Origin of the sequence: Rhodanobacter sp. B05 (assembly GCF_002001085.1) — a bacterium.
In the GTDB taxonomy this organism is placed as follows: domain Bacteria; phylum Pseudomonadota; class Gammaproteobacteria; order Xanthomonadales; family Rhodanobacteraceae; genus Rhodanobacter.
The window spans coordinates 1-55,686 of sequence record NZ_MUNU01000008.1 but is presented as its reverse complement, the minus strand read 5'-3'; the positions used below and the strand labels follow the sequence as shown (position 1 = coordinate 55,686).

General features: G+C 65.5%; 56 protein-coding genes (1 of these 56 only partly in view). 32 read left to right on the top strand and 24 right to left on the bottom strand.

What is annotated here, in order from left to right:
• Nucleotides 1-101, bottom strand: partial view of an SLC13 family permease gene (locus tag B0E47_RS02755; protein WP_077512286.1) — the 5' end (the start) only. Its footprint begins 1,672 nt before the window's first position; 101 of the gene's 1,773 nt are visible here — the first part of the coding sequence; it begins with the start codon at nt 99-101; the stop codon falls past the left edge of the window.
• Nucleotides 102-312: 211 nt separating this feature from the next.
• Here B0E47_RS02755 and B0E47_RS02750 point away from each other — a divergent pair, with 211 nt between their 5' ends.
• Nucleotides 313-1,260, top strand: coding sequence for a patatin-like phospholipase family protein (locus tag B0E47_RS02750; protein ID WP_077512284.1), 948 nt, complete (start codon nt 313-315; stop codon nt 1,258-1,260).
• 6 nt (nt 1,261-1,266) lie between these two features.
• Here B0E47_RS02750 and B0E47_RS02745 read toward each other — a convergent pair whose 3' ends face one another.
• The gene (locus tag B0E47_RS02745) at nt 1,267-1,635 is read right to left on the bottom strand and encodes a DUF488 family protein (protein WP_077512423.1); all 369 of its coding nucleotides are present in this window, start codon (nt 1,633-1,635) and stop codon (nt 1,267-1,269) included.
• Between the two features lie 64 nt (nt 1,636-1,699).
• Nucleotides 1,700-2,416, bottom strand: coding sequence for a glycosyltransferase (locus tag B0E47_RS02740; RefSeq protein ID WP_077512282.1), 717 nt, complete (start codon nt 2,414-2,416; stop codon nt 1,700-1,702).
• Between the two features lie 142 nt (nt 2,417-2,558).
• Here B0E47_RS02740 and B0E47_RS02735 point away from each other — a divergent pair, with 142 nt between their 5' ends.
• Genes B0E47_RS02735 through B0E47_RS02720 form a run of 4 tightly spaced genes read left to right on the top strand, consistent with a single transcriptional unit; the run spans nt 2,559 to nt 4,997 of the window.
• Nucleotides 2,559-2,864, top strand: coding sequence for a DUF2282 domain-containing protein (locus tag B0E47_RS02735; protein WP_077512280.1), 306 nt, complete (start codon nt 2,559-2,561; stop codon nt 2,862-2,864).
• 4 nt (nt 2,865-2,868) lie between these two features.
• Complete coding sequence (locus B0E47_RS02730; protein WP_077512278.1) at nt 2,869-3,735, top strand: DUF692 domain-containing protein; 867 nt, start codon at nt 2,869-2,871, stop codon at nt 3,733-3,735.
• A complete protein-coding gene (locus B0E47_RS02725; RefSeq protein WP_077512276.1) occupies nt 3,710-4,486 on the top strand; it encodes a DNA-binding domain-containing protein in 777 nt (258 codons plus the stop codon). The genes B0E47_RS02730 and B0E47_RS02725 overlap by 26 nt, the downstream gene beginning before the upstream one ends.
• A 16-nt stretch (nt 4,487-4,502) precedes the next feature.
• Complete coding sequence (locus B0E47_RS02720) at nt 4,503-4,997, top strand: DoxX family protein (RefSeq protein WP_077512274.1); 495 nt, start codon at nt 4,503-4,505, stop codon at nt 4,995-4,997.
• Between the two features lie 319 nt (nt 4,998-5,316).
• On the opposite strand, the gene B0E47_RS02715 is transcribed toward B0E47_RS02720, so the two are convergent.
• The 5 genes from B0E47_RS02715 to ugpC form a co-directional block, all read right to left on the bottom strand.
• Entirely contained in the window at nt 5,317-6,060 is a 744-nt protein-coding gene (locus B0E47_RS02715) for a DUF3379 family protein (protein WP_077512272.1), read from the bottom strand.
• Entirely contained in the window at nt 6,047-6,592 is a 546-nt protein-coding gene (locus B0E47_RS02710; protein ID WP_077512270.1) for a sigma-70 family RNA polymerase sigma factor, read from the bottom strand. The genes B0E47_RS02715 and B0E47_RS02710 overlap by 14 nt, the downstream gene beginning before the upstream one ends.
• Before the next feature lie 18 nt (nt 6,593-6,610).
• Nucleotides 6,611-7,480, bottom strand: a complete 870-nt coding sequence (locus B0E47_RS02705; protein ID WP_174566942.1) for a ParB/RepB/Spo0J family partition protein — start codon at nt 7,478-7,480, stop codon at nt 6,611-6,613.
• Nucleotides 7,481-7,699: 219 nt separating this feature from the next.
• Nucleotides 7,700-8,560, bottom strand: coding sequence for a ParA family protein (locus tag B0E47_RS02700; protein ID WP_077512267.1), 861 nt, complete (start codon nt 8,558-8,560; stop codon nt 7,700-7,702).
• A gap of 246 nt (nt 8,561-8,806) precedes the next feature.
• Complete coding sequence (gene ugpC, locus B0E47_RS02695) at nt 8,807-9,898, bottom strand: sn-glycerol-3-phosphate ABC transporter ATP-binding protein UgpC (RefSeq protein ID WP_077512421.1); 1,092 nt, start codon at nt 9,896-9,898, stop codon at nt 8,807-8,809.
• Nucleotides 9,899-10,054: 156 nt separating this feature from the next.
• On the opposite strand from ugpC, the gene B0E47_RS02690 reads away from it, so the two are divergent.
• Nucleotides 10,055-11,410, top strand: coding sequence for a GH1 family beta-glucosidase (locus B0E47_RS02690; RefSeq protein WP_077512264.1), 1,356 nt, complete (start codon nt 10,055-10,057; stop codon nt 11,408-11,410).
• A 103-nt stretch (nt 11,411-11,513) separates the two neighbouring features.
• On the opposite strand, the gene B0E47_RS02685 is transcribed toward B0E47_RS02690, so the two are convergent.
• The 3 genes from B0E47_RS02685 to B0E47_RS02675 form a co-directional block, all read right to left on the bottom strand.
• On the bottom strand, nt 11,514-11,996 hold the full coding sequence (locus B0E47_RS02685) for a transposase (RefSeq protein WP_077512262.1): 483 nt from the start codon (nt 11,994-11,996) through the stop codon (nt 11,514-11,516).
• 178 nt (nt 11,997-12,174) lie between these two features.
• A complete protein-coding gene (gene rsmG, locus B0E47_RS02680; protein WP_077512260.1) occupies nt 12,175-12,804 on the bottom strand; it encodes a 16S rRNA (guanine(527)-N(7))-methyltransferase RsmG in 630 nt (209 codons plus the stop codon).
• Between the two features lie 142 nt (nt 12,805-12,946).
• The gene (locus B0E47_RS02675; RefSeq protein ID WP_077512258.1) at nt 12,947-13,405 is read right to left on the bottom strand and encodes an SPFH domain-containing protein; all 459 of its coding nucleotides are present in this window, start codon (nt 13,403-13,405) and stop codon (nt 12,947-12,949) included.
• A gap of 659 nt (nt 13,406-14,064) precedes the next feature.
• Between B0E47_RS02675 and B0E47_RS02670 the strand changes: the two genes are divergently transcribed.
• The 7 genes from B0E47_RS02670 to B0E47_RS02640 all read left to right on the top strand — a co-directional run bounded on the left by B0E47_RS02670 (nt 14,065) and on the right by B0E47_RS02640 (nt 24,417).
• Nucleotides 14,065-15,072, top strand: a complete 1,008-nt coding sequence (locus B0E47_RS02670) for a LacI family DNA-binding transcriptional regulator (protein WP_077512256.1) — start codon at nt 14,065-14,067, stop codon at nt 15,070-15,072.
• 55 nt (nt 15,073-15,127) lie between these two features.
• Complete coding sequence (locus tag B0E47_RS02665; RefSeq protein ID WP_077512254.1) at nt 15,128-18,181, top strand: TonB-dependent receptor; 3,054 nt, start codon at nt 15,128-15,130, stop codon at nt 18,179-18,181.
• Nucleotides 18,182-18,397: 216 nt separating this feature from the next.
• Nucleotides 18,398-19,915: a tryptophan halogenase family protein gene (locus B0E47_RS02660; RefSeq protein ID WP_077512252.1), complete on the top strand. Its 1,518-nt coding sequence runs from the start codon at nt 18,398-18,400 to the stop codon at nt 19,913-19,915.
• Nucleotides 19,916-19,953: 38 nt separating this feature from the next.
• Nucleotides 19,954-21,420, top strand: a complete 1,467-nt coding sequence (locus B0E47_RS02655) for a glucoamylase family protein (RefSeq protein WP_077512250.1) — start codon at nt 19,954-19,956, stop codon at nt 21,418-21,420.
• A gap of 50 nt (nt 21,421-21,470) precedes the next feature.
• Complete coding sequence (locus tag B0E47_RS02650) at nt 21,471-22,724, top strand: sugar ABC transporter substrate-binding protein (protein ID WP_254422779.1); 1,254 nt, start codon at nt 21,471-21,473, stop codon at nt 22,722-22,724.
• Nucleotides 22,721-23,599: a sugar ABC transporter permease gene (locus B0E47_RS02645; RefSeq protein ID WP_077512248.1), complete on the top strand. Its 879-nt coding sequence runs from the start codon at nt 22,721-22,723 to the stop codon at nt 23,597-23,599. The genes B0E47_RS02650 and B0E47_RS02645 overlap by 4 nt, the downstream gene beginning before the upstream one ends.
• Nucleotides 23,596-24,417 carry a carbohydrate ABC transporter permease gene (locus B0E47_RS02640; protein ID WP_077512246.1) on the top strand — a complete coding sequence of 274 codons (822 nt, stop codon included), beginning with the start codon at nt 23,596-23,598 and terminating at the stop codon, nt 24,415-24,417. Before B0E47_RS02645 ends, B0E47_RS02640 begins: the two co-directional genes overlap by 4 nt.
• A gap of 297 nt (nt 24,418-24,714) precedes the next feature.
• On the opposite strand, the gene B0E47_RS02635 is transcribed toward B0E47_RS02640, so the two are convergent.
• The 3 genes from B0E47_RS02635 to xth all read right to left on the bottom strand — a co-directional run bounded on the left by B0E47_RS02635 (nt 24,715) and on the right by xth (nt 27,216).
• Nucleotides 24,715-25,548, bottom strand: a complete 834-nt coding sequence (locus tag B0E47_RS02635) for a pirin family protein (protein ID WP_077512244.1) — start codon at nt 25,546-25,548, stop codon at nt 24,715-24,717.
• Nucleotides 25,549-25,758: 210 nt separating this feature from the next.
• Complete coding sequence (locus B0E47_RS02630; RefSeq protein ID WP_077512242.1) at nt 25,759-26,436, bottom strand: YecA family protein; 678 nt, start codon at nt 26,434-26,436, stop codon at nt 25,759-25,761.
• Nucleotides 26,437-27,216, bottom strand: coding sequence for an exodeoxyribonuclease III (xth, locus tag B0E47_RS02625; RefSeq protein ID WP_077512240.1), 780 nt, complete (start codon nt 27,214-27,216; stop codon nt 26,437-26,439). It lies immediately after the preceding gene.
• 224 nt (nt 27,217-27,440) lie between these two features.
• Between xth and B0E47_RS02620 the strand changes: the two genes are divergently transcribed.
• Complete coding sequence (locus tag B0E47_RS02620) at nt 27,441-27,650, top strand: cold-shock protein (RefSeq protein ID WP_008438719.1); 210 nt, start codon at nt 27,441-27,443, stop codon at nt 27,648-27,650.
• Nucleotides 27,651-27,729: 79 nt separating this feature from the next.
• Here B0E47_RS02620 and B0E47_RS02615 read toward each other — a convergent pair whose 3' ends face one another.
• Entirely contained in the window at nt 27,730-29,787 is a 2,058-nt protein-coding gene (locus B0E47_RS02615) for a M3 family metallopeptidase (RefSeq protein WP_077512238.1), read from the bottom strand.
• Between the two features lie 92 nt (nt 29,788-29,879).
• On the opposite strand from B0E47_RS02615, the gene B0E47_RS02610 reads away from it, so the two are divergent.
• Nucleotides 29,880-30,413 (top strand): gamma carbonic anhydrase family protein, encoded by a 534-nt coding sequence (locus tag B0E47_RS02610; RefSeq protein ID WP_077512236.1) that lies wholly within the window; start codon nt 29,880-29,882, stop codon nt 30,411-30,413.
• Entirely contained in the window at nt 30,413-30,739 is a 327-nt protein-coding gene (locus tag B0E47_RS02605; protein WP_077512234.1) for a low molecular weight protein tyrosine phosphatase family protein, read from the top strand. Before B0E47_RS02610 ends, B0E47_RS02605 begins: the two co-directional genes overlap by 1 nt.
• 14 nt (nt 30,740-30,753) lie before the next feature.
• Here the strand turns inward: B0E47_RS02605 and B0E47_RS02600 are convergent, their stop codons facing one another.
• From B0E47_RS02600 to aroE, 3 genes are all read right to left on the bottom strand, one after another.
• Nucleotides 30,754-31,293 carry an energy transducer TonB gene (locus B0E47_RS02600; RefSeq protein WP_077512231.1) on the bottom strand — a complete coding sequence of 180 codons (540 nt, stop codon included), beginning with the start codon at nt 31,291-31,293 and terminating at the stop codon, nt 30,754-30,756.
• A 112-nt stretch (nt 31,294-31,405) separates the two neighbouring features.
• On the bottom strand, nt 31,406-31,672 hold the full coding sequence (locus B0E47_RS02595; RefSeq protein WP_077512229.1) for a YkgJ family cysteine cluster protein: 267 nt from the start codon (nt 31,670-31,672) through the stop codon (nt 31,406-31,408).
• Nucleotides 31,669-32,499 carry a shikimate dehydrogenase gene (gene aroE, locus B0E47_RS02590; protein WP_077512227.1) on the bottom strand — a complete coding sequence of 277 codons (831 nt, stop codon included), beginning with the start codon at nt 32,497-32,499 and terminating at the stop codon, nt 31,669-31,671. Before aroE ends, B0E47_RS02595 begins: the two co-directional genes overlap by 4 nt.
• A 136-nt stretch (nt 32,500-32,635) precedes the next feature.
• Between aroE and B0E47_RS02585 the strand changes: the two genes are divergently transcribed.
• A complete protein-coding gene (locus tag B0E47_RS02585; protein ID WP_077512417.1) occupies nt 32,636-32,902 on the top strand; it encodes a hypothetical protein in 267 nt (88 codons plus the stop codon).
• Nucleotides 32,903-33,059: 157 nt separating this feature from the next.
• Here the strand turns inward: B0E47_RS02585 and B0E47_RS02580 are convergent, their stop codons facing one another.
• Nucleotides 33,060-34,538: a RimK family protein gene (locus B0E47_RS02580; RefSeq protein ID WP_077512225.1), complete on the bottom strand. Its 1,479-nt coding sequence runs from the start codon at nt 34,536-34,538 to the stop codon at nt 33,060-33,062.
• A 190-nt stretch (nt 34,539-34,728) separates the two neighbouring features.
• Here B0E47_RS02580 and B0E47_RS02575 point away from each other — a divergent pair, with 190 nt between their 5' ends.
• On the top strand, nt 34,729-35,202 hold the full coding sequence (locus B0E47_RS02575) for a GNAT family N-acetyltransferase (protein WP_077512223.1): 474 nt from the start codon (nt 34,729-34,731) through the stop codon (nt 35,200-35,202).
• 118 nt (nt 35,203-35,320) lie between these two features.
• Here the strand turns inward: B0E47_RS02575 and B0E47_RS02570 are convergent, their stop codons facing one another.
• The gene (locus tag B0E47_RS02570; protein WP_077512221.1) at nt 35,321-36,010 is read right to left on the bottom strand and encodes a hypothetical protein; all 690 of its coding nucleotides are present in this window, start codon (nt 36,008-36,010) and stop codon (nt 35,321-35,323) included.
• A 108-nt stretch (nt 36,011-36,118) separates the two neighbouring features.
• On the opposite strand from B0E47_RS02570, the gene B0E47_RS02565 reads away from it, so the two are divergent.
• From B0E47_RS02565 to rbsK, 9 genes are all read left to right on the top strand, one after another.
• A complete protein-coding gene (locus B0E47_RS02565) occupies nt 36,119-36,292 on the top strand; it encodes a lipoprotein (RefSeq protein WP_077512219.1) in 174 nt (57 codons plus the stop codon).
• 11 nt (nt 36,293-36,303) lie between these two features.
• Nucleotides 36,304-37,164 carry a diaminopimelate epimerase gene (gene dapF / locus B0E47_RS02560; RefSeq protein ID WP_077512217.1) on the top strand — a complete coding sequence of 287 codons (861 nt, stop codon included), beginning with the start codon at nt 36,304-36,306 and terminating at the stop codon, nt 37,162-37,164.
• Nucleotides 37,165-37,246: 82 nt separating this feature from the next.
• The gene (locus tag B0E47_RS02555) at nt 37,247-37,939 is read left to right on the top strand and encodes a DUF484 family protein (protein ID WP_077512215.1); all 693 of its coding nucleotides are present in this window, start codon (nt 37,247-37,249) and stop codon (nt 37,937-37,939) included.
• A 7-nt stretch (nt 37,940-37,946) separates the two neighbouring features.
• A complete protein-coding gene (locus tag B0E47_RS02550; RefSeq protein WP_077512213.1) occupies nt 37,947-38,834 on the top strand; it encodes a tyrosine recombinase XerC in 888 nt (295 codons plus the stop codon).
• 165 nt (nt 38,835-38,999) lie between these two features.
• Nucleotides 39,000-39,578 (top strand): ATP-dependent protease subunit HslV, encoded by a 579-nt coding sequence (gene hslV / locus B0E47_RS02545; protein ID WP_077512211.1) that lies wholly within the window; start codon nt 39,000-39,002, stop codon nt 39,576-39,578.
• A gap of 68 nt (nt 39,579-39,646) precedes the next feature.
• Entirely contained in the window at nt 39,647-40,990 is a 1,344-nt protein-coding gene (gene hslU / locus B0E47_RS02540; protein ID WP_077512209.1) for an ATP-dependent protease ATPase subunit HslU, read from the top strand.
• A 27-nt stretch (nt 40,991-41,017) separates the two neighbouring features.
• Nucleotides 41,018-41,638 (top strand): hypothetical protein, encoded by a 621-nt coding sequence (locus B0E47_RS02535; protein WP_174566941.1) that lies wholly within the window; start codon nt 41,018-41,020, stop codon nt 41,636-41,638.
• A gap of 237 nt (nt 41,639-41,875) precedes the next feature.
• Complete coding sequence (locus tag B0E47_RS02530) at nt 41,876-42,310, top strand: hypothetical protein (RefSeq protein ID WP_077512207.1); 435 nt, start codon at nt 41,876-41,878, stop codon at nt 42,308-42,310.
• Between the two features lie 82 nt (nt 42,311-42,392).
• Complete coding sequence (rbsK, locus tag B0E47_RS02525; RefSeq protein ID WP_077512205.1) at nt 42,393-43,289, top strand: ribokinase; 897 nt, start codon at nt 42,393-42,395, stop codon at nt 43,287-43,289.
• Between the two features lie 93 nt (nt 43,290-43,382).
• On the opposite strand, the gene mnmE is transcribed toward rbsK, so the two are convergent.
• From mnmE to rpmH, 4 genes are all read right to left on the bottom strand, one after another.
• On the bottom strand, nt 43,383-44,729 hold the full coding sequence (gene mnmE / locus B0E47_RS02520; protein ID WP_077512203.1) for a tRNA uridine-5-carboxymethylaminomethyl(34) synthesis GTPase MnmE: 1,347 nt from the start codon (nt 44,727-44,729) through the stop codon (nt 43,383-43,385).
• A 77-nt stretch (nt 44,730-44,806) separates the two neighbouring features.
• Complete coding sequence (gene yidC / locus B0E47_RS02515; protein ID WP_077512201.1) at nt 44,807-46,546, bottom strand: membrane protein insertase YidC; 1,740 nt, start codon at nt 46,544-46,546, stop codon at nt 44,807-44,809.
• 64 nt (nt 46,547-46,610) lie between these two features.
• Entirely contained in the window at nt 46,611-47,015 is a 405-nt protein-coding gene (gene rnpA / locus B0E47_RS02510) for a ribonuclease P protein component (protein WP_077512199.1), read from the bottom strand.
• A 29-nt stretch (nt 47,016-47,044) separates the two neighbouring features.
• Nucleotides 47,045-47,179, bottom strand: coding sequence for a 50S ribosomal protein L34 (gene rpmH, locus B0E47_RS02505; protein ID WP_007082494.1), 135 nt, complete (start codon nt 47,177-47,179; stop codon nt 47,045-47,047).
• Between the two features lie 190 nt (nt 47,180-47,369).
• Between rpmH and dnaA the strand changes: the two genes are divergently transcribed.
• From dnaA to B0E47_RS02480, 5 genes are all read left to right on the top strand, one after another.
• Nucleotides 47,370-48,701 carry a chromosomal replication initiator protein DnaA gene (dnaA, locus tag B0E47_RS02500; protein WP_077512197.1) on the top strand — a complete coding sequence of 444 codons (1,332 nt, stop codon included), beginning with the start codon at nt 47,370-47,372 and terminating at the stop codon, nt 48,699-48,701.
• A gap of 251 nt (nt 48,702-48,952) precedes the next feature.
• A complete protein-coding gene (gene dnaN / locus B0E47_RS02495; protein ID WP_077512195.1) occupies nt 48,953-50,053 on the top strand; it encodes a DNA polymerase III subunit beta in 1,101 nt (366 codons plus the stop codon).
• Nucleotides 50,054-50,148: 95 nt separating this feature from the next.
• Nucleotides 50,149-51,228 (top strand): DNA replication/repair protein RecF, encoded by a 1,080-nt coding sequence (recF, locus tag B0E47_RS02490; RefSeq protein ID WP_077512193.1) that lies wholly within the window; start codon nt 50,149-50,151, stop codon nt 51,226-51,228.
• A gap of 95 nt (nt 51,229-51,323) precedes the next feature.
• Entirely contained in the window at nt 51,324-53,759 is a 2,436-nt protein-coding gene (gene gyrB, locus B0E47_RS02485) for a DNA topoisomerase (ATP-hydrolyzing) subunit B (protein WP_077512191.1), read from the top strand.
• Nucleotides 53,760-54,015: 256 nt separating this feature from the next.
• A complete protein-coding gene (locus B0E47_RS02480; protein WP_174566940.1) occupies nt 54,016-55,305 on the top strand; it encodes a tetratricopeptide repeat protein in 1,290 nt (429 codons plus the stop codon).
• Nucleotides 55,306-55,686 lie beyond the last annotated feature (381 nt).

Here is a 55,686-nt window from a genome sequence, read left to right as displayed (position 1 = left end):
AGCGTGATCAGCGCGACCAGGTCGATCCGCACCTTTTCGCTGGCAAACAGCGCCATTGCGGTGGCGATCACCGCCACGGTGGCCCAGGCCTGCCAGGTCATGCGCGCGCCATCCGTGCGGCCGCATGGCCGTGCGAAATCATCGGGTCATCGTGATGGCGCATGCATGCTCCGGGCTTGCCGTGGCTCGTGTCGAGGCCCATCCTAACCGGCGGCGCGCGAGCTGTATTGATCGGTGTCTGTCCGGGTCGCATTTCCCCGGTTTCCAAGGGCCCGCCGGCCCGTTGCACGCGCCGGTGAGCGGAGTCATTGCATGACACAGGAAGAAAACCCCGGCGCAGGAACTTCGCCTGCATCGGACGATGCCGACAAACCCACGGTGGCGCTGGCGCTGGGCGCCGGCGGGGCCAAGGGTCTGGCGCATATCGGCGTGATCGAGGAGATCGAGGCCCAGGGCTTCCGCATCGTGGCAATCGCCGGCAGTTCGATGGGCGCGCTGATCGGCGGCATCCATGCGATGGGCAAGCTCGATGTCTATCGCGACTGGGTCTGCGCACTGGCACGCCTGGACGTGTTGCGGATGGTCGACTGGACCTTTTCCGGCGGCGGGCTGATCAAGGGCGAACGCATCATCGGCACCCTGCGTGGCCTGATCGGCGACACCCTGATCGAGGAACTGCCAATGGCCTTCACTGCCGTGGCCACCGACCTCGACCGCGAGCGCGAGGTCTGGCTCAGGCGCGGCAGCCTGTTCGACGCCATCCGCGCCTCGATCGCGGTGCCCACCGTGTTCCGGCCGCATCACATCAAGGGGCATCGGATGGTCGACGGCGCCCTGCTCAACCCGGTGCCGGTCACGCCGCTGATCGGCGTCGAGGCCGATTACCTGCTGGCCATCAGCGTGGACGGTCCGGCCGAGACCATCGCCGCGCCGGCGACGATCGAACGTGAGCCGGTGGACGAAACCAGCTATAGGCACCGGATCGGCGAATTCATCGGCCGGCTGATTCCGCATGGCGAGGATCAGCCGCGCGAACCGGGCACGCTGGATACGCTCAACCAGGCGATGGACCTGATGCAGGCAAACCTGGCGCGGCTGCGCCTGGCCGCCTACGAGCCGGATCTGCTGATCGAGTTGCCGCGCAACATCGCCACGGTCTACGAGTTCTATCGCGCCCGCGAATTGATCGAACGCGGACGCGTGCAGGCGCGCAAGGCGCTGGCCGCATGGCCACGCTCGGGTGCGCCGCTGCGCTCCTGAGTGCGTTCACCGCGGGCCGTGCGTGCGCAGCCAGTTCTGCAGGTAGTCGCGCAACACGAGGGCGCTGTTGTGTTCCTCGTCGCGGGCGCTGTAGATCAAGGTGACTTTGTGCCGCGCCGAGCGCTCGGCCAGTGGCTGCCAGTGCTCGACCAGACCGTCCAGCTCGCCGGCGTAGCGGTGGCGGAAACCATCCCAGCGCGCCGGATCATGGCCGAACCACTTGCGCAATGCGGTGGACGGCGCCAGCTCCTTCGCCCACTGGTCCAGCGGCACGGCTTCCTTCTTCATGCCGCGCGGCCACAGCCGTTCCACCAGGACGCGATAGCCGTCGTCCTTCGCCGGCTCGTCGTAGGCGCGTTTGACCGCGATGCTCATGGCGTTCTCCTGCAGGAAACCTTTCCAGCATACGACCACCGGATCGGTGCGGCGTGACGCAGGATCAAAGCTCCTCGACCCGGGTCACCTTGCCGCGGCGCATCAGCCAGGCCACGCCGCGCAGGTCGGCCAGCCCCACCCACAGCCGATCCAGCATGCCGTATTTGGAAACCCCGGCGGTGCGCGGACGATGGCCCACCGGCACGCTGGTGCTCTGGAAGCCCGCGCGCTTGACCAGCGCCGGCAGGTAGCGGTGCATGTGATCGAAATAGGGCAGGCGCAGGAATACCTCACGCTCGAACAGCTTCAGGCCGCAGCCGGTATCGGGCGTGGCGTCCCTGAGCATGCGCGAGCGCACGGCATTGGCGATCTTCGAGGAGATCCGCTTGTTGAAGCTGTCGCGGCGGGTGGTGCGCCAGCCGGCGAACAGGCGGACCTCGGCCGCCGCCGCATCGCGCGCGGCGAGCAGTTTCGGGATGTCGGCCGGATCGTTCTGGCCGTCGCCATCGAGGGTGGCGATCCACGGCGAACCCGCTGCGCGCACGCCATTCCACACCGCCGTGCTCTGCCCGCTGCGGGTCAGGTGGTGCAGCACGCGCAATTCCGGATGGCTCGGCTTCTCGGCGGCGAGCACGGCACGGCTGTCGTCGCTGGAATCGTCGTCGACGTAGATCACCTCATAGTCGACCCGGCCGCGCAGCGCGGCGGCGATCTCGGCGAGCAGGGGCGGAATATTGTCGCGCTCGTTGAACACGGGAACGACGACGGCAAGCTGGGGCATGGATCCATTCCCGGAACGGTCAGGGCGGGATTATCGCCCATGCGCCGCCCGCGCGCGAAATGGCGTGGGGCCTGTAATGAAATTCGCGGCGGGCGGGTCTCCTTGTGCAGCCGGAATCGTCCGGCATCCACGGGAGAGACCCATGCAAGCCAAGACCATCATCAGCTCCACCCTGCTCAGCCTGCTTGCCGCCGGCGCGATCGGCGCCGCCAGCAACGCCCATGCCGCCGACAAGATGGCCGCCAGCAGCACGCAGAAATGCTATGGCGTCAACGCCGCGCACAAGAACGACTGCAAGGCCGGCTCGCATTCCTGCGCCGGGCAGTCGTCCAAGGCGCGCGATCCGGCCTCGTTCGTCGAGGTGCCGACCGGACTTTGCGAGAAACTGGCCGGGGGCTCGCTCACCGCCGGCGCGATGATGCATCACGATGCGATGGACAAGAGCTGATTCGATGCCGTCGACACGCCTTCGGCGTGCGCAGCCGATCCCGACCGGCGTCGGGATCGGGTTGCGGCCAGCGCATATCGAGCGGGTGCTGGAGCAGCGCCCGGCCGTGCCGTTCTTCGAACTGCACAGCGAAAACCTGTTCTGCGCCGGCGGCCCGATGTGGGATGTGTTCGAACAGGTGCGCCGCGACTATCCGGTCAGTCTGCACGGCGTGGGGCTGTCACTGGGCAGTGCCGACGCGCTCGATCCGGCGCATCTGCGGCGACTGCGCGAAGTGATCGCACGGGCGGCACCGGCGCTGGTATCCGAGCACGTGTGCTGGGGCGCCATCGGCGGGCGCCATTTCAACGACCTGTTGCCGCTGCCGTATACCGAGGAGGCGCTGGCGCTGATGGTCGAGCACATCGACGAGCTGCAGCACACCTTGCAGCGGCAGGTGCTGCTGGAAAATGTCTCCAGTTACATCCATTACATCCATTCGACGATGCCCGAGTGGGAGTTCCTCGGTGAACTGGCCCGGCGCAGCGGCTGCGGCCTGCTGCTCGACGTCAACAACGTCTATGTCAACAGCATCAACCACGGCATCGACGCCGTGCGTTACCTCGACAGCATCGACCCCGCCGCGGTCGGCGAGATCCACCTGGCCGGCTTCAGCCGCCAGGAAGGCCTGGGCGGACCGCTGCTGATCGACAGCCACGACCATCGCGTCGATCCCGCGGTGTGGCGCCTGTATGCACACGCGATCGAACGGGTGGGCGCGAAGCCGACCCTGATCGAATGGGATCAGCAACTGCCTGCCTTCGAGATCCTCGAAGACGAGGCACGCATCGCCACGGAGCATCTGCATGCCTGCGCCGCCGAGCCTGTCTGAGCTGCAGGCGGGCTTCGCCCGCGCCATGATCGACGGCGCCGCGCCCGCGCTGCTGCCGTGGATCGGCATGCGCGGGATCGAACCGGCCGCGCGATTGCAGATCTACCGCAACGCGATCCTGGCCACCCAGGTGGCTTCGCTGGTCACCAGCTTTCCCGCGGTCGAACGCATGCTCGGCGTCGACTGCTTCGACGGCTGGGCCACCCGCTACGCCGCCTGGCATGGCAGCCGCAGCGGCAACCTGCAGAACCTTGGTGACGACTTCGCCGACTATCTCGAGACGCAAGCGGAACTCTCCGGCATGCGTTGGCTCGGCGAGCTGGCGCGACTTGACTGGCTGCGCCAATGCACGATTCTCGCCGCCGACGCCCGCGCGTTGGATGCGGTTGCGCTGCAAGCCGCCCTGCTCGCGGCCGGCGACGATCCGTTGCTGCATCTGCTGCCTTGTGTGCGCGCGATCGCTGCCCCCTTCCCACTGCTCGACCTGTGGCGTCACTGCGAATCACCGCAGACGCTGGCCGTGGATCTCGACGGCGGCGCGCAGGGCGTGTTGTTGTGGCGCGAGGATGGCCAGGTGGCGATGCAGGCGTGCATTCCGGCCATCGTCGCCCTGGTCACTGCGTTGAAACAGGGCAAGCGCGTATCCGCTGCCGTGGAAGCGGCCCACACGCTCGACCCCGACGCACCGCTCGACGCACTGCTCGGTCCGCTGTTGACGCGGGCGCTGATCCACCACGTTTCCGACCACTGACTGCAGGGCAAGACACATGAATACTTCCGTCTCGACGACGCCGGGTTACTGGCAGGATCTGACCGCCGCATTGCGCCACCTGCAACCGCTGGTGCTGCTGCTGTTTCGCCTGCTGGTGGCGGTGGCGTTCTGGCGTGCCGGCGTGGTCAAGCTGGCCGATCCCTCCGGCACGCTGGCGCTGTTCACCAGCGAATACCACGTTCCGCTGCTGGCACCGCAGCTGGCGGCGACGCTCGGCACCTGGGTCGAACTGATCACGCCGTGGTTCCTGATCTTCGGCCTGGGCACGCGCGTCGTCGCGGCGATGCTGTTCGTCTACAACATCATCGCCGTGGTGTCGTATCCGGATCTGTGGCCGAACGGTTTCTGGACCGGCCTGATCGGCAGCGACTTCGACGATCACAAAGCCTGGGGACTGATGTTCCTGGCCCTGGTGGCGTTCGGACCCGGCCCGCTCTCGCTGGATGGCGTGGTTGGGTGGTGGCTGCGCCGTCGCGGCCAGGCCGCCTGATACCCATTTGCGTTCAATAAGTCGAGATGTTTCGAGCGAGCAGCCAAGCGACCCCCCCGTCATTCCCGCGAACGCGCACAGCCGTCCTGAATAAATCTCCAGCGTGTTTCAATCCGCACCGCTCACGAGCAACCCACCCGTAAGAGCCCGCTCGCGGGCGATGCTTTTGCTCTTGCAATTCCCGCAATTCCCGATTCCCGATTCCCGTGAGAAGAGCATCGCCTGCAAGCAGGCTCCTACGAAGAGCGGGCGGGGATGACGGCTCGATGATCCTCGATGCTTGATCGCCATTCCCTCTGGTTGAAGCGCGTCGGCCCGCCTACAACTGGCCGACGCGGGCTTCGCCGAGGCCATCGATGGCCACCTGCCAGTCCTGCGCCACGGTGTCCGCGACACGGTCGAACGAGCGCTGGCCGACGTGGTCGGTCAGCATCACCAGGGTGCCGGACTGCAGCGGCACGACCCGTCCGTGCCAGTCGCCCCGATGGAAATCCTGCATGGCAGCCGCGCGCTTGCCGGGCACGTACAGCACTGCCACCGAGGTGCCGTCGACACGACTGACCAGGTGCACCGTGCGGTACGGTCCGACCGAACAATCGTGCACATAGGTGACATTGTCCGGCAACGGACCACGCAGATGCAGTCCACGCACTGCGAAGCCGGCGGCGATGGCTTGTGCGTCGATCGGCCGGGTCAGCTCAAGGCTGTGGATCTCGTCGGGCATGTGCGCCACTGCCAGCGCCGGCAACGTATGAGCATCGTGCTGGCGCCAGAGCAACTCGCCACCAGCGACGGCGACCAGCAACGAGGCGGCCAGCGCCAGCGCGAAGCGGCGCCGGCTCATGTGCTGCCGACGTTCGCCGGTGGCCTGGGCCAGCAGGATGCGCTCGGTCAGCCCGGCCGGCACCGGTACCGCCAGCGCGTCAAGCAACTCGTGCTCGGCCTGTTGCGCGCGCTCCCATGCCGCCGCGCAGGCAGCGCATTCGCCGCGATGGGCGTGCAACGCGGGATCGTGCGACAGCGGTTCGGCGGCGAGCCGGCGACGGAACTCAAGACAGTCCATGCTGCACCTCCGGGCGTCCGCCCTGCAGGATGGATTTCAATTGCTGGCGTGCCCGGAACAGCTGGGTCATCACCGCGCCGGGTTGTTGGCCGAGTTCATCGGCGATCTCGTCGCAGCTCATCCCGGCCAGCACCTGCAGCAGCAGCGGCTCGCGATATTTGTGTGGCAGTTTCGACATGGCTTCCCGCAGTTCGGCAGCATCACCGTGTCGCTCGGGGCTGGCCCAGGCGGCATCGTCGGTGATGCCCTCGTTCAATTCGACCGTGTCCAGCTGCTTGCGCTCGTGATGACGCGCATGCTCGCGCCGCAGGATGGTCAGCAGCCACGGCTTGGCGGCCTCGGCTTCGCGCAATGCATCGAGGCTTTTCCAGGCGCGCAGCATGGTCTCCTGCACCAGATCCTGTGCCAGCGCCTCGTGCCCGCACAGCCAGTAGGCGAAGCGATACAGGTCGCCGGCATGGGCGCGCGTCAACGCCTCGAATTGTCGTTGTCGGGGATTCACCACCAAGGAGACCGGGCCGAAGCCTTTCATCTTTCATCCCCCGGGGCATCAGCGCATCTTTTGCAGGATACCGTCGAGTTCGTCGTGGCTGTGGTAGTGGATCACCAGCCTGCCGCGACCGCCCTTGCCCGGTGCCAGCTCGACCCGGGTGGCGAAGCGTTCGGCCAGTTCGCGTTCCAGGTCGGTGATGTTCGGATCGCGCGGCGGCGCATGCTTCGCCTTGCCCTTCGGCGCGGTTTGCGCGCGGCGCGCGGCTTGCTCCAGTTCGCGCACCGACCAGCCCAGGGTGACGGCCTGGCGCGCCAGCGGCACGGCGATTGCCTCCTCCAGGGTCAGCAGGCAACGCGCATGGCCCATCTCCAGCTTGCCCTCGTCGAGCAACTTCTTGATCGAGTCCGGCAGTTCGGTGAGCCGCAGCATGTTCGACACGGAGGCACGCGAGCGGCCGACCGCGTCGGCGGCCTGCTGGTGGGTGAGCTCGAAGTCGTCGATCAGCCGCTTCAGCGCATCGGCTTCCTCCAGCGGGGTGAGGTCCTGGCGCTGGATGTTCTCGATCAGCGCCATCGCCGGCACGGCTTCTTCGGACACCTGCTTGATCAGCGCCGGAATCTCGGCCAGCTGCGCGCGCTGCGCCGCGCGCCAGCGGCGTTCGCCGGCGATCAGCTCGTAGCGGTGCTTGCCGATCTCGCGCACCACCACCGGCTGGATCAGGCCCTGCGCCCTGATCGAGGCGGCCAGCTCGTCCAGCGCCTCGTCGTTCCAGTGCCGCCGCGGCTGGTACTTGCCGGGCTGGATCTGCTGGATCGGCAGGCTGCGCAGCTCGCCGTCCCGGGTCAGTGCTGACGGTGCGGCGTCGCCGTCGCCGCCGAGCAGGGCATCCAGCCCGCGTCCCAATCCACGTTTCTTCGCAGCTGCCATGTCTAGAGCCTGTTCATGGTTTCCAAGCACCCTGCGCCGGAAGCTGTTTGCGCGCGGGCCAAGGAAGAGTGAGGGGGTGGACGTCCGTCCACGACCGAATGATGACGCCGGCATGTGGGCAAACAGACCCGGCCCGACGGGTTGCCATCAAGTGACCGCCATGCTGCATGGCAGCCACTTGATGGCAACGCGGAGTGTTTGGAGACCATGAACAGGCTCTCAATCCTGATGATGGGCGGCAGGCGCCTTGAGCAGCGCGACGGCTTCGCCATGCGCCGATGGTTCGATGTCGTGATCCGGCTCCGCCGCGGCGGGCAACCCGCGTTCGCGCCGGATGATCTCGCCGGCCAGGCCGATGTAGGCGATCGCGCCGCGCGAGCTGCGGTCGTACAGATGGATCGGCTGGCCGTGGCTCGGCGCCTCGGCCAGGCGTACGTTGCGCGGGATGATCGAGCGCAGCACCTTGTCGCCGAAATGCTGGGTGAGCTGGGCCGAGACTTCGTTGCCGAGGTTGTTGCGCACGTCGTACATGGTGCGCAGCAGGCCCTCGATCTCCAGTTTCGGGTTGAGCCGGTGGCGCACCGCCTTGACCGTATCGAGCAGGCTGGACAGCCCTTCCAGCGCGAAATATTCGCACTGCACCGGAATCAGCACGCCATCAGCGGCGGTCAGCGCATTGAGGGTGAGCAGGTTCAGCGACGGCGGGCAGTCGATCAGGATCGTGTGGTAGTTCGCGGCGACCTTGGCCAGCACGTCCTTCAGCCGGTGTTCGCGCGCCAGCGCGTCCATCAGCTTCAGCTCGGCGGCGGTGAGGTCGCCGTTGCCCGGTAGCACGTCGTAATGCGCGTCGGTCGGCACGATCGCCGTGGCGATCTCCACTTCTTCCAGCAACACTTCGCAGCCGCTGGCCTTGATCGCGCGCTTGTCGATGCCCGAGGCCATGGTGGCATTGCCCTGCGGATCCAGGTCGACCAGCAATACCTTGCGCTTCGCCGCGGCCAGCGCCGCAGCGAGATTGACTGCCGTGGTGGTCTTGCCGACGCCGCCTTTCTGGTTGGCGACAGCGATGATGCGGGCCATGGATGGAGGGCTTTCCGTTCGCGAAGAACGGCTAGATTAGCATTGCCGCCCGGCCTTGCCTGCCCTGGCCCGGCCCGCTTGTCCGCCGGTTGCGGCGGGGGTGCGATTCCTGCCTGCGCAGGAATGACAAACTGCAAAGGGGCGGCAAACCGCTCATCCGCCACCCTGTCATTCCTGCGCAGGCAGGAATCGCTCTTCAGCCAGAACGTCAGCCGCCCACTCCAGTCGAGCTGCGCGAAGCCCGCCTCAAGTGCCGATCCGGGCGCCGCTGGCGCCGTCGAACAGGTGCAGTCGCCCGCTGACCAGGCCCAGCGGCACGCTGCTGCCGGGTTCGGGCAGGGTGCGCGGGGCGACCCGCGAGACCAGCGCCAGCTCGCCGTAGCGCAGGTTGAGGAAGATCTCGTTGCCCACCGGCTCGATCACCTCCAGTTGCGCGATGAGCGCGGCGGCGCCGGTTTCCGCGGGCTGCAGGTGTTCCGGACGGATGCCCAGCACCACCTCGCGATCGCACCAGGCCGGCCAGGCCGGATCGGGCAGCGCTTCACCCAGGGGCAGTTCGCCGTGCGCGGTGCCCAGCCACCAGCCATCGCGTCGGCGCAGGGTACCGCGCAGCAGGTTCATCGCAGGGCTGCCGACGAAACCGGCCACGAACAGATTGGCGGGCTTCGCGTACAGATTCATCGGCGTGTCGATTTGCTGGATCGCCCCGCCGTCGAGCACCACGATGCGCTGGCCCAGGGTCATCGCCTCGATCTGATCGTGGGTCACGTAGATCATGGTGGCCTTGAGCTGGCGATGCAGCCGCGCGATCTCCACCCGCATCGACAGGCGCAGCTTGGCGTCGAGGTTGGACAACGGCTCGTCCAGCAGGAACACCTGCGGGTCGCGCACCAGCGCCCGGCCCAGCGCCACGCGCTGGCGCTGCCCGCCAGACAGCGCGGCCGGCCTGGCGTTCAGCCGCGTCTCCAGTTCGAGCGACTTCGCCGCCGCCATGACGCGCGCGTCGATATCCGCCTGCCGGTACCCGCGCAACTTCAGGCCGAAACCGAGGTTTTCGGCCACTGTCATGTGCGGATACAGCGCGTAGTTCTGGAACACCATCGCGATATCGCGATCCTTCGGCGCCACGTCGTTGACCACGCGCCCGCCGATGCTCAGCGTGCCGCCGCTGATCGGCTCCAGCCCGGCGATCATGCGCAACAGGGTGCTCTTGCCGCAGCCCGATGGCCCGACCAGCACCAGCAATTCGCCATCGGCGGCCTCGAAACTGGCGCCCTCCACGGCGACATGGCCATCCGGATAGACCTTGCGCAATTGATCCAGGCGTATCTTGGCCATCGGCATCTCCACTGCGGGTGGCCTTGCAACCAGGTGGGCTCTGGCTGCTCGCGGCCCTTCCGCCGAAGCATGCACTGGTCTGCACACATCGGTGGGTCGTTGGGCTATTCTGCCCATGTAATCGTTTACATCAAACATCGGGTCGCAGGGAGCCCCATGACCGCACGCAGTTTCCGCTTTCCGGACGGTTTCCATTGGGGCGCCGCCACTTCGGCCTATCAGATCGAAGGCTCGCCGCTGGCGGACGGCGCCGGCGCCAGCATATGGCAGCGCTTCGCGCATACCCCGGGGATGATGGTCAACGGCGACACCGGCGATGTCGCCTGCGACCACTACCGGCGCTACAAGGACGACGTGCAGCTGATGAAGTCGCTCGGCCTGCACGGCTACCGCTTCAGCATCAACTGGGCGCGCGTGCTGCCCGAGGGCACCGGCCGGATCAATCGCAAGGGGCTGGATTTCTATTCGCGGCTGGTCGACGAGCTGCTGGAAAACGGCATCGTGCCGAATGCCACGCTGTTCCACTGGGACCTGCCGGCCGCGCTGGACGATCGCGGCGGCTGGCTCAACCGCGACAGCGCAGACTGGTTCGCCGAGTACGCCGCCGTGATGTTCAAGGCGCTGGATGACCGCGTGCCGCGCTGGGCCACGCTGAACGAACCCTGGGTGGTCACCGACGGCGGCTACCTGCATGGCGCGCTGGCCCCCGGGCACCGCAACAAGTTCGAGGCGCCGATCGCCGCGCACAACCTGATGCGCGCCAGCGGCGCCGGCATCCAGGCCTACCGCGCACATGGCCGGCACGAGATCGGTGTGGTGTTCAACTTCGAGCCGAAGTATCCGTACTCGGACCGCGCCGAGGACGCGGCCGCCACCCGTCGCGCGCATGCCTACATGAACCAGCAATTCGCCGACCCGGCCCTGCTCGGCAGCTACCCGCCCGAGTTGAAGGAGATCTTCGGCGAGGCATGGCCGGAGTTTCCGGCGGACGACTTCGCGCTGACCAAACAGGCGGTCGATTTCGTCGGCATCAACTACTACACCCGCTCGGTGGTGCGGCACGACCCGGACGCGTATCCGCTGAAGGCCGTGCCCGTACGCCAGGCCGGCAGGACCCACACCGAAACCGGCTGGGAAGTGTTCGAGCAGGGCTTGACCGACACGCTGACCTGGTTCAGGCAACGCTACGGGGACATCCCGCTGTACATCACCGAGAATGGTTCTGCGTTCTACGACCCGCCGGTGGCCGAAGATGATGCGATCGATGATCCGCTGCGCTGCAGCTACCTGCGCAAGCACCTGCGCGCGCTGCACCGGGCGATCGAGGCCGGCGTGAACGTCAAGGGGTACTACGCCTGGTCGCTGCTCGACAATCTGGAGTGGTCGCTGGGTTTCTCCAAGCGCTTCGGGCTGTGCCATGTCGACTTCGCCACCCAGCAGCGCACGCCCAAGGCCAGCGCGAAGTTCTACACCCAGGTGATCGAGAGCAACGGCGCCGTGCTGGACGATTGAACGAGCCGTGAGGATTTCGCAGCGGCAGGAGCCCGCTCGCGGGCGATGCTCTTCCTCCGATCCTCGGCAGATCCAATCAAAGGCATCGCCTGCAAGCAGGCTCCTACGAGTCGCGATCCGATCCGATCCAGATGGCGTCCCAATACGGGTAGCCGCGTGCACTTGTCGCCAGACCGGCGCGGATCGGATTGGCCACGACGTATCGCGCCGCTTGCCGCACATCCTCATCGACGCGCAACGCGTGGTCGTGAAAACTGCGATCCCAGACCGGACCCTCGATGCCGCACGCCGCACGCAGTGCGCGGGTTACATGGGCCTTGAAGCGGCTGACCACACGCATGAGCGATTCGTCGCCCAGTTGCACCAGGCCATGCCAGTAGTCAGGCATCAGCACCCAGGCCAGCAGACTGGCGTCGCCCCAGCTTGCGTCCGAGTGGATGATCCGGCTTGCGATACGCGCCTGCAGCGGGTCCAGAAACAGGCATCGTCGGCGATGCGTGGCGACAGTTACCAGATAGCACTGCCCGGTGATCGAAACGCGTCCCCGCCGCAAGGCAACGCGGCCGATGTCTGGAAAGCAAGGCATGCAGCCATCTTGCCGGCGTGCCCCCGCGCAATCATCGCAACACCGCCTTCATCCGCGTAAGCCGCTCACCCCCCGCAACGTAGGAGCCTGCTTGCAGGCGATGCCGTTGAATTGGGTCCGGTGTGGTGGGGTTCAGAGCAAGAGCATCGCCTGCAAGCAGGCTCCTGCAGCGAGGGCATCAGGTACGGCCAAGCACCAGCAGGTGACGCTCGGCCGGCAGTCCGGGCACCGCCAGTTCGTGGGTGCTGCGCAGCGCGAAGCCGGTGGGGATACCCGGCAACTCGTCGTCCGGTCGCTTGCCCTTCATCGCCAGCCAGATTCCGTCCTGCGCCAGCAGGTGTCCGCCCCAGGCAAGCATGTCGGCGAGGCTGGCGAAAGCACGGGCCGTGATGCAGTCGAAGCGGCCCGCGACGTCCTCTACCCGCGACTGTTCGGCGCGCACGCCTTCCAGCTTCAAGGCGCGGATCGCCTCGCGCAGGAAGCGCACCTTCTTGCCGTTGGAATCCACCAGCAGGATCTCCCGACCGGGCGCGGCGATCGCCAGCACGATGCCGGGCAGACCCGGCCCCGTGCCAAGGTCGGCGAGACTGGCGCCCTGCACGTAGGGAAGGATCGTCAGGGAATCGAGCAGGTGTCGGGTGACCATCTCGGCCGGGTCGCGCACTGCCGTGAGGTTGTAGGCTGCGTTCCAGCGTTCCAGCAGCGCCTGGTAGTCGAGCAGGCGCGGCACGGCCGCGGCCGGCAGGTTCAGTCCCAGCGCGGCGATGCCCTGTTCGAGTTGTGCCTGCAAGGCGTCGCGCGCGGCCATCTGGCGGTGAGTCCCGTGGGTGATCCAGGGCGGCAAGTATCCCGACCGGATGCGCCAAAAGAAAGCCCGCCGAAGCGGGCTTGAAGTGCTGCAAATCCCCTGCTGCGCAGGCGCTCTGGGACGCCTGGCACAATTCGATGGTTCAGGCGGCGTCGAGCTCGACCCGCGTCACCATCATGCCGCGCTCGCGCAGCACATGGTTCAACGACTGCTTCACCCGCACACCCAGATCACGGCGATCGATCTGTTCGACCGCCGGTTCGCTGCGCAGGGCCTCCTGCGCGCCACGGCGGATCAGCTGATCGACCTGCTCGAACACCGCATCGGCGCGTTCCGGCTCCAGCACCTGCCAGTACACCGTGCCACGCACATCGTGCGCATCCGCCTGCGGGTACTCCAGACGCAGGGTCTGGCCAGCGAGGTCGATCTTGTGCGTCACGCGGTCCAGCAGCGGCAACACCAGATGTGTGCCCGCCTGCAACAGCCGCACCGGCTTGCCGCGCCGATACAGGCTGTAGACCTGACCTTGTGGCACGCGCCTCACTGCACTGGCGATCAGTACAGCGAGCGAGGCAACAAGGAGGGTAAGGAACGTCATCATGATAGTGAAATCAGCAACTTGTGCTAGGTTTATTCGCCTTGTACGGGAGGTTGAGCATACAGCTGATTGAGTACGCGAAGATTAACCACGTTTTAACGACCGAGCGAATCTTTAACAATCGAGAGAAGCAAGTCAAGTGATGCGGTTGGCAGTTCAACAAAGGCCTCATGCGAGGTGAGGCGTGACCGCCGGTGTCGTTGTTGGCCGCAACCGGTCAGTTCAACCGGGGAATAGCCAGTTTTCCTCCTGGAAAAGCCGCCTTTGAAACTCCTGTCCGGTAGACAAGCATCGACCTTGCCAACGCAGCCATTGGCAGCCGGGAGTCGAATGCGGCGGGCCGGCGCGAATCACACCAGCCCGATTCACCCGCCAGCCCGATGCGGTCCGGATCTGTGACCTGAAGGGATGGCTCACGCGGGGCACTCGGTGCCGCCGTCTCGTTTCCATCCGGCCCTTGTTGTGGCGCAACAACCCGTTCAGCAGTCCGCCGATGGCTCTCAAGCCAGTCATGCCGCGATTTCCGCCTTGCCATCCCAAGCCCCGCACAAAACCCTTCCGCGCCGCAACACCGACGATTGCAACAAGCTCTTTACAACTTCCCATGAAAACGTTTACGTTGGCGCCACCAAAGGGTTCGTGAACCCCCGGGCGAGCTCAATATGGCGGCAGCAACCATCAAAGACGTGGCGCGCGAGGCCAAGGTGTCAGTGGCCTCGGTGTCGCGCGCGCTGAACGGTGGCAGCGGCGTCACCGCCGCCACCAGCGAGCGCATCCGCGCCGCCGCTGATCGGTTGCAATACATCCCGCACGCGGCGGCGCGCATGTTGATCACCCGCCGTACGCATACCATCGGGGCACTGCTGCCGGATCTTTATGGCGAGTTCTTCTCAGAACTGATCCGCGGCATCGATCTGGCGGCGCGTGCGCGCGGCCTGCATCTGCTGGTCTCCAGCTCCCACGATGGCGTCGAGGAAGCAGCAGTGGCGGTGCGCTCGATGCAGGGGCGCGTCGACGGTCTGTTGATCCTGTCCGGCCGCGTGGACGCGGCTTTCCTGCGCGCCAACCTGCCCAGGGAGCTGCCGGTCGTGCTGCTCAACAGCGCCGTGAAGAACCCGATGTACCACGTGCTCAATGTGGACAACCATGCCGGCGCCGTGGCGATGGTTGCGCACCTGATTCAGGCCGGGCATGCCCGCGTGGCTTTCATCGCCGGACCGGAAGGCAACTTCGACGCGCGCCAGCGCGAGCAGGGCTATCGCGCGGCCATGGCGAAGCATGCGCCCAAGGCACCGCTGAATATCCTGGCGGGCGACTTCAGCGAGGAATCCGGCTATCGCGCCGGTCGCGAGCTGCTGGCGCAGAAGGTTCGTCCGCGCGCCGTGTTCGCCGCCAACGACATGATGGCGGTGGGTTGCCTGACCGCCCTCAAGGAAGCCGGCGTGCGGGTGCCGCAGGACATCGCGCTGGCCGGTTTCGACGACATCCCGATCGCGCGATATGTCACGCCAGCGCTTAGCACGGTGCGAGTGCGGATCGTCGATCTGGGGCGCGTCGCGCTAGAGCACCTTGCCGGGCTGCTGGAAGGCCCGGACTCATCCACCGCATCCGCGCAAACGCTCGGCTGCGAAATCGTCGTACGGGAGTCGTGCGGCGCCAGCGTCACCTGAGCGTCCATCAATAGCAGTCGCCGATCGCAGTTCAAATTTGCCGGGGAGGGTACTCATGAAAATGCCATTGCACTTCAAAAAGAAATTGCTCGTAAGTCTGATCGGCGCATCACTGGCCACTATCGCCATAGCGCCAACAGTTTCGTGGGCGCAGACCGCCAACGCCAACCTGCGCGGCAAAGCAGCCGCCAGCAGCACCATCACGGCACGCAACGTTGCCACCGGTGCAACTCGCCGCACCAAGGCGGACACGAACGGCCGATACACGCTGGTCGGACTGCCACCGGGTACCTACCAGGTCGATGCCGGACCGGGTACCGAACACACGGTCACGCTCACCGTGGCATCGACGGCCACCCTGGATCTTGCTGCCGCGGCCACCGCGGCTCCGTCGGCAGCCAATGCGACCACGCTGAGCGGGGTAACGGTGACAGCCGCCACCCTGACGGAAGTCAAGACGTCCGAAATCGGTGGCACCGTTTCACTGCATCAGATCAACACCACGCCGCAGATCACGCGCAACTTCCTTGAATTCGCCGACACCGTGCCGGGCATGGTCTTTGTCGACAAGGGCGGCAAGACCTCGATCCAGAGCGGGGCGCAGCCCAGCAGTAATGTAAACGTTTACATCGACGGTGTCGGCCAGAAAAACTACATCCATGGCGGCGGCATCAGCGGCCAGGCCGGTCCGAACCACGATGGCGATCTCGGCAACCCGTTCCCGCAGCTGGCGATCGGCCAGTACAAGGTGATCACCTCCAACTACAAGGCGGAATACGACCAGATCTCCAGCGCGGCGATCACCGCCGATACCAAGTCCGGCACCAACGAATTCCACGGCGAAGTGTTCGACACGTTCACCAGCGACAAGTACCGCATGGAAACGCCGGCCGAAAGCGCTGCTCATGACAAGTCGCGTTCGGTCAGCCGTGAATACGGCGGCGCGATCGGTGGCCCGATCATCAAGGACAAGCTGCACTTCTTCCTGACCTACGAAGGCAAGACCTTCAGCACACCGACCACCACGACGGGAGCGACTGGCTCCTATAACAATGTTCCGTACAACTCCTTCCTGCCGGCCACCGTCCAGTCGCAGCTGGGACCAAGCTCCCTGCCGTTCAAGGAAAACCTGTATTTCGGCAAGATCGACTGGGAGCCCACCGACCGCGATCGCGTCGAGTTGAGCACCAAGGTCCGCAAGGAAACTCAGGTCAGCGGTGCGGGTGTAACGACCGCACCATCGGCCAACTACAACTACCAGAACAACGACACCCGCATTGATGGCCGTTGGCAGCACAGCACGGATTCCTGGTTCAATGAACTGCTGTGGACCTACGAGAAGACGCTCGATACGCCCTCGCCAATTACCAACAGCCCTGCCACCACATATCAGTGGGGCAATCCGAGTACCACCATCCTGCTGATCAACGGCCAGGACCCGCGTCAGTACTTCGAAGCCTCGCAAAAAGGCAACGGCATTCAGGACGACCTCACCTTCAATGACCTGAACTGGCACGGCGACCACGTGATCAAGCTGGGCGTGAAGTACAAGGAAATCACCTTGAGTGATCGCGACAGCTCGGATGGCGCGAACTACTTCTACAACGTGAGCCCGAGCGGTGTGGAAGCAACACCGTATCAAGTCGTATTCGGCAAGGTGAATTCGGGCCTGCCGCTGACGGCTATCTCGAAAGACAAGCAGTTCGGCGCCTACATCCAGGACGACTGGGCAGTCAATGACAAACTGACCCTGAATCTGGGTGTCCGCTGGGATTACGAGGAAGCGCCGGAATTCCTCAACTACAAGACCCTGCCATCCATCGTCGACGCCATCAACGCACCGACGTACACATTCAACAACGAGACGATCAACCATTCGTATGCACAAAGCCTGGCAGCGGGCGGTGTGAACATTGCGAACTACACCAGCACGGGCCACAACCGCAAGGCGCCGAAGAACGAGATTCAACCGCGCCTTGGCTTTTCCTACGATCTCAATGGCGACGAAGCGCACGTGATCTTCGGTGGCGCCGGTCGCGCCTACGATCGCAACCTGTTCGACGTGATCTCGCTGGAGAACAGCAAGAACGCGTTATCCGAGCCATCGATCTACTTCGAAAACCCCACAGCCCTCAATGGTTGCGGCCCGGGCCAGGCAAACGGTACGCAGTGCTTCGTGTGGGATCCAAAATACCTCAACGCCGCCAATCTTCAAGGATTGGGCAGTGGTGTCGGCGAAGTGGACATGTTCAACAACAACATCAAGGCGCCCTACTCGGACCAGTTCAGTCTTGGCATGCGCAACAAGCTGGGCGACTGGAACACCAGTGTCACCGTAGCGCGGATCAACCAGTACAACGGCATCATCGGCGAACTGGGCAACCGCTACCCGAACGGCAAGTTCTACAACTACGAGAACTTCGTCAATACACAGTGGGGTGGTGCCGGTGTGCCGGGCATTGGCAGCCTGATCCTGTTCGACAACGGCAAGACCACCCACAACACCCAGTTGTTGGTGTCGGCAGAAAAGCCCTATACCCGCGAAAGCCACTGGGGCGTAACGGTGGCGTACACCTTCACCCACGCCAACCAGAATCGGTTGTATTCGGACGGCTACGCATTCGATCTGCCCAGCATCAAGGATTATCCGTTCGAAACCTCCAGTGCGGTGGCCAAGCACCGCCTGGTCGTGACCGGCGTGGTCGATGTGCCATGGGGCATCACCATCGCCGGCAAGCTGACCCTGGCCACACCGACCCCGGTTGCGGCTATCGGATGCTGCTTCCTGTGGCCCAACTCGGTCGGCGCACAGGGGGAGATGTCGGCGGCATGGCCGGTGGTCGGTACGCCGAAGGGCGGCAAGTTCCTGTTCGGCGGCCCGATTTATGGCTATCGCGACATCGACCTGCAGGCCACCAAGAACTTCGAGCTGGGTCATGGCCTGGCGTTGCAGATCCGTTTCGATGCGCTGAACATTCTCAACTTCAAGAACTACAGCGATACCATCGACTCCTACAATGGCGCCAAGTACAACCCGTACTACAACCCGATCGGCAACATCTATGGCACGCCGCGCACCTACAAGCTGACGGCGGACATCAAGTTCTGACCGGTTGGCAACAAGAACCGCCGCGACGACATCGTGGTTTCGCAAGGCCCGCTCCGGCGGGCCTTGCTCTATGGCGAATCACGACGCCGGCGGCTCCGCATCCCGCTTGCCAGACCGCGCAGCCGATAGCCGTTGCGGTGACCGCCAAGCTTTCAATTGCGGGATACTCGGACAATCGTTCCAACTTTCATTTTTCACCGCAAAGTACAGACCATCATGACCGACCATCGCATCAAGAACATCGTCATCGTCGGCGGCGGTACCGCGGGCTGGATGGCTGCCGCGGCGCTGAGCAAAAGCCTTGGTCGCGAGTGCTCGATCCGTCTGATCGAGTCCGAGGAAATCGGCACCGTCGGCGTCGGCGAAGCTACCGTGCCGCATCTGTCCACGTTCAACCAGTTGCTCGGCATCGACGAAGCCGACTTCGTGCGATCGACCATGGGCACGTTCAAGCTGGGCGTGCGATTCGTGGACTGGAGCCGCATCGGACACTCCTACGTGCATGGCTTCGGGACCCGCATCGGCCTGGATTTCGGCTCGCTGCCGTTCCACCAGTACTGGCTCAAGGCATTCAAGGCCGGTCACGCGAAGGATATCGGCGCCTATTCGCTGAACACGCTGGCCGCGCCGCTCGGCAAGTTCATGGTGTCGGCGGTCGACGCACCCGCCAACACGCCACTGGCAAATATCCCCTACGCCTATCATTTCGATGCCGGCCTGTACGGCCGATACCTTCGCCGTCTGGCCGAAGCGCAGGGCGTGCGGCGAACCGAAGGCAAGATCAAGGAAACCGTGCTTCGTCCTCTTGACGGTTTCGTCGATGCCGTCGTGCTGGAAAGTGGCGAGAGGATCGGTGGCGAGCTGTTCATCGACTGCTCGGGCTTTCGCGGCCTGCTGATCGAACAGGCGCTCAAGACCGGATACGAAGACTGGACCCACTGGCTGCAGAACGATCGCGCCGTCGCGGTAGGCTGCGAGCGCGTCGGCCCACCGGCGCCGTATACACGCGCCACGGCGCAGCCCTCCGGCTGGCAATGGCGAATCATGCTGCAGAACCGCACCGGCAACGGGCACGTCTATTCCAGCCAGTACATCAGCGACGACGAGGCAACGGCCACCTTGCTGAGGAATATCGACGGCAAACCGCTGGGCGATCCCCGACTGCTGCGCTTCACCTCCGGCACGCGCAAGAAATTCTGGAACAAGAATGTGGTGGCGCTTGGCCTGGCCAGCGGTTTTCTCGAACCGATCGAATCGACCAGCATCTATCTGGTGCAATCGGCCATCGCACGCCTGCTCGCACTTTTCCCGCAACAGGACTTCAGTGACGTGCTGATCGACCGCTACAACGCACAGTCACGTTTCGAGCTTGAACGCGTTCGCGACTTCCTGATCCTGCATTACTACGCCACCGAACGCGACGACAGCCCCTACTGGAATTACTGCCGCAACATGGATATCCCCGAACCGTTGCGGGACACGATTGCGTTGTTCAGGAAAAGCGGCGCCTTCTTCCGCAACGGGGAGGAGTTTTTCGGGCCGGTGAGTTGGGTCCAGGCCATGCTGGGGCAGGGAATCATGCCCGAGAACCATCACTTCGCGGTCGACCAGATGTCACCGAAGGATCTGCACGAGTTTGTCGCGCACGTCGAGCAGGTGATTGCCTCGTGTGTCGACGCCATGCCGCCTCATCAGGCATTCATCGATCGCTACTGCAAGGCGCCTGGCGTCTGAGCCGCCCATGGCAAACATGACACGCAAGAGGTTCTGCAATGGCCCTGCATCATCTTTTTCACCGGTTTAAATCCACCCTCTTCGTCGCTCTGCTGGTTGTCGGCGCAGGCGTCCAGACGTCGGCACTGGCGAAGGACGCGCCGAGCCGGTTCGTTGCCTCGCCGCAGCAACGGGCGCTGGTGGCGGATCTCGAACACCGCACCTTCCGCTGGTTCTGGGATAGCGCCGATCCGAAAACCGGGCTGATACCCGATCACTACCCCGGAGAATCGTTTTCCAGCATTGCGGCGGTGGGTTTCGGCCTGACGGCTTATGGTGTGGGTGTCGAACGCGGCTACATCACGCGCGAGCAGGCGGTGGACAGGACACTGGCGACGCTGCATTTCTTCAAGGATGCGCCACAAAACGACAGTGAAGACGACGCCAGCGGCTTCCACGGTTTCTTCTATCACTTCCTCGACATGAAGACCGGCCACCGCGCGATGCGCTACGTGGAGCTGTCCAGCGTCGACACCACCTTGCTGCTTGGCGGCGTGCTGTTCGCACAGTCGTATTACGACCGCGACACGCCGAAGGAAAAGGAGATCCGCCAGCTGGCCGACACCATCTACCGCAATGTTGACTGGACCTGGATGCAGCCCCGCGCGCCGCTGATCAGCATGGGCTGGACCCCAGGCGGCAAGTTCATCCCGGCCGACTGGAAGGGTTACAACGAAGGCATGCTGGTCTACGTGCTCGCGCTCGGCTCGCCCACGCACCCGGTGAGCGCCGATGCGTGGAAGGCATGGACATCGACCAACGATCTGAGCTGGGGCCGTTTCTACGGACAGACGTTTCTCACCTTTGCGCCGATGTTCGGCCACCAGTACAGCCAGACCTGGATCGACTTCCGCGGCATCCGCGACGACTGGAACCGCCGGCACAACCTGGACTATTTCGAGAACAGCCGCCGCGCCACCCTCAGCCAGCGCAATTATGCGATTGCCAACCCGGGCAAATGGACCGGTTACGGCGCGAACGTCTGGGGCCTGACCGCCAGCAACGGACCCGGCGACTTCAAGGTACAAAGCGTCGACGGCGAACGTGAATTTGAGGGCTATTCCGCCCGTGGTGCCGGTCTCGACTACATCCGCGACGACGGCACCCTGGCACCGACCGCAGCAGGCGGCTCGATCGCGTTCGCGCCGGAAATCGTGATACCTGCGCTAACCGAAATGAAGCAACGCTATGGCAAGTACATCTACAACGAGTACGGATTCGTCGATGCTTTCAATCCGAGCTTTCATGTCCACACTCGCTTGCGTACCGGCAAGCTGGTGCCAGGACTGGGCTGGGTCGACACCGAGGAGTTGGGCATCGATCAGGGCCCGATCGTGCTGATGATCGAGAACTGGCGCAGCGATTTCGTGTGGAGGGTGATGCGGCGCAATCCGTACATTCGCAAAGGGTTGCAGCGGGCCGGCTTCACCGGCGGCTGGCTGGAACAACCGGTGACGCCACCGTGAGATGGCGCTGCCGACCGGCGGCGGTGGCGCGCCTGGGCGCGGCGCTGCTGCTGGTAGGCGCGCTGGCGAGCGTGGCCGCCTGCCGCAGTCGGCAGGACGATCGGAATACGCTGGTGTTCTGGGCGATGGGCCGCGAAGGCGAGGCGGTGGCGCAGCTGATCCCGGCGTTCGAGCGCGAGCACCCGGACATCCATGTCGATGTGCAGGAGCTGCCGTGGAAGGCGGCGCACCAGAAGCTGTTGACCGCGATCGCCGGCAACACCACGCCGGACGTGGCCCAGCTGGGCAACACCTGGATCGCCGAATTGCGGGCGCTGCATGCGCTTGAGCCGCTGCAACCGTACGTGGATCACTCCAGCGTGGTGCAGCCGGCCGACTACTTCGCCGGCATCTGGGCCACCAACCGCATCGACGGAACGTTGTATGGCATTCCGTGGTACGTCGACACGCGGCTGCTGTTCTATCGCAAGGATCTGCTCAAGGCGGCCGGCTTCGAAGCGCCGCCGCGCGACTGGGCCGAATGGTCCCGGCAAATGGCGGCGTTGCAGGCGCACGCCGCACCAGATCATTACGCGATCCTGCTGCCGACCAACGAGTTCGAGCAGCTGCTGTCGCTGGCGCTGCAGCAGGACGAGCCGCTGCTGCGCGATGGCGGCCGCTACGGCAATTTCGAGAGCGCCGGCTTCAAGCAGGCGCTGGGGTTCTACGTCGACATCTTCAAACGGCACGAGGCGCCGCTGCTGGCGAATACCGAGGTACCCAACCCGTGGACCGAGTTTGGTCGCGACGTGTACGCGTTCTATTTCTCCGGGCCGTGGAACATCGGCGAATTCCGCCATCGCCTGGCGCCATCGCAGCAGGCCGAATGGGCGACCGCGCCGCTGCCCGGTCCGCACGGCCCCGGCGCGGGCATCGCCAGCGGCTCCAGCCTGGTGATCTTCCGTCACTCGCGGCAGAAGGCGCAGGCCTGGCTGCTGATCCAGTACCTGTCCAGACCCCAGGTGCAGCAGCAGTTCTACCGCCTGCTGGGCGACATGCCGCCGCGCCGCTCGGCGTGGCAGGGCGACGCCTTGCGCAACGATCCCGCGGTGCAGGCGTTCCGCGACCAGCTGGAACGGGTCAAGCCGACCCCGGCGGTGCCGGAATGGGAGCGCATCGTCACCGAGATGCAGCTGGTCGCGGCGCAGGCCGCGCATGGCGAGCTGACGGTGGACCAGGCGGCGGCCGAAATGGACCGGCGCGCCGACGCGATCCTGGAGAAGCGCCGCTGGATGCTCGACCACGCGCACGGTGCACGGCGATGAATCGCTCGCGCACGGCATGGCTGTTCCTTGCGCCGGCGCTGCTGGTGCTGGGCGTGTTCTTCGTGCTGCCGGTGATCGGCGCACTGGGACTCAGCCTGACCGACTACGACCTTTACGCGCTGGCGGATATCCGCAACCTGCGCTTCGTCGGTCTGCACAATTACTGGGGCTTGCTGCAGCGACCGCTGTTCTGGTCGGCGCTGGGCAACACTTTCTACTTCGTGGCGATCGGCGTGCCGCTGTCGATCGGCGCGTCGCTGGGCGCGGCGTTGCTGCTGAACTCACCGCTCGCACGACTCAAGCCATTTTATCGCACCGCGCTGTTCGCTCCGGTGGTGACCACGGTGGTGGCGGTGGCGGTGATCTGGCGCTACCTGTTCAATACCAAGTACGGGCTGGTGAACTACGGCCTGGCCGAGCTTGGCCTGCATCCGGTCGACTGGCTCGGCGATCCGCACTGGGCGATGCCGACGATCATCGCGTTCGCGGTGTGGAAGAACTTCGGCTACAACATGATCATCCTGCTGGCCGGGCTGCAGGCGATCCCGCCGGAGCTGTACGAGGCGGCGCGCATCGACGGCGCCTCGGCACCGCGGCAGTTCTGGCACATCACCCTGCCGATGCTCAAACCGACCATGTTGCTGGTGATGGTGCTTACCGTGGCCGGCTATTTCCAGCTGTTCGCCGAACCCTACGTGATGACCGAAGGCGGCCCGCTGCAGAGCACGGTCAGCGTGCTGTACCTGATGTACGACGACGGCTTCAAATGGTGGAACATGGGGGTGGCCTCGGCGGTCGCGTTCCTGCTGTTCGGCGTCATCCTGGCGATCACCATCGGGCTGCTGCGCCTGGCACGACGCGGGGAGCCGGCATGAGTCCGCGCCTCGCACGCTGGCTGGTCAACGGCGCCCTGTTCGGCGGCGCCGCGGTTGCCGTACTGCCGCTGCTGTGGATGCTGTCGGTGTCGTTCATGGCACCGGGCGCAGCCAGTTCGCTGCCGCCACCGCTGCTGCCGGCGCACCCCACGCTGGGCAATTACCGCGAGCTGTTCGCCCACGCCGGCATGGGCCGCTACGTGCTCAACAGTCTGTTCATTTCCAGCGCGATCGCGTTGTTCGCACTGGTCTGCAACCTGATGGCCGGCTATGCCTTCGCCAAGTTGCGCTTCGCCGGCCGCGAGCGGTTGTTCCAGGCACTCATCGGCGCGCTGGTGGTGCCGGCCCAGGTGGCGATGCTGCCGCTGTTCCTGCTGCTGAAATACGCGGGCCTGGTCAACAGCTATGCCGGCGTGATCGTGCCGGGCATGGCGACCATCTTCGGCATCTACCTGGTGCGCGAATACGCCCGCAGCGTGCCGGACGAACTGCTGGAGGCGGCGCGCATCGACGGTGCCGGCGAGTGGCGCATCTTCGTGCAGATCGTGCTGCCGTTGCTGAAGCCGGTGATGGTGACGTTGACCGTGTTCACCTTCCTCGCCGCGTGGAACGATTTCATGTGGCCGCTGATCGTGCTGACCGGCCAGGAGCACTACACCTTGCCGCTGGCGCTGGCCTCGCTGGCGCGCGAACACAGCGAGGACACCGAGCTGATGATGGCCGGCTCGGTGGTCACCGTGCTGCCGGTGCTGCTGCTGTTCCTGGCGCTGCAGCGGCATTACCTGCAAGGGCTGTTGCTGGGCAGCGTGAAGGGGTGATGCTGCTTCAATGAGAAATCGCGCTCTTCGCATTTGCCCCCTCTCCCTTTGGGAGAGGGTTGGGGTGAGGGTTCACGGATCCAACGCTGCTCATGCGAAGCACGCTTTGTTGAAAGCAGCACGTAAGCGGCCATCCTCAACCACAATCCCCTCCGATGGTCGCCCCAAAGGGAGATCTGGTGGGCCTGCAGCTAATCTTCCAAAGCCGCTCCGCATCGGCTTCGATACCAGAGCGCACCCTCTCCCCAACCCTCTCCCGAAGGGAGAGGGAGCAAACGCAAGAAGCGCGCTTCTTGATTAAAACCGGCCGGCCCTGAAATCGGCGATTGCTTCGTGGATCTGCGCCTGGGTGTTCATCACGAACGGGCCATAGCGCGCCACCGGCTCCTGCAATGGCTGGCCGGCCACGATCAGCAGGCGCGAGGCCTTGTCGTCGCCGGTCAACTGCAAGTGCTCGCCATCGGACAGCACGCCCAGCTCGCTGCGATGCAGGCGTTCACCGCCGACCAGGGCCGATTCGCCTTCGAACACGTACGCGAAACCGTAGTGGCCCATCGGTAGATCCAGGGTCAGTGCGGCACCCGGCTGCAGGCTCACGTCCAGGTAAACCGGCGCGGTGACGATGCCTTCGACCGGGCCGATGGCGCCGGCCAGTTCGCCGGCAATCACCTTCACTTCGACGCCGTCGGCCGGATGCACCACGGGGATCCGCTCGGGACCGATGTCCTGGTAGCGCGGCGCGGTCATCTTGTCCTTCGCCGGCAGGTTCACCCACAGCTGGAAGCCCCACATCAGGCCGTCTTCCTGTTGCGGCATTTCCGAATGCACGATGCCGCGACCGGCGGTCATCCACTGCACGCTGCCGGGCACCAGATCGCCGCGGTTGCCGTGGTTGTCGCCATGCTGCATGTGGCCGGCGAGCATGTAGGTCACGGTTTCAAAGCCGCGATGCGGGTGCTCCGGGAAACCGGCGATGTAGTCGCCGGCCTGGTCGGAGCGGAACTCGTCCAGCAGCAGAAACGGGTCGAGCATGTCCAGCCCCGGCTGGCCGATGATGCGCTTCAGCTTCACGCCGGCGCCGTCGGAGGTGTCGGTGCCGCGGATGCGGCGGGTGATGTGGCGATCGCTCATGGCTTGCTCCGATAAGGGATGACTGCCCGCCAAGATGGCCCCGTGCGCCGGCTTGTCCAAGTGCCCGGGCCGGAACGGATCGTTCCGCCGCGGCGACAGCGGCAGAGTGCGAGAAGTGAGTGGAGAGGGGTGAGGAGTGAGAGAGAGCACAGGAGCCTGGCGACGTTCGCCCTTCTCTCACTCCTCACTCCTCTTCCCTCACTCCTGCTTTCAATGCACCCAGTGGCCGCTGCGCTGGCGCGGCGGGGTGGTCTCGTCGTCCTGGCCCGGGCGCTGCTGCAGCACCATCGCCTCCACTTCCGCCTCGGTTGCGGGTTTGGCTTGCCAGTACTGGTTCACCGCATGCAGCACCGTCGGCACCTGGGCCAGGCATTCGTCGTACTCGTCGTCGCTGAGCTTCTCGAACTCGGCCTCCGAGCTGAGGATGCCCTCGTCCACCGCCAGCGCCATCACCGGGCCGAGCAGCTCCATCAGCTCCGGATCTTCCGACAGCCGGCCTTCCCACAGGGCGGCGCGCAGGTCGATGCCGCGGCTGAAGCCTTCGCACCAGCCCCCGGCCGACAGCATCGGGCCGGTCTCCGTCATCACCTCGCCGAGGATCGGCTCATACGCTTCGACGTCGAGCTCGGCGCTGATCGAGTCGTTGAGCTTGGCCAGCAGTTCGAGCACGCGGTTGCCTTCGTCCTCGTGCTCGAACGGCTCGTGCAATACCTCGGGCAGCCACTCGTCGGGCAGCACCAGCAACGGGCCGACCGCCAGCGCACTGAGCAGGCCGTGTACGCCATCCAGCAGCAGATCGCCGTCGCCGGTGTGTGCGCGCAGGTAACGATCCAGCTCGTCCAGCTCCTTGTCGTCCAGCGAACTGGGCCATTCGGTTTTTGCGGTCATTCAGATACCTAGTTCCAGCGTCACCGGGGTGTGGTCGGAGGGTCGCTCCCAGCGCCGCGGTTCGCGATCGATGGCCGCCGCCGTGGCGGCCGGTTTCAAGGCCTCGCCGATCAGGATCAGGTCGATGCGCAGGCCCATGTTGCGGCGGAACGCGGCCTGCCGGTAGTCCCACCAGCTGTAGTGCCCGGCTTCGGGCTGGAACAGGCGGAAACTGTCGTGCAGGCCGAGGTCGGTGATCGCCTTGAGCGCGGCGCGCTCCGGCGGCGAGCACAGGATGTCCTCGCCCCAGGCGACCGGATCGTAGACGTCGCGCTCGTCCGGGCAGATGTTGAAATCGCCCAGCACCACCAGGTTCGGGTGGCGTTCCTGTTCGCGCGCCAGGAACTCGCGCACCTTGGCCAGCCAGTCCAGCTTGTAGGCGTATTTCTCGTCGCCGACCGCCTTGCCGTTGACCACGTACAGGTCGACCACGCGCAACCCGCCGACGGTCGCCGCCAGGATGCGTCGCTGCGGATCGTCCAGCCCCGGGATGTCGGTGACGATGTCGCTGAACACGTCATGGACCTGCTCGCGGGCCAGGATCGCCACCCCGTTGTAGGTCTTCTGGCCCGAATACACCGCCCGGTAGCCCGCCGCGGCCAGTTCGTCGACCGGAAACTTCGTGTCTTCCAGCTTGGTTTCCTGCAGCGCCACCACGTCCGGCTGGGCCTCGGCCAGCCACTGGACCAGGTGCGGCAGGCGCACCTTCAGCGAATTGACGTTCCACGAGGCGATCTTCATGCCGTTATTGTAAAGGATGCCCCGATCCGGCCGCCGCCGGGGGCGGCCACCCGCCCCGATGGCGCCACCATCAACTATTTATCCCGGAAAGCCACCGAAACCGCCAGTTCCGGTGTATGCTGCGCGGGCGAGCATCCCGGGCAACCTGGATTGCTTGCCCATCTTGCGGTCAAGTGCATCTCGCTCCGAGCCGCAAACCATCCATGCTTCAAAGGTAAAGTTACATGTCGGATCGTCAGAGCGGTACAGTCAAGTGGTTCAACGACGCCAAGGGTTTTGGCTTCATCACGCCGGAAAGCGGTGATGACCTGTTCGTGCATTTCCGCGCGATCCAGGGCACGGGCTTCAAGTCCCTGCAGGAAGGTCAGCGCGTCACGTTCATCGTCACCAAGGGCCAGAAGGGCCTGCAGGCCGAGGAAGTCCAGGCGGCCTGAAGTCGCAAGACTCAAACCCCTGAAAAGGAAAAGCCCGCTTCGGCGGGCTTTTTTTCGTCTCCCGAAGGGTGCGGCCGGATCAGGCCAGGCCGTAGCTGCGCAGCAAGGCCTCCGGCTCGGGACGACGGCCACGGAAGGCGATGAAACTTTCCAGCGCCGGGCGGCTGGCGCCGACGGCCAGGAACTCCTGGCGGAAACGCTCACCGGTTGCGCGGTCGATGACGCCATGCTCCTCGAATTCGCCGAACGCATCGGCACTGAGCAGCTCGGCCCACAGGTAGCTGTAATAACCGGCCGCGTAGCCGCCCGCGAAGATGTGGCTGAAGCCATGCGGAAAACGCTGCCACGCCGGCGGATGCAACACGGCGACCTGCTTGCGTACCTGCTCCAGCACGGCCAGCGTGCGGGCGCCCTGCGCCGGGTCGTATTCCAGGTGCAGCAGGAAATCGAACAGGGCGAACTCCAGCTGGCGCACCAGGAACAGGCCGGCGTGGAAATGCCGGGCCGCCAGCATCCTTTCGAACAGCTCGTCGGGCAGACGCTCGCCGGTCTCGTAGTGTCTGGCGAACAGGTCCAGCGCCTGGCGATTCCAGCCGAAGTTCTCCATGAACTGGCTGGGCAATTCCACCGCGTCCCATTCGACGCCGTCGATGCCGCCGATTGACGGCAGGGCGATCGCGGTGAGCAAGTGGTGCAGGCCATGGCCGAACTCGTGGAACAGGGTCAGCACGTCGTCGTGGGTCAGCAAGGCAGGCTTGCCTTCGGTGGGCGGCGCGAAGTTGCAGGTGAGGAAGGCCACTGGCAACTGCAGGTGCTCGCCGTCATCAAAGCGGGCGCGACACACGTCCATCCACGCCCCGCCGCGCTTGCCGCTGCGTGCATACAGATCGACATAGGCGCCGGCGAACACGCGCCCATCGGCATCGCGCACGTCGTAGTAGCGCACGTCCGGATGCCATGCATCCACGCCGTCGCGCTGGGCGAGGGTGATGCCGTACAGCCGGGTGGTCAGTCCGAACAGGCCGTCGATCACGGCCGGCAGCGGGAAGTACGGCTTCAGCTGCTCCTCGTCCAGTGCGTACTGACGCTGGCGCAGCTTCTCGGACGCGTAGCCCACATCCCATGGCTCCAGCGTATCGAGCCGCAGTTCGCCATGGGCGAACTCGCGCAACGTGGCCAGCTCCCGCTGCGCCACCGGCTTCGCGCATGCGGCCAGGTCGTGCAGGAACTCCATCACCTCGGTCGGCGAGGCCGCCATCTTGGTCGCCAGCGACTCCTCCGCGGCATTGGCGAAGCCAAGCAGCTGCGCCGCCTCGTGGCGCAGCGCCATGATCTGCTCGATGCGCTCGCTGTTGTCGAACTTGCCCGCATCCGGGCCCTGGTCGGAGGCGCGCGTCTGGTAGGCCCAGTACACCCGCTCGCGCAGCCCGCGGTTGTCGGCGTAGTTCAGCACGGCCTGCACGCTGGGCTGCTTCAACGTGACCAGATAGCCATCCAGATCCTGTTCCTTCGCATACTGGCGCAGCACCGCGCGGCCGGATTCGGGAACGCCGGCGAGATCGCGCTCGTCGGTAATGTGTTCCTGCCACGCTTCGCTGGCATCGAGCACGGCGTTGGAGAATTCGGTGGACAGCCGGGAAAGCGCCACACCGATCTCGCGGTAACGCGAACGCGCCGGTTCGTCCAGCGCCACGCCGGAAAGCCTGAAGTCGCGCAGCGCATGTTCGACCAGGGCGCGTTCGGGACGTGGCAGCGCGGCGAAATCCGACGCATCGACGAGAGCCTGCACCGCCGCGTACAGCGCGCGGTTCTGGCCAAGCTCGATCGCGTGTTCGGTGAGCTTCTCCTCGGCCGGCCCGTAGGCCTGGCGCAAGGCCTCGCTGTCGGCGACCGAATGCAGGTGCGAGACCGGCGCCCAGGCACGCGCCAGACGCTGTTCCAGGCGCTCCTGGGTCAACATCACACTGGCGAAATCGCGCGGTGCACCCGGCGCGACCAGCGCGTCGATCGCATCGCGGTAATCGGCCAGCAGGCTCTCGATCGCCGGCGCGACGTGCTCGGGACGGATCTTCGAGAACGCCGGCAAGATATCCTCGCTCAGCAAGGGATTGTCCGGCAGCGGGTTGTCGTGGTTCATGCGATCTCCTTGGGTCCGTCAGCGTGGCGTTCGCGCCGGGCGAAATCAAGCGTGGCCCTGCGACGAGCCCACGGCGCCGGTAGAATGGGCCCATGAGTTCCCTGCGCAGCTACAAGGGCGTCGCCCCAAGCCTCGGCCAGCGCGTCTACGTCGACCCCGCCGCCAGCGTGATCGGCGACGTGGTGCTGGGCGACGACGTGTCGATCTGGCCCGGCACGGTGCTGCGTGGCGACGTCAACCACATCCGCGTCGGCGCGCGCAGCAGCATCCAGGACGGCAGCATCGTGCATGTCGCGCACGCCGGTCCGTATGGCCCGGGTTTTCCGTGCCTGATTGGCGAGGGCGTCACCGTCGGCCACGCCGCGGTAATACACGCCTGCACGATTGACGATTACTGCCTGATCGGCATGCACGCCACCGTGATGGACGGCGCCGTGGTGCACAAGCACGGTTTCGTCGGCGCCGGTGCGCTGATTCCGCCCGGCAAGGTGGTCGGCGAGCGCGAACTGTGGCTGGGCAATCCGGCAAAGTTCGTGCGCCTGCTCAGCGACGCACAGATCGAGCAGCTGCATTACTCGGCCGATCACTACGTGCGCTTGAAGGACGAGTACCTGGCCTCCGCCTGATGGCCCGCCGCGCCCTGTTCCTGTGCAGCCGCAACCGCCTGCGCAGCCCCACCGCCGAGCAGGTGTTCGGCGCGTGGCCGGATCTGGAAGTGGACTCCGCCGGACTGGCTGACGACGCCGAGGTGGTGCTGACCAACGAACAACTGGACTGGGCCGACCTCATCGTGGTGATGGAAGCCAGCCACCGGCGCCGCCTGCAGACGCGCCATCGCAATCGGCTCAAGGGCAAGCGCGTGGTCTGCCTGCATATCCCCGACCGCTACGACTTCATGCAACCGGAACTGGTGGCGTTGCTGCTCAAAAAGGTCGGGCCTCTGCTGCGCTGATGCGCCATGCCACGTTACATGCGCGCCGCATTATCGGCGTTGGCCTGCTGGATGCGTTCCGCTTCCGCCTCATGCTGCTTCGTCGCGATATTGCGCGCCGCCGAGAGCTTGCCGCTGAGCAGGGCGAGGGTGAAGTTGTTGCTGTCGAACTCGCGCAGCAGATCGATTTCCCGGCGCGCCTCTTCCAGGTCGAAGGTGTTGATGGTGTGCTCGATCTCTACCGCCGCGCGCGGGAAGGATTCGCGCAACGCCTCCTGCGCGGTCGGGTTCTGCGGTTCCAGCTGCAGCACGCTGAGGTAGAACTCGTAAGCGTTGCTGCCCGCGGGCGCCACCAGGCGGCCGTCATGCATCGCGTCGCGGGCCAGTCCGAGCAGGATGCCGGTGCCGTTTTGCGCGTCATCGGCTGGCGCCGAAGTCGGCGACCCGGCGGGGCCGTACGACGCATTCGCCATCGCGCGCTTGTACCAGAAGATGCCGCCGGCCGCGGTCAGCACCAACACGGAAATGAGGGCAAGCGCGTATCGCTGCGATACGCTGAAATGGAAACGGGGCATGACACCTGCTGCGTGAACGATGGCCGCGCGCAGGACAGTCCGTCATCGACGTGCTCCCGGCGGATTCCGCCACGTTAGCCGGCTTGTGTTGCAGCTTTGTGGCTGCACGGCCTCAGCGCGATGCCGTCGCCTGTTCCAGTTGCGTGAGCCAGGCCAGCGCGTGGGCGCGATCCGCCCCGCACATCGCCGGCTCGGCGCGCAGGCTGGCACACACTGCCGGGCGTTCCGGTCGACCGAATATCGCGCAGCGGTTGTCCTCGGTGAGTTGCACGCACCGCACGCCGGCCGGCTTGCCCTGCGGCATGCCCGGGATCGGCGAGGAGATCGACGGCGCGATGCAGCAGGCACCACAACCGATCCGACAAGCGATGCCGTTCATGCGGCCGGCCGCCGCAGGGATTGGTAGACCGGTGCGGTGTCGGGACGCCGGCCGTGCCACAGCGCGAACGCATCGGCCGCGGTTTCCACCAGCATGCCGAGGCCGTCGAAGGCGCCACGTGCACCGGCCGCGCTGGCCCAGCTCAGGAAACCGGTCGCCGCCTTGCCATACGACAGGTCGTAGCAGACCGCACGGCTGCGAAGCAGGGTGAGCGGCAACTGCAGCGCCACGCCAAGCACGCCGGCCGAGGTGGCGTTGACGATCAGGTCGGGGCTGTCGATGGTGTCCAGCTCGTCCCAGCCACGCGCGGGCGCCCGCGCCGGCTCGCCGATCGCAGCGGCGAGGGTGGCGGCGGCTTCGGGCGAACGATTCACGATGGTCAGCGTTTGTACGCCGGCGTCCAGCAGGTGCCAGGCCACGCCGCGCGCCGCGCCGCCGGCACCGAGCAGCAGCGCGTGGCGCCCGCGCAAGTCGACGCCATGGCGTTCGGTGAGGTCGCGCAGCATGCCGTCGCCGTCGGTGTTGTGCGCGGCCAGCCGGTCGTCGGCAAGGCGGGTCAGCACGTTGGCGGTGCCCGCGCGGCGCGCCGTGATGCTGCGTTCGCCGGCCAGCGCGAATGCCGCCGCCTTGTGCGGCAGGGTGACGTTCGCGCCGACTCCGCCCGCGTCGAAGAAGCGCCGCACGGCGGCATCGAACTGCGCCGGTGCCGCATCGATCGTGCGGTACTCCAGCTCGATGCCGAACTGTTGCGCGAAGGCGTGGTGGATCCTGGGCGACAGACTGTGGCTGATCGGATGGCCGAACACGGCGAACTGGGCTGCGGTCATGCAGAGTGGCTTCCGGTGGCGGGTGGACGCCGAGTCTACTAGCCGGCCCGGCATCGGCGCGGGCGCCGATCCGTCGCAGGCGATGAGATGCGCTGCCGGCACGCTGGCCCTCCCATCCACCAAGGAGATTGCCGCCATGCGAGCCCAGCTGTTGCCGTCCCCGCATCACCAACGCCTGCTGGCCGTCACCGTGTCGCGGCTGTGCGCCGGTGGTTTCCTGCTGCTCACCACCCTGGTGCCCGCACGCACGGCGCTGCTGGGCTGGACGCCCGTGTTCTGGCTGCTGGCGGCGCCGCTGATCGTGTTGCTGACGCTGGAGCCAGGCCTGCCGCGGCAATTGTTGCGGCGGCGGCTGCACCGCTTGCATGTCGTGCACACCGTGCATGGCGTGATCTGGCACTGACGGGTCAGAGCTTGTGAAGAAAACCACTTCCTGTGGTTTTCTTCAGTCGCGAGTCCGGCGCATGTCCGTACTCGCTCACGCGAATCAATCACTTGCGTGATCGATCCGCGTCCGGCCATCCATGGCCGGGCTTCGAGTTTGAAAAAATCACAAACTCTCAGGCGACACCTTGGCGCTTGCGCTCCATCCGGCGCAGGAACTCGCCCATGATGTGCAGGTAAAGCTTGTCGCCCAGATGGGCGTCCTCGACGCCGGCATCGATCGACGGGTTGTCGTTCACCTCGATCACCACCGGCTTGCTGCCGACCTGCTTCAGGTCGACGCCGTAAAGACCATCCCCGATCGGGTGGGTCGCCTTCAGCGCCAGTTTGATGACTTCGGCCGGCGCATCCTTCACCGCGATCGTCTCGAAGCCGCCGGACTTCGCGGTGCCCTTGGCGCCATGGTTGTAGATCTGCCAGTGGCCGCGCGACATGTAGTATTTGCAGGCATACAGCGGCTCGCGGTTGAGCACGCCGACGCGCCAGTCGAACTCGGTGTAGACGTATTCCTGCGCCAGCAGCAGGGCGCTGTGCTGGAACAGGCCGCTGGCCGCCTGCGCCAGTGCATCTTCGTCCTCGACCTTGACCACGCCGCGCGAGAACGAGCCGTCGGGAATCTTCAGCACCAGTGGGAAACCGAGCTTGGCGACGACTTCCTTCATGCCCTTGCTGTCGTCGCGATACAGGATCTCGGTGCGCGGCACGGCCAGCTTGCGCGACACCATCAAGTCGTTGAGGAAGATCTTGTTGGTGCAACGGAGAATCGAGGTCGGGTCGTCGATCACCACCATGCCTTCCTTCTCGGCGCGATGGGCGAAGCGGTAGGTGTGGTTGTCCGACGCGGTGGTCTCGCGGATGAACAGGCCGTCGTATTCGGCCAGGCGCTGGTAGTCGTTCTTGCCGATCGGATCGAGCTCGATGCCGAGCTCCTTGCCCGCACCGATGAAGGCCTTCAGCGCCTTCTTGTTCGACGGCGGCATCTGCTCGGCCGGATCGACCAGCATCGCGATGTCGTAGCGGTACAGCTTGCGCGTGCGCGGCTTGCGCCACAGCTTCTTGGAGAAGCGGTCGAGCTCCTCGGCGAACGCGTCTTCCTGGGCATCGTCCAGCGTCTGCAGGCCGACCGGCTTGATCGCGCTGACCTGCCACACGCGGTCGCGCTCGAACTCGATCCGCAGCAGCGGGCAGGGGAACGACTCGAACACCTGCCGCGCCAAGTCCTGCAGCGCCGGGTAGGCGGTTTCGCCGAAGTAGACCAGGATGCCGAAGTCGGTGGTGTCGCGGCCGCCGGCCGGCAGGAAATGGGTCAGCTTCTGGTTGAGGTCGTCGATGTCCACGCCGTACAGCGAGCGCCGGCGCAGGTCATTCACCGTGCGTACCGAGGGCATCACGCGGTGCCCGCGCGCCTCCGCCAGCAGGGACACGTAGTAGCCGGTGCCCAGGTATTTGTAGCTGCGGCAGAGATTCAGCACGTGCGTGCGTTCGTCGCCGGCCACCGGCTGGCGCAGGTAATCCATCGCACTCATCACGTCGACGGACGGGTAGTAGGAGCTCCAGTCGGAGGCTTTTTCCACAACGATGACCAGGCGGGTCATGACACCTCTCGAACGGAACGGCAGCCGCGGAATGCCGCGCCGAAGGGCTGGCGGCATGCAAGATGCGAAGTCTGGCACAGCACCGCGTCGACACAAGGGTCGGCACTGAAGGACACGTAAATACCGTGCCGCCGGAGCGGGTCGCCTGTTACAGTCCGCGCGGCATCCCCACGACCAAGTCCCGCGCTCCATGCAATCATCGCCAGCTACCGCCTCCGTATGTGTCCGCCGCGCCGAGACTTCCGACCTCGACAACCTGATGGCACTGGAGCAGGACGCGTTCGACAGCGACCGCATGAGTCGCGCGCAATTTCGCCGCCACCTCGACAGCGACTCCGCCCAGGTGCTGATCGCCAGTGCCCACCATCGTCGCTTCCTCGGCGCCGCCGTGGTGTTCTTTCGCCGGGGCAGCCGGGTTGCTCGACTGTATTCTCTGGCCGGCCACCTGGACGGACGCGGCCTCGGCATCGGCAGCGCGCTGGCCGCCGCGGTCGAGGTGGCCGCGCGACGGCGACATTGCTATGCACTGCGGCTGGAGGTGCGCGGCGACAACGATCGCGCCATCGCGCTGTATGAGCGACTGGGCTATCGGCGCATCGGCCGGCTCCCGGCATATTACGAGGACGGGGCGGACGGATGGCGTTACCAGAAGGCGCTGGAGTGAGCCAAGCGGGTCAGCTGCCTGGCGTCGATTCCTGATTGACCGTGACCGCCCCGGCGCATGCGGGAATCGGTCCACCGAAGCGCGCCTCCTCCACTCCTCGCCTCATCTACCCCACGCCTCATCTACCCAAGGGGTGGCTGATCTGCTCGCCGGTGGCGGCATCCGGTCGCGCCACCAGCGCGCCGGTGCGCATCAGGCTCACCGAATAGTGGCCGCCATCGACCAGCGGCAGGAAGGCGCCGCTGCCGTACACGGTGTCCATTTCGGGCAACCATTGCGGGTATTTGCGCCCGAGCTTGACCAGATCGAACGAGCCGGCATCGTCGAAACCGATCACGGTGCGTGGCGCGCTCGTTTCCTGCGCCGGATCGTCGTAGCGACCGGACAGGCGATCCAGCCGGTACAGCGGCGGCAGCCCGGCCAGCAGCGCCGGCAGTTTCCACTTCAGCACGATCGCCTCGACGCGCCAGTCGTCGCCGGCAAGCTGCACCTCGCGCGTGCCGCCATCGGGCCAGGTGAGGGTGAGCGCCCAGCGTTGTGGTGAGAGGATGTGCGCATCGATATCGACCACCGGTGCTTCCTCGCCGAGCAGGCGATAGCCGCGCAGGGCCGCACCAGTGCCGGCGAGCAGCAGGGCGAGGGCGAAACACAGCAGGCACAGCAGCGCGCGCCAGCTGGCGGCGAGATGCCGACGCGCGCGCAGATGCCGACGCAACACGACCAGTTGCACCAGGGTGATCAGCACGAACACCACCGCCAGCACCAGCAGCACGGTCATCGGCATGCGCAGCAGGGCGCTCCAGTCCATCAGCAGATTCCTCGTTGCTGCAGTACGCATTCCATGGCGTCATCATAACGGCCTGCGGCGCGATGCCGCCGCCTCGTTATACTGCGGCTCTGTCCAGGAAGCTCTGCCATGCGTCGATCCCTGTTGCTGCTGCCGCTTTCCCTCGTCGTCGCCGTGCTTGCCGGCTGCGGCAACAAGGGCCCCCTGGTGCTGCCGCCGCCACGGCCGGTACCGGCCGCCAGCGCCCCCGCACCGGCCGTGCCAGCCACCGCGAGCAGCAGCACGACGACCGGCCAACCCTGAGCACGACGGTCATGCAGCTGCGCTTCTCCAAGATGCACGGCAGCGGCAACGACTTCGTCGTGCTCGATGGCCGCCAGCACGCGTTTCCGCTTGACCAGAGGCAGATCCGCGCGCTGGCCGATCGGCATACCGGCGTGGGGTTCGACCAGCTGCTGAGCGTGGAGCCGGCGCGCGATCCGTCCTGCGCCTTCTATTACGGGATCTGGAACGCGGACGGCTCGCCCTCCGGCCAGTGCGGCAACGGCGTGCGTTGCGTCGCCGCGTGGCTGCATCGGGCGGGCGCGTTGGCGATCGGCGCGAACGTGCGGATCGAAAGCCCGTCCGGTCCCGTCACGGTGCGCCTGCTCGGCGTCGACGAAGTCATCGTGGACATGGGCGAGCCGGTGTTCGAGCCGTCGCGCATTCCGTTTGCAGCGGCGGCCGACGACGACGCCTACGACATCCCCCTTGACGGAGAGTCGATCCGGATCGGCGCGGTGTCGATGGGCAATCCGCATGCGGTCGTGGTGCAGCCGGACTTGGCCGATCCCGCCCTGCAGCGGCTAGGCCCGCTGCTTTCCGGCCACGAACGCTTTCCCGCGCAGGCCAACGCCGGCTTCGTGCAACAGATCGATCGCGGCCATCTGCGCCTGCGTGTGCACGAGCGCGGCGCGGGCTGGACGCTGGCCTGCGGCACCGGCGCCTGCGCCGCCATGGCGGTGCTGCATCGGCGCGGCGAAGTGGATGATCATGTCGCGGTGGAACTCCCCGGCGGAACCCTGCACATCGACTGGGCGGGCGCTGGCCACACGCTGTGGATGACCGGGCCGGCGGCGTTCGTCTTCGAGGGCGAATGGCCGATTCCGGCCGGCACGCCTCCGCGGCGCGGTTGAAGCGCGGTCGCGTCCATCGCACACTGCAGCAAACCGGCACCCTCGCCCCGTTGTTCCGCTCCGGCTCCAAGGACCTCCACGCATGACTGCCACCCTGCTCGACGATGCCACCCAGGCCCGCGTGGTTGCCGCCTATCTGAAGCGCCATCCGGAGTTTCTCAGCGAGTACCCCGAACTGGCGGCCAAGCTGACCATGCCGCCGCGCGAACAGGGCGGCGCGGTCGCGTCGCTGGCGGTCTACCAGATGCAGAGTCTGCGCGACAAGAACGCCGAGCTCGAGCGGCGGCTGGCCGAATTGATCGAGATCGCCGCCGGGAACGAGAAGCTGATGGAGCGCGTGCATGCGCTGACCGTGGCCCTGCTGCGGGCGAGCACGACCGAGGTGACCGTGCGCACGGTGATCGCCAGCCTGAGCGCGGATTTCCATACCGAGCAGGTACGCCTGCTGCTGTTCGGCGATGAACCCAAACTGCCGCGCGCCGACTGGCTGCGGCAGGTTCCCGGCGGTGCCGCGGCGCTGCCGGAGTTCGCCGAGTTCCTGCAAAAGGGCGAACCCAGCTCCGGGCGGCTGTCCGGCGAGAAGCTGGAACGGCTGTTCGGCGATGTCGCCAGCGGCATCCAGTCGGTGGCGATGATGCAGTTGGGCGACGTCGGCATCCTGGCCATCGGCAGCGCCGATCCCAACCGGTTCCAGCCCGGGATGGGCACGCTGTTCCTGAAGATGATCTCGGCCACCATCACCGCTGCGCTGGCGCGTTCGCGGGATGTCTCCTGAGCCGGCCATGACCCCGGCCGGCCAGGTCGATGCATGGCTCGGCCGCCTCGCCGGTGAACGCCACGCCTCGCCGCACACCGTCGCCGGCTACCGCCGCGACCTGGCCAAGCTGCTGCGCTACATGGACACCGAACGGCTGCTCTCGTTCGAGTCGCTAGACGCGAACCGGATGCGAACCTTCATCGCCGCCGAGCACCGTGCCGGACTGGCGCCGAAAAGCCTGCAGCGGCTGCTGTCCTCCTGTCGCAGCCTGTTCCGCCAGCTCCACCGCGAAGGCCTGATGACGCACGACCCCTTGCTTGGCGTGCGCGGCCCCAAGGTGCGCCGCAAGCTGCCGCAGGTGCTGGATGTCGACGAGGCCGGCGCCCTGGTCGAAAGCGACAGCGGCGGCAAACTCGCCGTGCGCGACCGCGCGATGCTGGAACTTTTCTACTCGAGTGGCCTGCGCCTGTCCGAACTGGTCGGCCTGCACTGGCTCGATCTCAACTTGGACGAGGGCGAAGTGCGCGTGCTCGGCAAGGGCGGCAAGACCCGCCTCGTGCCGGTCGGCCGGCATGCCGTGGCGGCACTGCGCGCGCTGGGTGCCGAGCAGGGCATGCCGCCGGAGAGCCCGGTGTTCCGCGGTCGCGGCGGCGCGGCGATCAACCCGCGCACGATCCAGCTGCGCATGAACACGCTGGCGCTGCAGCAAGGCCTGCCGAAGCACATCCACCCGCATCTGCTGCGCCATACCTTCGCCAGCCACATGCTGGAATCCTCCGGCGACCTGCGCGCGGTGCAGGAGTTGCTCGGCCACGCCGACATCGCCACCACGCAGATCTACACCCACCTGGATTTCCAGTACCTGGCCAAGGTCTACGACGCGGCGCACCCGCGAGCCAGGCGCAAACCGTAGGAGCCCGCTCGCGGGCGATGCTTTTGCTCTGGTGCACAACGGAGACCAGAACAAAGCATCGCCCGCGAGCGGGCTCCTACACCGAGCGCGGGTGGCGCCGGCATTGAACCGCCTTCGCTGTGGCCCCACGTTTGCGGCTCCAGCCCAAACATCTGCGGAGCTTCCATGGAATCCTTCCACGCCACCACCATCGTCTGCGTGCGCCGCGAAGGCCGCGTCGTGATCGGCAGCGACGGTCAGGTGACCCTGGGCAACACGGTGATGAAGGGCAACGCGCGCAAGGTGCGCCGGCTAGGCAAGAGCGGCGAGGTGGTGGCCGGTTTCGCCGGCGCCACCGCCGATGCGTTCACCCTGTTCGAGCTGTTCGAGCAGAAGCTCGAAAAACACAACAACAACCTCACCCGCGCCGCCGTGGAAATGGCCAAGGAATGGCGCACCGACCGCCGCTTCGGCCGGCTCGAGGCGATGCTGGCGGTGGCCGACAAGGAAGCCTCGCTGCTGATCTCCGGCAACGGCGACGTGGTCGAGCCTGAGCACGGCCTGATCGCGATCGGTTCCGGTGGCCCGTTCGCTCAATCGGCGGCGATGGCCCTGCTGGAAAACACCGAGCTGGATGCCCGCACCATCGTCGAGAAGGCGCTGAAGATCGCCGGCGACATCTGTATCTATACGAACCACAACATTTCCATCGAGGAGTTGCTCCTCGATGGACGGGATTCGGGAGACGGGATTCGGGATTCGTAAGAGCCTCGTCCCCACCTCCATCGCAACCCGCCGCTTCTCCCAATCTCGAATCCCGAATCTCGAATCCCATGTCTGAATTGACCCCCCGCGAAATCGTCAACGAACTCGACCGCTACATCATCGGCCAGCACGACGCCAAACGCGCGGTGGCGGTGGCGTTGCGCAGCCGCTGGCGGCGCATGCAGCTGTCGCCGGAGATGCGCAACGAGATCACGCCGAAGAACATCCTGATGATCGGTCCCACCGGCGTGGGCAAGACCGAGATCGCGCGGCGGCTGGCCACTCTGGCCAACGCGCCGTTTGTGAAGGTCGAGGCGACCAAGTTCACCGAGGTCGGCTATGTGGGCAAGGATGTCGAGTCGATCATCCGCGACCTCGCCGACAGCGCCTACAAGCTGACCCGCGAGCAGGCGATCAAGCGCGTGCGCACGCAGGCCGAGGATCGCGCCGAGGATCGCCTCCTCGATGCGCTGCTGCCGCGCCGGCAAACCGCGCCGACCGACTGGAGCCACGATGCGCCCGCCGCTCCGGCGATCGACAGCGAGACCCGGCAGAAGCTGCGCAAGCAGCTGCGCGAAGGTGCACTGGACGAGCGCGAGATCGAGCTGGAGCTGGCGATGAACGTGGGCGTGGAGATCATGTCGCCGCCGGGCATGGAGGAGATGGGCGCGCAACTGCGCCAGATGTTCCAGAACCTGGGCGGCGCCAAGACCCAGACCCGCAAGCTGGCGATCAAGGCCGCGCGTCCGCTGCTGATCGACGAGGAGGCCGGCAAGCTGCTCAACGACGAGGAGATCCGCGCCCAGGCGATGGAGAACGCCGAGCAGAACGGCATCGTCTTCCTCGACGAGATCGACAAGGTGGCCCAACGCAACGACCACGGCCACTCCGGGGTCAGCCGCGAAGGCGTGCAGCGCGACCTGTTGCCGCTGGTGGAGGGCTCCACGGTGTCGACCAAGTACGGTCCGATCAAGACCGACCACATGCTGTTCATCGCCTCGGGCGCGTTCTCGCTGGCCAAGCCGTCCGACCTGATCCCCGAACTGCAGGGGCGGCTGCCGATCCGGGTGGAGCTGTCCGCGCTCAGTGTGGACGACTTCAAGCGGATCCTGCGCGAACCGCACAACGCGCTGACCAAGCAGTACGTGGCTCTGCTCGGCACCGAGGGGGTCGGGCTGGAGTTCACCGATTCGGGGATCGACCGGCTGGCCGAGGTGGCGTTCCAGGTCAACGAGCGCACCGAGAACATCGGCGCACGCCGGCTGCATACCGTGATGGAACGGCTGCTGGAAGACATCTCGTTCCATGCAGCAGACAAATCCGGCGAAAAATACCTTATCGACGCCGAACGTGTAGACAAATCGCTGGCCAGCCTGGTCCACAACGAGGATCTCAGCCGCTACATCCTGTAAACAAGCCGGTCAGGCCGGTCTGCTAAAATGGACCCCGTGAACAACGTCATCGAACTGAAAAACACCGGCCAGCGCGCCCAGTTGCGCGAGGCGCAACAGAAGCAGACCCTGATCCGGTTGTGGCGCGAAGAACTTGAGCACGGCAGCTTCTGCGGTTATGTGGGCGGCGTCGGCCGCGAGTTCTTCCTGCTCTGGGTGGTCGGCGACGGCATCACCTACGACGGCATGTACGTGATGCGCCATCGCGACATCTCCGAGCTGGAGTCGCCCGACAAGCACCATGTGTTCTTCGAGAAGGCATTGGCGCTGAAGCGCATCCTGCCGCGGCCGCCGCGCGGCTTTCCGCTGGACAACATCCGCGAGGTGATCCAGGCCGCTGGCGCGCAGGCGCCGGTGATCGGCGTGCACGTGGACAGCGAGGACGAAGCCGAGGTCTGTTACATCGGCCGACTGGTCAGTGTCGAGGAGGACGGCTTCAACATGCAGGAGCTCAGTCCGGACGCGGAATGGATGCGCGAGGCATCGTTCTTCAGCTGGGATGAGGTGTCCACGGTCAGCATCGAGGACAGTTACGCGCAATCCCTGCTCGCGGTGGCCGGTTCCGCGCCGGCGCTGACCCAGGGTGACGCCGGCATCAGCCGCGGCTGAGCCGCCAGCCCGATATCACCACCTGCAGACCCGCCCTCCGGCGGGTCTGTTCGTTTCAGGCCACGGACGAGGTGTATCCACGCGGGAGTTCCTGCACGGGCCGTGCTCGCCGATTGCGGCAGGGAGGTGGAGCAGCTTCAGCACGGCGCCTCGACGAATCACGCGCGGCGCGCCGTCAACGGCGGCCGGCCGGATACGTTGCTGAAGGAGTCTCATCCATCCCGGGAGCTTGCCGCCATGCGCCTGTACCTTTGCCTGACACTGCTCGCGTTTGCACTGAGCGTGTGCTGCAGTGGCCCCGCGTTTGCCGCGCCGCTCCAGGACAGCCCTCCCGCCGACAGCGGTCCCGCCACGACAATGCATGATCCCGACCCCCAGCAACAGGCGCGGCGGCTCGCACGCAGGCTGCAGCTGGCGCCAGAGCAGGAGACCGAGATCGCGTCGATCCTGCAGAAGCGTGCGCAACGGATCGCACAGCTGCGCGGCGACAGCTCGATGGACGCACGCGCGCAGCGCAGCCAGCTGCGCACGATCCGGCAGGACAGCGAGCAACAGTTGCGTGGCGTGCTCAGCGACAGCCAGTTGCGGCAATACCAGCAGCTGCGGCAGCAGGCGCGCCGGCGCCACCTCGAGCGCCAGGCACCCGCGAGCAGCACAAGCAGCGGTCCATGATGAGCAGGACTGCATTGCGCTGAACCGTCTCAGCCCATCGCGTATGCTCTGCGCCAGGCTTCACTTGCCTGGTGGAGATCGGATGACGCGCATTGTGGTGGTCGGCAGCATCAACATGGACCTGGTTACCCAGGCGCCACGTTTCGTCGGGCCGGGCGAAACCATTCTCGGCGAGCGGTTCATCAGCGTGCCCGGCGGCAAGGGCGCCAACCAGGCCGTGGCTGCCGCCCGGCTCGGCGCCGAGGTCGCCCTGGTCGGCGCGCTCGGCGTCGACGCCTTTGGCCGGCAGCTGCGCCAGGGACTGGTCAGCGAAGGCATCGACGTGGACCACGTTGCACACCTGCACGACGACGCCAGCGGCACCGCCTCGATCACCATCGCGCAGGGCGAGAACCAGATCATCGTGGTGCCGGGAGCCAACGCTCGCGTCACGCCGGCTCAGGTGGAACAGGCGCACGAGTTGATCCGGCGTGCCGATGCCGTGCTGGTGCAGATGGAAATTCCGCTGGATACGGTCGAGGCCACCGTGCGACTCGGTGCGCATCTGGGTGTGCCGGTGATTCTCAACCCCGCACCGGCCCGGCAGCTGCCCGTCGACTGGTTTAGGCTGGCGCGCTACGCGACGCCGAACCAGCACGAACTGGCGACTCTGCTCGGCGCCGATTCGGGCACCGATTTTCGCGAATTGATGCAGGCCGCGCCGTGCCCGATCGTGCTTACCCGCGGTGACGAAGGCGCATGGTTCCGCGAGCAGGGCGAACCGATCCACCAGCGCGGCTTCAAGGTCGACGTGGTCGACAGCACCGGCGCTGGCGACACCTTCAATGCCGCGCTGGCGGTGTTCCTCCATGAAGGCCTGCCCGAAGCCGTACGCAAGGCCTGCGCTGCCGCCGCGCTGTCGGTCACCCGACTTGGCGCACAGGGCGGCATGCCGCGGCTGACCGAAGTGCGGTCCGTACTGGCACGACAGACCGGCTAGTCGCACTCCTCACTCTCTACTTCGGTGTTTTACCCCTGGCGTATTCCCAGAATGCACCGAGCGACTGCGACCAACCCGGACTGCGTTCGGGGATCATTTGCCGATGCAGAATGAGCTGAAAATCGCACCGAGCAAATCGTCGCTTGAATAGCTGCCTGTAATTTCGCCCAGTACGCGCTGGGCGTGGCGCAGTTCCTCGGCAGCGAGCTCGCCGGCGCGGGCAGCGGTGAGTACGGCAGCGGCCTGATCGAGGTGGATCGCGACTTGTTGCAGGGCCAGCACGTGGCGGCGGCGGGCGCTGAAGGCGCCTTCGCCGCTGCCGGCGCCGGCGAGGTGCTTGAGATGGTTTCGCAGGGGGTCGAGGCCCTCGCCGGTTTTGGCGGAGGCCCAGAGCCAGTGCGCGTGATCGCGTTGTTCGCCGTGCGGGGCGAGGTTGTCGCGGTCGATCTTGTTGATCAGCACGATGCGTTCGACGTTGGCCGGCAATGCGGTGAAGAAGGCGAGGTCGGCGTTGGCGAGGTCGGCGTCGGTGACCAGCAGCGCGACATCGGCGCGCTGCAGCTCGCCGTGCGCGCGGCGCACGCCTTCGCGTTCGACTTCGTCGTCGGTGTCGCGCAGGCCGGCAGTGTCGGCCAGTTCCAGCGCGATGCCATCGAGGCTGAGGGATTCGCGCAGCACGTCGCGGGTGGTGCCGGCGGTGGCGTTGACGATGGCGCGGTCGCTGCCGGCCAGCGCGTTGAGGAGGCTGGACTTGCCGGCGTTGGGGCGGCCGATGATCGCCACGCGCAGGCCGTCGTTGAGGCGCAGGCCGCGCTGCGCTTCAATCAGCAGCTCGGTCAGTTCCGTGCGTACGGATTCCAGCTGACTGGTGATCGCCGGATCGGCGAGAAAGTCGATTTCTTCTTCGGGGAAATCAATGGCGGCTTCGATGTGCACGCGCAAGGCAATCAACGCTTGCAGCAACACGTCGATCTTGCGCGAAAACACGCCCTCCATCGATTGCAAGGCCGCCCGTGCGCCGGCCTGCGAGTGGGCGGCGATCAGGTCGGCGACCGCTTCGGCCTGGGCCAGGTCGAGCTTGCCGTTGAGGAACGCACGCTCGGTGAATTCCCCCGGCCTGGCCAGGCGCGCGCCGAGTTCGCAGCAGCGCCGCAGCAGCAGGTCGAGCAGCACGGCACTGCCGTGGCCTTGCAGTTCCAGCACGTGTTCGCCGGTGTACGAGGCGGGGGCGGGGAAGTGCAGCAGCAGGCCGCGATCGATCAACTCACCGGCAGCATCGCGAAACGCGGTGAAGTGGGCGTGCCGTGGCTGCGCGGCACGCCCAAGCAGGGTCTGTGCAATCGTCGGCACTGCCGGCCCGGACACACGCACCACGCCGACACCGGCCGCGCCCGGCGCGCTGGCGATGGCGGCAATCGTATCGGCGGCATGGTCCGGCATGACGGGGACTCTAAACGAAAGCAGCCGCGCCCGGTCACGCTGGCGGCGGCTTGTGGACGGCTGCTTCGCCGGCGCGCTCAGTCCGTGGTGAGCGGCGCCGCGCGATCGATGTGATGGGTCACCCACCACTGCTGACCAAGACCGACCAGGCCGTTGACGGCGTAATACAGGCACAGGCCGGCGGGGAAGAAGGCGAACATCACCGTGAACAGCAACGGCATCACCTTCATCATCTTCGCCTGGGTCGGATCCATGCCTGCGGCGGCCGGATTCAGCCACTGCGTACCGAGCATCACGATCGCGTAGACGATTGGCAGGATGTACAGCGGATCGGGATGGCTCAGATCGGGAATCCACAGGAAGGCGGCATGCCGCAGTTCCAGGCTGTACTCGAGCACGAAATACAAGCCGTAGAACACCGGCATGGTGATCAGCACCGGCAGGCAGCCGCCCATCGGGTTGACCTTCTCCTTCTTGTACAGCTCCATGGTGGCTTGCTGCATCTTCTGCTTGTCGTCGCCGTAGCGCTCCTTCAGCGCCTGGATGCGCGGCGCCAGCTTGCGCATGCGCGCGCTGGAGCGGTACTGCATCGCGGTGAGCTTCCAGGTCAGGCCCTTGATCAGCAGCACCAGCAGGATGATCGCCACGCCCCAGTTCTTGGCGACCGCGTGGAACTGCGACAGGATCCAGTGCATCGGCACGGCAATCGCCTTGAACATGCCGTAGTCGATGGTCAGGTCGAGACCCGGCGCGATCGCATCCAGCGTGCCCTGCACGTTCGGACCGAGGTATAGCCGCGCCTGACTGGTCAGGCTCTGACCCGGGGCCACGCTGAGCGCGGGGCCGACCGCGCGGATCAGGTAGCGCGGGTTCGCGCTGTCGGGATCGAGGGTCTGGGTGACGTAATGGTCGGTCTGGTCGGCCGGCGGAATCCACGCGGTGACGAAGTACAGGCGCAGCATGGCCGCCCAGCCGCCCTTGAACTGGGTGTCCAGCGCATCCTTCCTGTCGCTGAAGTTCTTGAATTCCAGCTTCTCGAACTTCTCGCCGGTATACCAGGCAGCGCCCTGGAAGCTGCGCGATTCCGGGTCGGCGTAACTGCTCAGCCAGCTTCCCGGCTTCGGCGGCGCCACCCGCTGCAGTTGCTGGTAGGCATTGCCCTGCCACGGCTGACTGCTGCCGTTGTCGATGCGCTGGTTCAGCCCGATCACGTAGCTGCCGCGCTTGAACGTGTAGGTCTTGGTGACCTTCAGCCCGGCGGCATCCTGCCAGCTCAGCTCGACCTGCAACTCGTTCTGGCCAGGCGTCAGGGTGTAACTGGTTTTCGCACTCTGGAACAGGGCCAGGTGATTGGGCTGATCCGCGGGCGCGGTGTCGCTGCTGCCGACGAGGCCGTTCTGCGCCACGAAGTAGTGCGCCGGGTCGTTGTCCAGCAGCACCGTCGGCGGCGGGTTCGCGTCCTTGTGGGTGGGCGCCTTGTTCGGGTAGGCAAGCAGGTCCGCACGTACCAGGCTGCCGCCGCGTGTGTCGACCAGCAGGTGCAGCACATCGGTATCGACCGTGATCAGCTGGGAAGGCGCCTGCCCGGCGTGGCTTCCTTCCGGGGCGATCTTCGCTGCGCCGGCACTGGCGGCAGAAGCCGAAGCCGCTGGAATGCCGCTCGGCACGCTGCCGTCGGTCGAAGTCGCTATGGCCTGCGTCGAGGTGCTGCCGGCGACAACCGGTGGCTGCGGCGCGTAGTCCTTTTCCCAGGCCATGAACAGGAGATACGCCACGGCCAGCAGGGCGAACAAGAGGAAGGTGCGCGTTTGATTCATCGCGTAGCAGATCCGGGTAACGCCACGACTCGAGAGTCTCGCCGCGGGGGCAGGAAAGAAAAGGTCAACGCTCGATTGTGGAGGTGTCGTCGGCCCGCTTCAATGGTTCGGCCACGTCGGCGCGGGAGGCCACCAGTTTTTTCCACAAACCGTCGATGTCACGCAGCAACTCGGCGCCGGGTACACCGGCGGCCTGCTCGCGCGCCATCACCATCAGGTCGACCGATGGCAGCTGATGTCGCACGCGCCGAAACGATTCGCGCAACAGCCGCTTGATCCGGTTGCGCTCGACTGCACGCTTGGACACCCGCTTGGAGATCGCCAGACCAAGCCTGGCATGACCAAGCCCGTTTTCGCGATAGCGCAAATGAAAACAGCGGCCGCCTGCGCGTCCGCTGCTGGTTCGCAAGGCGGCGAAGTCACCGGGCCGACGTAACCGCGCGTCGCGCGGCAATCCGGCGCTGGACATGACGCTCGTCCCCGGCGCTTGATCGGTGTTTACGGGATCAGGCGCTTGCGGCCCTTGGCGCGACGGGCGTTGATGATTTTGCGGCCGTCGGCGGTCGCCATGCGGGCACGGAAACCGTGCGTACGCGCGCGCTTGAGCTTGCTGGGCTGGAAGGTCCGCTTCATGGTCTGCTCCGAAGGGAATGTGGATAAAAAGGTTGGAGAGTATGTCCGGTTCGCGCCTCGACTGTCAAATGGCCGCCGTACGCGAGTCGTGCGTGTCCGCGAGGTTGCGCGGCCCGCGGGGCCGCGGGGGCTGCTGCTAGACTAGTCAATCACCCGCGCGCAAGCGCCCCAGCTGTGGCTGATTGAATTCATGAGTGATCTGTGGCGGCGCTGCCTTGAGCGCCTCGAAGGCGATTTGAGCGCCGAAGACCTGCATACCTGGCTGATGCCCTTGCAGGCGCGCGACGATGCCGACGGCCTGCAGCTGTTTGCGCCCAACACCTACACGCTGGACACCGTACGCCAACGCTATCTACTGCATATCGAGCAGGTGCTGCAGCAACTGCTCGGCAAAACGTGGCCGGTGCGCCTGGAAGTCGGGTCCAGCTCGCCGCGGTCGGCCACCGTCAGGCCGGTGGCGCCGACCCGCCCCGTGCCGGCAAGCGCCCCGGCGCAGGCCTTCCAGCACAACATGGATCCGCATTACACATTCGAAACCTTCGTGGAAGGCAAGTCCAACCAGCTTGGCAAGGCCGCCGCCATGCAGGTGGCCACCAACCCGGGGCGCGCCTACAACCCGCTGTTGCTGTATGGCGGCACCGGCCTGGGCAAGACCCATCTGATGCATGCGGCAGGCAACCTGATGCTGGAACGCAATCCCGCCTGCAAGGTGCTGTACCTGCGGTCGGAACAGTTCGTCGGCTCGATGATCGAGGCCTTGCGCGCGAAAGGCATGGACGAATTCAAGCGACGTTTCCGCACGGTCGACGCGCTGCTCATCGACGACATCCAGTTCTTCGCCGGCAAGGACACCACCCAGGAAGAGTTTTTCCACACCTTCAACGCGCTGTTCGAATCCAAGCAGCAGATCATCCTGACCTGCGACCGTTACCCGAAGGAGGTCGACAAGCTCGAACCCCGGCTGAAGTCGCGCCTGGGGTGGGGGCTCAGCGTGGCGATCGAACCGCCGGACTTCGAGACGCGCGCGGCGATCCTGCTGGCCAAGGCCCACGACAAGGGCGTGGCGCTGGACGAGAGCGTGGCGATGCTGCTGGCCAAGCGCATCCGTTCGAACGTGCGTGACCTGGAAGGCGCACTCAACACCCTGGCCGCGCGCGCCAATTTCTACGGCAAGCCGATCACCACCGATTTCGCCGAAGAAACCCTGCGCGACCTGCTGGCCACCCATGCGCAGGCCATCACCATCGCGAACATCCAGAAGACCACGGCGGAGTACTTCAACGTGCGTCTGCAGGATCTGCTGTCCAAACGGCGGGTGCGCTCGCTGGCGCGGCCGCGGCAGATTGCGATGACCCTGGCCAAGGAGCTGACCGAGCACAGCCTGCCCGAGATCGGCGAGGCGTTCGGCGGACGCGACCACACCACGGTGATGCACGCTTGCAAGACGATCCGCAAGTTCGTCGAAACCGACTTGCGCATGCGCCAGGACTGGGAACAATTGATCCGTACATTGACCGGCTGAAGCGTCGGCGGGAATGCGCAACAATGCCGTGGGCAAGCAGGGGGCCAAGCTGTGGATAATAGGTGGATGGTTTGTCGCGTGAAGTTATCCACAAATCACGCACCGTCGGGCAGGCCATTGCTGCACAGCTAAAATTTAGTTTAATCGATTGATTTAAAAGGTTTATTCTGCGAAAACGCGATTCTCCACAACGCCTACTACAACCACTACACTTCTTTTAAAGACAGAACAGCAGGTATAGGGAAGCCCATATGCAATTCAGCATCCAGCGTGAAGCCTTGCTCAAGCCACTGCAGCAAGTGGTCGGCGTCGTTGAACGACGGCAGACGCTGCCGGTACTGGCCAACCTGCTGTTCAAGGTCGGTGACGGCAAGGTCTCGATGACCGGCACCGATCTGGAAGTGGAGATGGTTGCCACCACGGAAGCGGAGAAGCTCGTCGACGGCGAGATCACCATTCCGGCGCGAAAGCTCTTCGACATCGTACGCGCCCTGCCCGACGGGGCACGCATCGAGCTCAAGCTCAACGGCGATCGGGTGGCGCTGAACGCCGGCCGCAGCCGATTCACCCTGACCACGCTTCCCGCCAGCGAATTTCCCACCGTCGACCAGATCGAGCTGGTGGAAAAGGTCAGCCTGCCCGAGGAAGTGCTGCGCGACCTGATGGAACGCACCGCCTTCGCCATGGCCAACCAGGACGTGCGCTATTACCTCAACGGCATGTTGCTGGACCTTCAGGAACACACGTTGCGGTGCGTGGCCACCGACGGCCACCGCTTGGCCATGAAGGAAACCGAATTGCAGAGTTCGGTCAGCACGCGGCGTCAGATCATCATTCCGCGCAAGGGCGTCAACGAACTCATTGGCCTGCTGGAAAGCGGCGATGGCCAAGTTGAGCTCGAGTTCGGTCGCAACCATCTGCGCCTGCGCCGTGGCGGGGTGACCTTCACCTCCAAGTTGATCGATGGCCGTTTCCCGGATTACGAGGCGGTGATCCCCTTGGGTGCGGACAAGACAGCGATCCTGGATCGGGAGGTTCTGCGCGGTGCGCTGCAGCGCGCGGCGATCCTGTCGAACGAGAAATACCGCGGCGTTCGTCTGGAACTGTCGCCCGGCAAATTGCGCATCGTTGCGCACAACCCGGAGCAGGAAGAGGCGGTGGAGGAAGTGGAGGCCGACACCCACGTGTCCGATCTGGCCGTGGGTTTCAACGTGGGCTATCTGCTCGACGCGCTGGCGGCGCTGCGGGGAGACCAGGCGCGGCTCAGCTTGCGCGATGCCCAGTCCAGTTGCCTGGTGCAGGAAAACGACAACGAACACTCCCGCCACGTGATCATGCCATTGCGGCTCTGACACCTGCCGCATGGCCAGGTCTTGCAGGATGTCGACTTGAGACGCCGGGGTTTCCATCAGGAACTCCGGCGTTGCCGTTTGTGGATGAGCGTTGCATGAGACTGGAGCAATTGCGCATCAGCGGGCTGCGCTGCCTGACCGAGGTGAGCCTCGCCCTCGATCCGGCGATCAATGTTTTCGTGGGCGCCAACGGCGCCGGCAAGACCAGTGTGCTGGAGGCGGTGTTCCTGCTGTCCCATGCGCGTTCGTTCCGCAGCGGCGCCAGGGAGGCGCTGCTGCAACGGGACATGCCGCAGTTGTCGGTCTTCGCCGAATTGCGTCACGCCGATGGCCGCGGAAGCCGGGTGGGCTTGGGTCGCAGTGGTGCCCGTTGGGACGCCAGGGTGGACGGCGACAGCGTGGCGATCGGGCAACTGGTACGCGAATGCGCCGTGGTCTGTTTCGAGCCCGGCTCGCACGCCTTGATTGCAGGAGCGGCAGAGGAGCGTCGAAGATATCTCGACTGGGGCGTGTTTCACGTGGAACAGGACTTCCTGTCGACGTGGCGTCGCCATCAACGGGCGTTGAAGCAGCGCAACAGCTTGTTGCGGCTGGGAAGCAGCGCGGCGGACGAACTGTTCGCACCCTGGGAAGCCGAACTGGCGCAGACCGCCCAGCAGATCGACGCCCAACGACGCGCCTATCTGGACTTGCTGCGACCGGGGCTGCAGGCCAGCACAGCCAGCTTGCTGCCGGAGTTGGGCGCCATCGAGCTGCGCTACCGCCGGGGCTGGTCGGACGAGCGGGATCTGGCCGTGCAATTGCGTGAGCAACGGCCCAGGGATCTGGCGCGCGGACACACGACCCTGGGTGCTCATCGTGCCGACTGGTCGATGTCGTTCGAGCACGCGCCGCAACGTGAGCATCTCTCCCGTGGCCAGGAAAAGCTCACCGCACTGGCGTGCGTACTGGCCCAGGCCGGCCTTTACGCGGAACATCACGGCGAGTGGCCGATCGTCTGCATGGATGATCTGGCGTCGGAGCTGGACCAGGCTCATCAGGCATCTGTAGTCGAACAACTCCAGGCGGCAGCGACCCAGGTGCTGCTGACCGGCACCGAGCTGCCGTCGATGTTGCAGGGGCAGGCGGCGCGCGTGTTCCACGTGGAACAAGGCGAACTGACGCGCCTGCTATAATCGGAAGGTTGCATCCCCGCAGGTTTGCATAACCCTGTCCGGCCTTTCACGGCGCCGTGTCGGGCGGGTCGCTGGCGCCAGGAAACGGTCATCGCATGAACGAACCCTCCAACGAATCCCATTACGATTCCAGCAACATCAAGGTCCTCAAGGGCCTGGAAGCGGTGCGCAAGCGCCCCGGCATGTACATCGGCGATACCGATGACGGCACCGGCCTGCACCACATGGTGTTCGAGGTGGTCGACAATGCGATCGACGAGGCACTGGCCGGCTATTGCGACAAGGTCGTGGTCACCATCCTCGATGACGGCTCGGTCAGCGTCAGCGACAATGGCCGCGGCATTCCGGTGGATATCCACCCGGAAGAGGGTCGTTCCACCGCCGAGGTCGTCATGACGGTGCTGCATGCCGGCGGCAAGTTCGACGCGAACTCCTACAAGGTCTCCGGTGGCCTGCACGGCGTGGGCGTGTCGGTAGTGAACGCGCTGAGCGACCATCTGTGGCTGACCATTTATCGCGACGGCCATGAGTACCTGCAGGAATACGCGCTCGGCGAACCGCTGTATCCACTGAAGGAGGTTGGCCCCTCAAGCCGCCGTGGCACCCTGGTGCGCTTCCTGCCCAGCCCCGCCACCTTCACCAGCAACATCGATTTCCACTACGAGATCCTGGCCAAGCGGCTGCGCGAGCTGGCCTTCCTCAATTCCGGCGTCACCATCGATCTGTATGACGAGCGGGGCGAGGGCCGGCATGACACGTTTGCCTACGAAGGCGGCATCCGCTCGTTCGTGCAGCATCTGGCGCAGTTGAAGACCGCGCTGCATCCGAACGTGATCAGCCTGACCGCGGAGCAGGACGGCATCACTGTGGAAGTGGCGATGCAGTGGACCGACTCCTACCAGGAATCGATGTACTGCTTCACCAACAACATCCCGCAGCGCGACGGCGGCACCCATCTCACCGGGTTCCGCGCCGCGCTGACGCGTTCGCTGCAGAACTACATCGAGAGCTCGGGCCTGGCCAAGAGCGCCAAAGTCTCGCCATCCGGCGACGACATGCGCGAAGGCATGATCGCGGTGCTGTCGGTCAAGGTACCCGACCCGAAATTCTCCTCGCAGACCAAGGACAAGCTGGTTTCGTCCGAGGTGAAGACGGTGGTGGAGCAGGTCGTCAACGAGAAGCTTGGCGAGTTCCTGCTGGAGCATCCGAACGAGGCCAAGGCGATCGCCTCCAAGGTGGTCGATGCCGCGCGTGCCCGTGAAGCTGCCCGCAAGGCGCGCGAGATGACCCGCCGCAAGGGCGCGCTGGACATCGCCGGCCTGCCCGGCAAGCTGGCCGACTGCCAGGAGAAGGATCCGGCGCTGTGCGAGCTGTTCCTGGTCGAGGGTGACTCCGCCGGCGGCTCCGCGAAGCAGGGCCGCAACCGCAAGACCCAGGCCGTGCTGCCGCTGAAGGGCAAGATCCTCAACGTGGAGAAGGCGCGCTTCGACCGCATGCTGGCTTCGGCCGAGGTCGGTACCCTGATCACCGCGCTGGGCACCGGCATCGGCAAGGACGAGTACAACCCCGACAAGCTGCGCTACCACCGCATCATCCTGATGACCGATGCCGACGTCGACGGCTCGCACATCCGCACTTTGCTGCTGACGTTCTTCTACCGCCAGATGCCCGAGTTGATCGAGCGCGGCCACATCTACATCGGCCTGCCGCCGCTGTACAAGGTCAAGCAGGGCAAGCAGGAGCTGTACATCAAGGACGACACCGCGCTGAACGACTACCTGATCTCCAGCGCCGTCGACAATGCCTCGCTGACCTACAGCCCGGATGCACCACCGATCACCGGCGAGGCGCTGGAAAAACTGCTGCGCGGATATCAGCATGCGCTGGATCAGATCGCCAAGCTGGCGCATCGTTTCGATGCAGCGGTGTTGAACGCCTTGCTCGAACATCCACCGCTGGAGCCCGCCCTGTGGGCCGATCCCACCGCCATGCAGGCCTGGCTGGATGCCGCCGCATTGCGGCTCGCGGCCAGTGGCCTGGGCAAACCGCATTACACCCTGCGACTGCGACTGGCCGAAAGCGGCGAACAGCCGGCCGCGATCGAGGTGATCCGCGAGCAGCACGGACTCAGCCATACCTGGTTCCTGCCGCAACCTTTCTTCAGCAGTGCCGAGTTTCGCCCGATCCTGGCGATCAGCCAGCAGATCGCCGGCATGGTCCAGGCCGACGCGGTGGCGCAACGCGGCAATGCCTCGCGTGGCGTGCTCAGCTTCGCCGAGGCGCGCAACTGGTTGCTGGAGGAAGCCAAGAAAGGCCGCAGCATCCAGCGCTTCAAGGGCCTGGGTGAAATGAACCCCGAGCAGCTGTGGGACACCACGGTGAATCCGGACACCCGACGCATGCTCCAGGTTGGCATCGAGGACGCGATCGCCGCCGACCAGATGTTCTCCATGCTGATGGGCGAGGCGGTCGAACCCCGTCGCGAGTTCATCGAGGCGAATGCATTGAAAGTGGCCAACCTCGACGTCTGACCGATGCCGGCGACATCCGCCAGCCCTCCCGTGACGCGCGGAACGTCGTTGCTCGGCAACCCAGGCATGCCGCCCGTCCGGTTGCGGGCAGGCGTGCGTGCGATGAGCGAGCCGATCATGCGAAGCTAATATAACATATTGATTTATAACGGCATTTTATGCGGCACTGCGACTTGTTATCCGTCAGCTGATCGGGTTACGCTTTCCAACCTGTTCGCGTGCAAGCTCGCACGCCGACCTTGAGATGAGGATCGCCATGAAGCACGTTCGAGGGTTCACCATCCTGGCCTGCGCGGCCTTTGTGCTGGGTCTGGCCAGCACCCCGGTGCTGGCAAAGCACGAAGACAAGGCCAAGCAGGCGACGGAGTACCCGGACAGCACGCGTGAGGCGCCCAAGCTCGACCTGAAGAGCGAGAAAGACCAGAAGCAACTCCAGGAAGGCCTGGACGCCATCAACAAGGGCGATATGGCCACGGCCGAAACCACTCTTCAGGCCCTGCTCGACAGCAGCAAGAGCAAATATGCCCAGGCGATGGCACTGCGCGGCCTGGCCTTGATCAAATACCGCGCCGGCGATTACAAGGCGTCGATCGCGCTGTTGCAGAAGGCGCTGGCCAACGGCGTGTTGCCAAACGACGATTACTTCACCGTGGAATACATGCTCGCGGTCGCCGAGCAGGCCGACGGGCAGTACCAGGCGTCGCTGGACACCATCCATAAGTGGCGCGCCGAGGGCAAGAAGGAAACCGCCGAGTCGTATGCGGTCGAGGGAAACGACCTGTACCGCCTGAACAAATATCCTGAAGCCATCGCCGCCGTGAAAAAGGCGCAGTCGCTGACGGACAAGCCGGACCCGCAGTGGAACCAGATCCTGATGGCCAGCTACGCCGCCTCGGGCCAGGGCGATCAACTGGTGCAGATGGCCAGGCAGAATCTCGCCGCGCACCCGGATGACCCGAAGGCGCTGGAAACGGCGATCCAGGCACTGCAGCAGGCGGGGAAGTATCCCGAGGCAATCCAGGTCATGGAAGGCGCGCGCGCCAAGGGCCAGCTGACCGGTGAGGCAAACTATGTGCTGCTGGCATCGCTGTACTACAACCAGGCCCTGTCCGCCGACGATGCGAAGCCGATGGCCAACAAGTCGGTGTCGGTCATCAAGGAAGGCATGAGCAAGGGCATCATGCAGCCCAGTGCCGACAACTACGTGCTGCTGGGCAAGGCCGAATACGTTGCCGGCGACATGCCGGCGGCCAGGGCCGCGTTCAACCAGGCGCTGCCGCAGGCCAAGGATGGAGAGGCTGCCCTGCAGCTCGCGAACATGGAGTTGACCGCCGGCAAATACAGCCAGGCGAAAACCATGATCCAGCAGGCCCTCGACAAGGGCGTGAAGCAGAAGGGCAACGCCTACCTGGTGCTGGCCGAGTGCGAACGCGGCCTGCATGACAAGGCGGCGCGCATCGCCGCGTTGAAGCAGGCCGAACAGCAACCGGAATCCGCCGCTCATGCCAGGGAGCTGCTCAAGCAACTGGGTGCATCCGGAAAGTAGCTGCGAGTGCACCCGCGCCGGTAATGGACGTCCATGTCCGGACCCCGCGGGTGCTATACAAAAGTCATGTCGTGTTGTACCGTTGAAAACCTTTCCCTGCGTTCCCCTGCAGCGTGTTTGTTCCGGCTACCTTCCAGTCATCACAGATGGTTCCCGGCGACGTCCTGCGGTAACGCGGTCTTCCAATTGATCAGCTTCCAGATAGTGACAGATGGCCTCAAGTAACGAAGAATCCGGGCGCGAGCCGTTTAGCTGGAAGCGGACCTGGGCACTTGCAGTGGCCATTGGGCTGCATGCGTTTGCCTTCCTGCTGATTGTGGCCCCGATGGCGCCACCCAACCAGAATCACAAGGAAAAGGAAAAAATCGTCCAGGTGAGCTT

Coding starts and splice junctions, on each gene's coding strand:
- B0E47_RS02750 (WP_077512284.1), top strand. CDS start 313: ATGACACAGGAAGAAAACCCCGGCGCAGGAACTTCGCCTGCATCGGAC.
- B0E47_RS02745 (WP_077512423.1), bottom strand. CDS start 1,635: ATGAGCATCGCGGTCAAACGCGCCTACGACGAGCCGGCGAAGGACGAC.
- B0E47_RS02740 (WP_077512282.1), bottom strand. CDS start 2,416: ATGCCCCAGCTTGCCGTCGTCGTTCCCGTGTTCAACGAGCGCGACAAT.
- B0E47_RS02735 (WP_077512280.1), top strand. CDS start 2,559: ATGCAAGCCAAGACCATCATCAGCTCCACCCTGCTCAGCCTGCTTGCC.
- B0E47_RS02730 (WP_077512278.1), top strand. CDS start 2,869: ATGCCGTCGACACGCCTTCGGCGTGCGCAGCCGATCCCGACCGGCGTC.
- B0E47_RS02725 (WP_077512276.1), top strand. CDS start 3,710: ATGCCTGCGCCGCCGAGCCTGTCTGAGCTGCAGGCGGGCTTCGCCCGC.
- B0E47_RS02720 (WP_077512274.1), top strand. CDS start 4,503: ATGAATACTTCCGTCTCGACGACGCCGGGTTACTGGCAGGATCTGACC.
- B0E47_RS02715 (WP_077512272.1), bottom strand. CDS start 6,060: ATGGACTGTCTTGAGTTCCGTCGCCGGCTCGCCGCCGAACCGCTGTCG.
- B0E47_RS02710 (WP_077512270.1), bottom strand. CDS start 6,592: ATGAAAGGCTTCGGCCCGGTCTCCTTGGTGGTGAATCCCCGACAACGA.
- B0E47_RS02705 (WP_174566942.1), bottom strand. CDS start 7,480: ATGGCAGCTGCGAAGAAACGTGGATTGGGACGCGGGCTGGATGCCCTG.
- B0E47_RS02700 (WP_077512267.1), bottom strand. CDS start 8,560: ATGGCCCGCATCATCGCTGTCGCCAACCAGAAAGGCGGCGTCGGCAAG.
- ugpC (WP_077512421.1), bottom strand. CDS start 9,898: ATGGCCAAGATACGCCTGGATCAATTGCGCAAGGTCTATCCGGATGGC.
- B0E47_RS02690 (WP_077512264.1), top strand. CDS start 10,055: ATGACCGCACGCAGTTTCCGCTTTCCGGACGGTTTCCATTGGGGCGCC.
- B0E47_RS02685 (WP_077512262.1), bottom strand. CDS start 11,996: ATGCCTTGCTTTCCAGACATCGGCCGCGTTGCCTTGCGGCGGGGACGC.
- rsmG (WP_077512260.1), bottom strand. CDS start 12,804: ATGGCCGCGCGCGACGCCTTGCAGGCACAACTCGAACAGGGCATCGCC.
- B0E47_RS02675 (WP_077512258.1), bottom strand. CDS start 13,405: ATGATGACGTTCCTTACCCTCCTTGTTGCCTCGCTCGCTGTACTGATC.
- B0E47_RS02670 (WP_077512256.1), top strand. CDS start 14,065: ATGGCGGCAGCAACCATCAAAGACGTGGCGCGCGAGGCCAAGGTGTCA.
- B0E47_RS02665 (WP_077512254.1), top strand. CDS start 15,128: ATGAAAATGCCATTGCACTTCAAAAAGAAATTGCTCGTAAGTCTGATC.
- B0E47_RS02660 (WP_077512252.1), top strand. CDS start 18,398: ATGACCGACCATCGCATCAAGAACATCGTCATCGTCGGCGGCGGTACC.
- B0E47_RS02655 (WP_077512250.1), top strand. CDS start 19,954: ATGGCCCTGCATCATCTTTTTCACCGGTTTAAATCCACCCTCTTCGTC.
- B0E47_RS02645 (WP_077512248.1), top strand. CDS start 22,721: ATGAATCGCTCGCGCACGGCATGGCTGTTCCTTGCGCCGGCGCTGCTG.
- B0E47_RS02640 (WP_077512246.1), top strand. CDS start 23,596: ATGAGTCCGCGCCTCGCACGCTGGCTGGTCAACGGCGCCCTGTTCGGC.
- B0E47_RS02635 (WP_077512244.1), bottom strand. CDS start 25,548: ATGAGCGATCGCCACATCACCCGCCGCATCCGCGGCACCGACACCTCC.
- B0E47_RS02630 (WP_077512242.1), bottom strand. CDS start 26,436: ATGACCGCAAAAACCGAATGGCCCAGTTCGCTGGACGACAAGGAGCTG.
- xth (WP_077512240.1), bottom strand. CDS start 27,216: ATGAAGATCGCCTCGTGGAACGTCAATTCGCTGAAGGTGCGCCTGCCG.
- B0E47_RS02620 (WP_008438719.1), top strand. CDS start 27,441: ATGTCGGATCGTCAGAGCGGTACAGTCAAGTGGTTCAACGACGCCAAG.
- B0E47_RS02615 (WP_077512238.1), bottom strand. CDS start 29,787: ATGAACCACGACAACCCGCTGCCGGACAATCCCTTGCTGAGCGAGGAT.
- B0E47_RS02610 (WP_077512236.1), top strand. CDS start 29,880: ATGAGTTCCCTGCGCAGCTACAAGGGCGTCGCCCCAAGCCTCGGCCAG.
- B0E47_RS02605 (WP_077512234.1), top strand. CDS start 30,413: ATGGCCCGCCGCGCCCTGTTCCTGTGCAGCCGCAACCGCCTGCGCAGC.
- B0E47_RS02600 (WP_077512231.1), bottom strand. CDS start 31,293: ATGCCCCGTTTCCATTTCAGCGTATCGCAGCGATACGCGCTTGCCCTC.
- B0E47_RS02595 (WP_077512229.1), bottom strand. CDS start 31,672: ATGAACGGCATCGCTTGTCGGATCGGTTGTGGTGCCTGCTGCATCGCG.
- aroE (WP_077512227.1), bottom strand. CDS start 32,499: ATGACCGCAGCCCAGTTCGCCGTGTTCGGCCATCCGATCAGCCACAGT.
- B0E47_RS02585 (WP_077512417.1), top strand. CDS start 32,636: ATGCGAGCCCAGCTGTTGCCGTCCCCGCATCACCAACGCCTGCTGGCC.
- B0E47_RS02580 (WP_077512225.1), bottom strand. CDS start 34,538: ATGACCCGCCTGGTCATCGTTGTGGAAAAAGCCTCCGACTGGAGCTCC.
- B0E47_RS02575 (WP_077512223.1), top strand. CDS start 34,729: ATGCAATCATCGCCAGCTACCGCCTCCGTATGTGTCCGCCGCGCCGAG.
- B0E47_RS02570 (WP_077512221.1), bottom strand. CDS start 36,010: ATGGACTGGAGCGCCCTGCTGCGCATGCCGATGACCGTGCTGCTGGTG.
- B0E47_RS02565 (WP_077512219.1), top strand. CDS start 36,119: ATGCGTCGATCCCTGTTGCTGCTGCCGCTTTCCCTCGTCGTCGCCGTG.
- dapF (WP_077512217.1), top strand. CDS start 36,304: ATGCAGCTGCGCTTCTCCAAGATGCACGGCAGCGGCAACGACTTCGTC.
- B0E47_RS02555 (WP_077512215.1), top strand. CDS start 37,247: ATGACTGCCACCCTGCTCGACGATGCCACCCAGGCCCGCGTGGTTGCC.
- B0E47_RS02550 (WP_077512213.1), top strand. CDS start 37,947: ATGACCCCGGCCGGCCAGGTCGATGCATGGCTCGGCCGCCTCGCCGGT.
- hslV (WP_077512211.1), top strand. CDS start 39,000: ATGGAATCCTTCCACGCCACCACCATCGTCTGCGTGCGCCGCGAAGGC.
- hslU (WP_077512209.1), top strand. CDS start 39,647: ATGTCTGAATTGACCCCCCGCGAAATCGTCAACGAACTCGACCGCTAC.
- B0E47_RS02535 (WP_174566941.1), top strand. CDS start 41,018: ATGGACCCCGTGAACAACGTCATCGAACTGAAAAACACCGGCCAGCGC.
- B0E47_RS02530 (WP_077512207.1), top strand. CDS start 41,876: ATGCGCCTGTACCTTTGCCTGACACTGCTCGCGTTTGCACTGAGCGTG.
- rbsK (WP_077512205.1), top strand. CDS start 42,393: ATGACGCGCATTGTGGTGGTCGGCAGCATCAACATGGACCTGGTTACC.
- mnmE (WP_077512203.1), bottom strand. CDS start 44,729: ATGCCGGACCATGCCGCCGATACGATTGCCGCCATCGCCAGCGCGCCG.
- yidC (WP_077512201.1), bottom strand. CDS start 46,546: ATGAATCAAACGCGCACCTTCCTCTTGTTCGCCCTGCTGGCCGTGGCG.
- rnpA (WP_077512199.1), bottom strand. CDS start 47,015: ATGTCCAGCGCCGGATTGCCGCGCGACGCGCGGTTACGTCGGCCCGGT.
- rpmH (WP_007082494.1), bottom strand. CDS start 47,179: ATGAAGCGGACCTTCCAGCCCAGCAAGCTCAAGCGCGCGCGTACGCAC.
- dnaA (WP_077512197.1), top strand. CDS start 47,370: ATGAGTGATCTGTGGCGGCGCTGCCTTGAGCGCCTCGAAGGCGATTTG.
- dnaN (WP_077512195.1), top strand. CDS start 48,953: ATGCAATTCAGCATCCAGCGTGAAGCCTTGCTCAAGCCACTGCAGCAA.
- recF (WP_077512193.1), top strand. CDS start 50,149: ATGAGACTGGAGCAATTGCGCATCAGCGGGCTGCGCTGCCTGACCGAG.
- gyrB (WP_077512191.1), top strand. CDS start 51,324: ATGAACGAACCCTCCAACGAATCCCATTACGATTCCAGCAACATCAAG.
- B0E47_RS02480 (WP_174566940.1), top strand. CDS start 54,016: ATGAAGCACGTTCGAGGGTTCACCATCCTGGCCTGCGCGGCCTTTGTG.